We start from the raw sequence: 57671 nt of genomic DNA on the forward strand, positions 1-57671 counted from the left end.
GCTCGTGGAGGAGCGCACCGACAAGGCCGCCCGGCTGCAGCTGGTGCGGCTGGACCGGAAGTCGAACATCCTCGGTGGCGCGTACGACAGCGACACGACGTCCCCATCGCTGGAGCAGCTCGACGATCCCGCGGCCGCCGGGGTACCGGTCCTGCGCAAGCGGCTGGTCGTCGACCTGGGCAAGGTCGCGGGAGTGCCGGGGAAGGTCGAGGGCATCGCGCGCGTGGATCACGACACGCTCGCTCTCATGAACGACAACGACTTCGGCATGACGGACGGCGCAGGCGCCTTCGACGCACAGGGCCGGCTGGTCGACAGCGGCATCGAGACGACGCTGACCTACTTGCGGCTGCCACACGGCATCTGACGACCCCGCACCCAGCCGAAAGACACAACGGCACAACGGCACAACGGGTCGAGCGATCAGGGAAGTTGAACGTCCCCCAGGGACGGGATCAGCGATTCCAGATCGCTCGGGACCTCGCTGGGCAGCTTCGACGGGAGGTTGCTGGGCAGTTTGCTCGGCAGCTCGGTCGGAATGCTCAGCGAGGGCGAGGGTTTGGCGCTCGTACTGTTCCCCGCGGGCGACTTCTTGTCGGACGAGCCGTCGTTCCCGGAGTTCGACAACAGCATCACGAGGGCGACGGCCGCGAACCCCGCGAACAGGACCAGCAGGATATGAAGCCGGCTTCCTCGCCTCCTCGGAGGTTCCGGCGGCGGTTGCCAGCCTCCCAAGGTGGGCGGCTCACCTCCGCCCGGAGGCGGGCCGTAGCCCCCGCCCGCTCCATAGCCGGAGCCGGAACCGTAGTTGTCGGAGGGCGGTCCGAAGCCGCCGCCCGGAGGCGGCGAGTCACCCGGCGGCCCGGGCGGCGGAGGCGGTGGGGGCGGCATGGCCATACCGTCCAGAGTCGCCGCACATCGGGCAGCAGGCGACCCCCGTACGGAACTTGATACGGATCCATGCCATGGACCGCATGATTCCGGAGCATTCCGTACGGAGATCGCTCACGCACGCGCGCGTACCGCCACCAGGCCCGCGCACGCACTCACGCGTACACACACGCGTACGCGCGTGCCCTCAGCCGCGAGCGCCCAGCAGGTGGTCCATGGCCAGCTGGTCGAGGTGCTCGAAGGCCATCCCGCGCGCGGCGGCCGCCTCGACGTCGAACTCCTCGAAGGCGCCGCGGTCGGCGAGCAGGGCCTGCAGGCCGTCGGCGGCGGTCGGCTGGACGAGCTCGTCCAGACGCGAGGCGCGCAGGGCCTCCTGCACCTCCGGGTCCGCGCGGAAGGCGGCCGCGCGCTCCTTGAGGATCAGGTAGTTGCGCATGCAGCCCGCGGCCGACGCCCACACGCCGTCGAGGTCCTCGGTCCGCGGCGGCTTGAAGTCGAAGTGGCGCGGACCGGCGTAGCCGGCGCTCTCCAGGAGGTCGACCAGCCAGAACGCGGCCCGCAGGTCGCCGGCGCCGAAGCGCAGGTCCTGGTCGTACTTGATGCCGGACTGGCCGTTGAGGTCGATGTGGAAGAGCTTGCCCGCCCACAGTGCCTGCGCGATGCCGTGCGGGAAGTTCAGCCCGGCCATCTGCTCGTGGCCGACCTCGGGGTTGACGCCGTACATCTCCGGGCGCTCGAGGCGCTCGATGAAGGCGAGGGCGTGGCCGACGGTGGGCAGCAGGATGTCGCCGCGGGGCTCGTTCGGCTTGGGCTCGATGGCGAACTTCAGGTCGTAGCCCTGGGAGACGACGTACTCGCCGAGAAGGTCGAAGGCCTCCTTCATGCGGTCGAGGGCCGCGCGGACGTCCTTGGCGGCACCGGACTCGGCGCCCTCGCGCCCGCCCCAGGCGACGTAGGTCTCGGCACCCAGCTCGACCGCGAGGTCGATGTTGCGGATCGTCTTGCGCAGCGCGTACCGCCGCACGTCACGGTCGTTCGCGGTGAACGCGCCGTCCTTGAAGACGGGGTGCGTGAAGAGGTTGGTGGTGGCCATCGGCACGGTCATGCCGGTCGTGTCGAGAGCCTGACGGAAGCGCTTGATGTGCGACTCGCGCTCGGTGTCCGAGGACCCGAACGGGATCAGGTCGTCGTCGTGGAAGGTCACGCCGTGCGCGCCGAGCTCGCTCAGGCGCTGCACCGTCTCGACCGGGTCGAGGGCACGCCGCGTGGCGTCGCCGAACGGGTCCCTTCCCTGCCAGCCGACGGTCCACAGGCCGAAGGTGAACCTGTCTTCGGGGGTGGGCTGGTAGTTCATGCCGCGGCTCCTTGCTGCTTCGGTTTGCTTGCTCCGACTATTTCGTCATGGCGGTTTACAAATTAGTATGCGGACGCAGCTCTGGGAAGAGACAAGATGTCTTTGTCACCACAGAGCCCCTGTTTTCGTCCCGCAGAACCCCTGTCTTCATCCCGTAGAGCCGCGCAACAAGGGAGAGCACGATGTCAGCTGCCGAGGGTCCGCTCGTCGTCGGCGTGGACACGTCCACCCAGTCCACCAAGGCGCTCGTCGTCGACTCGGCCACCGGGCAGGTCGTCGCGAGCGGCCAGGCACCGCACACCGTCTCCGCCGGAGCCGGCCGCGAGAGCGACCCACGCCAGTGGTGGGACGCCCTGTGCGAGGCCCTGCACCAGTGCGGCGACGCGGCCCACGAGGCGGCCGCGGTGTCCATCGGCGGCCAGCAGCACGGCCTGGTCACGCTGGACGAGCGGGGCGAGCCGGTGCGCCCGGCGCTGCTGTGGAACGACGTGCGCTCGGCGCCGCAGGCCCGCCGCCTGGTCGAGGAGCTGGGCGGCCCCAAGGCGTGGGCGGAGCGCACCGGAAGCGTGCCCGGCCCGTCCTTCACGGTCACGAAGTGGGCCTGGCTCGCCGAGAACGAGCCGGAGGCCGCCCGCGCCGCCAAGGCCGTGCGCCTGCCCCACGACTACCTCACCGAGCGGCTGACCGGCCAGGGCACGACCGACCGCGGTGACGCCTCGGGCACCGGCTGGTGGGCCTCGGGGACGGAGTCCTACGACCACGAGACCCTCGCCCACGTGGGGCTCGACCCGGCGCTGCTCCCCCGTGTCGTGCGCCCCGGCGAGGTGGCCGGCACCGTCCGCGACAGCCACGACCTGCCCTTCTCCAAGGGCACCCTGGTCGCCCCAGGGACCGGCGACAACGCGGCCGCCGCGATGGGCCTCGGGCTGCGGCCCGGCACCCCCGTGCTCAGCCTCGGCACGTCCGGCACGGTCTACGCCGTCACCAAGCGCCGCCCCGCCGACCCGAGCGGCACGGTGGCGGGCTTCGCCGACGCCCGCGGCGACTGGCTGCCACTGGCCTGCACCCTGAACTGCACGCTCGCCGTCGACCGGGTGGCGGCGCTGCTGAACCTGGACCGCGAGGCCGTCGAGCGCACCACCGGCGTGACCTTGCTCCCCTACCTGGACGGGGAACGCACGCCCAACCTGCCGAACGCCTCCGGCCTGCTGCACGGCCTGCGCCACGACACCACCGGCGGCCAGCTCCTGCAGGCCGCCTACGACGGCGCCGTCCACTCCCTGCTCGGCGCGCTCGACCTGGTCCTCGACGAGGACGCGGACCTCTCGGTCCCGCTGCTGCTGATCGGCGGCGGCGCCCGCGGCACGGCCTGGCAGGAGACCGTGCGACGGCTGTCGGGCCGCCCGGTCCAGGTCCCGGAGGCCAAGGAACTGGTCGCGCTGGGCGCCGCAGCGCAGGCGGCGGGCCTGCTGACGGGCGAGGACCCGGCCTCGGTCGCCCGGCGCTGGAACACCGCCGCCGGGCCGGTGCTGGAGGCGGTGGAGCGGGACGAGGAGACGCTGGCGAGGATCGCCGGGGTACTCTCCGACGCGGCCCCGCTGCTGGAGCGGAGCACGGAGAGCCGTTGAGGACGGGGGCATGACCGCACCGCTGCACGAGGCCCACCCGGCCGGCCCGGGACGCGCCCTGCCCGACACCCAGCAGGGCATGCGCCGCCGCAATCTCGCCCGGGTGATGCACACCGTCAGCGCCGAGGGACCGCTCTCCCGGGCCGCCGTCGCCTCGCGCATCGGGCTGACCAGGGCGGCGGTGTCCACGCTCGTCGACGAACTCATCCGGTCCGGGCTGCTCGACGAGCTGGGCCCGGAACGGCCCGGCCGCGTGGGCCGTCCCGGCTCGGCGCTCGCCGTCAGCGGGCACGGCCCGGCCGGGATCGGCGCCGAGGTCGGCGTCGACCACCTCGCGGTGTGCGCGGTCGACCTGCGCGGACAGGTACGCGCGCGTGCCGTGCGGCACGGCGGGAACCGCGGCCGCGCACCCGAGCCGGTCCTCGAAGAGCTCACCGGCCTGGTGCACCAGGTCGTCGCCCAGGCACAGGGCGAGGGGCTGTGGTCCGCGGGGCTCGCGGTGGCGGTGCCGGGCCTGGTGGCGCGCGACGCCCGCACCGTCGTACGCGCCCCGAACCTCGAATGGCACGACACCGACATCGGCGCCCTGCTGCCCGGGGACATACCGCTCACCGTCGACAACGAGGCCAACTTCGGCGCCCTCGCCGAACTGTGGCTCGGCGAGAGCACCCCGCAGGACTTCCTGCACGTGTCGGCGGAGATCGGCATCGGCGCGGCGGTCGTCGTGGCCGGCGGGCTGCTGCGCGGAACGCGCGGCTTCGCGGGCGAGCTCGGGCATGTGCCTGTGCAGCCGGAGGGGCCCGCGTGCCCGTGCGGGGGACGCGGCTGCCTGGAGCAGTACGCCGGCGAGGAGGCAGTGCTGCGCGCCGCCGGGCTGGAACCGGGCGAGGACCGCGTCGGACTGCTCGCGGGCCGGGCCGCCGACGGCGACGAGGACGTACGCGGCGCGCTGCGCGACGCGGGCACGGCCCTCGGCATCGCGCTGACCGGAGCGGTCAACCTGCTGGACCCCGAGAGCGTCGTGCTCGGCGGCGCACTGGCCGGGCTCGCGCCCTGGCTACTGCCCTCGCTGGAGGCCGAGTTGGACCGGCGCACGGCGGGTCCGGCCTGTCCGGTGTCCGTGTCGCGGCTGGGCTCCGAAGGACCGCTGCTGGGTGCGGCGCACTCGGTGGTGCGGGCGGTGCTGGACGATCCCGCGGCGGTGGGCGCGCGCGCCTGACCTTGGGCGCGCCTAGGCTGTCGGCCGGCACCGTCCACCTTCGACCATCCGCCTCCGCCTCGACCTCCTGCTTCGCCTTCGCCCTTGCCTTTGCCTTTGCCTTTGCCTTTGCCCAGCCTCCCGCCGCTCAAGGAGCACCATCGTGTTCGACTCCGCCGCCGCACACCCCTACCCCGACAGCCACCGACCGGACACGGCGCCCGCACCCCATGACCTGCTCACGCCCGTGCTCGGTCTGCTGGGCACCTGGCAGGGCCGGGGCCAGGGCGAGTACCCGACCCTCGACGCGGACTTCACATACGGGCAGGAGGTCACCTTCAGCCATGACGGGCGCCCCTTCCTCCACTACGAGGCCCGGGCCTGGCTGCTCGGCGCCGACGGGGCGCCGTTGCGTCCGGCGGCCCGGGAGAGCGGCTGGTGGCGGCTGCAGCCCGAGGGCCGGGTGGAGGCGCTGATCACCCAGCCCACCGGCATCGCGGAGATCATGGTCGGGCAGGCGGCCGAGGACTCCATCGACCTGTCCACCCACGAGGTGGCCCTCGCCCCCACCGCCAAGCAGGTCGATGCCACGCGCCGCCGCTACACCCTGACCGACGGCGACACGCTCACGTTCGTGTTCGATCTCGCCGCGGTCGGCCAGGAGTTGCAGCACCATCTCGCGGCGAGTCTGCGGCGCGTGCGGTAGGCCGCACCGGCACGTGCTCGGCGCCGCCGTCACCCGGACAGGTGACGGGGTTATCCACATCGGCGCCTCCGTCCACCGAAGCACGCCGGGCTCTTCTGCCCAACTCGCAAGCGCCGTACCGTGAATCACGCGAGGCGCACCCGTCGAGACGGGCGACGCAGGGCAGGTCGACGTGAATTGAGGGGGATTCACATGGCGGGGGAAGCGGCGGTAGGTCTCAGGCGCGACGCGATCGGGTTGCGCGAGGTTCTGTTCCAGAGCATCACGGCCATGGCGCCGGCCGCCGCGGTCGCCGCGTCCATCCCGTCCGGTGCGGCCTTCGCCGGCGGAAGCCTGCCCCTGGCCGTGCTGATCGCGCTGGTGGCGTGCCTGTTCACCGCGTCCTGCGTGGCCGAGCTGGCGCGTGAGCTCCCGGCCGCCGGCTCGGTGTCCACCTATGCGGCACGCGGGCTGCACCCGACCGTCGGCTTCCTCGTCGGCTGGGGCTATGTGTTCGTGGAGGCGCTCGTGCCGCCGCTGCTGCTCCTGCAGCTCGGCTTCACCACGGCGGGCACACTGCACCAGGAGTGGTCCTCGTATCCGGCGGACCTGTGGTGGCCCTGGGCGCTCGCCGGTGCCGTGATCATCGCGACCGCCGGGTACTTCGGAGTGCGCGCCTCGGCGCGCTTCGGCACCGTCCTCGGCATCTTCGAGGTACTCGTCTTCCTCGTGTTCGCCGTCTGGCTCATCGCCAAGGCGGGCGGCGGCAACACCCTTACCGTGTTCGGCACTTCACACACGCCCCAGGGCTACGAGGGCATCAGCGGCGTCTTCGCCGGATCCGTCTACACGGTGCTGGCCTTCGCCGGCTTCGAGGCGGCCGCACCCCTCGCCGAGGAAACCCGCGAGCCGCGCCGCACGATGCATCGCGCGGTGCTCGGCGCGGCCCTCGGCATCGGCCTCTTCTACGTGATCACGACCTACGCGATGACGGTGTACTTCGGGCCGGACCGGTTCGCGAAGTTCGGGGCCTCCGGTGCCGCGTCCTGGGACGGCGTGGCCCGAGCGTCGTTCGGCCTGTTCTGGGTGCTGGTCTTCCTGGCCGTGGTGAACTCGACCATCGCCAACGCCAACGCCTGCTCCAACGTCTCCACCCGTACGGCCTTCGCCCTGGCCCGCATCCGCGTCCTTCCCCGCCCTTTCGCCACGCTCCACGCGAAGTACCGCTCCCCCGTCACCGGGATCGCCGCCCAGACGGCGGTGGCCCTCGGAGCCGTCCTGGGCCTGGGACTGGGCTACGACCCGGTGACCGCCTTCCTGCTCCTGGCCACGGTGATCGTCACGGTGGTGATCGGCGTCTACATCGTCGTGAACCTCGCCTGCGCCGGCTACTTCCTGCGCCACAGACGGGAGTTGTTCAACCCGGTACGGCATCTGCTGCTGCCCGTGCTCGGCATCGTCGCCTTCGTGCCCGCGCTGCTGACCGCCGCGGGACTCCCTGTCTTCGACTTCGTCACCGAGCTGACCGCTCCGGTGTCGTACGCCGGACCGATCGTCGGAGTGTGGATGATGGCCGGAGTCGTGGTGCTGCTCGTGCTGATGCGGCGCCATCCCGAGCGCATAGCCGACACCGCCCGCGTCCACCTCGAAGAGCCCGCACCCACCGATCCTGCGCAGAACGGAGCAGCGCAAGCATGAGCGACCCCCGCATCCTGACGGTCCGGCCCCAACCGGACGAGTACGCCTGGACGTTCGGCGGCGCACCACCCGTGGCGCGGATCGCGCCCGGCACGGTTCTCGACCTGTACACGGAGGACTGCTTCGCGGGGCGGGTGCGCTCCGAGAAGGACCTGGTGTCCGAGGTGTGCGAGTTCCCCTTCCTCAACCCGCAGACCGGGCCCTTCCACATCGAGGGCGCAGAGCCGGGCGACACCGTGGCCGTGCACTTCGTGTCGATCGAGCCGGCCCGCGACTGGGCCGCATCGACGACGGTCCCGCTGTTCGGCGCGCTCACCTCCACCCACACCACCGCCACCCTGCAGCCGCCGCTGCCGGAGACCGTGTGGATCTGGCAGCTCGACCGGGCCCGGCGCACGGCGCTGTTCAAGGCGCACGACAGCGACATCGAGGCCGAGCTGCCCATGGACCCGATGCACGGCACCGTAGGCGTCGCCCCCGCCAATCTCGAAGTCCGCTCCGCCCTGGTGCCCGACGCCCACGGCGGCAACATGGACACGCCCGAGATGCGGGCCGGCGTCACCTGCTACCTCGGGGTGAACGTGGAAGGCGCACTGCTCAGCCTCGGCGACGGGCACGCCCGCCAGGGCGAGGGCGAGACCTGCGGGGTCGCCGTCGAGTGCGCGATGAACACCGTGGTGATCGTGGAGCTGCTGAAGGGCGTCGCCACGCCGTGGCCGCGCATCGAGTCGGACACGCACCTCATCTCGACCGGTTCGGCACGCCCGCTGGAGGACGCGTTCCGGATCTCCCAGCTGGACCTCGTGCAGTGGCTGGCGCGTGACTACGGGTTCAGCGAGCTGGACGCGTACCAGTTCGCGACCCAGGCGGTCGAGTCACCGTTGGCCAACGTCTGCGACACCAACTACACGTGCGTGGCGAAGATCCGCAAGGAGTGGCTGCCCGCGCGCGAGACTCACCGCGGGATGCACACGCAACTGCGGGAGATCGCGGCCGCTCTGCGGGGCTGAGGCGCACCTCCGGCGGCTGGGCCGCACCCCACTGGGTCAGCCGCACCGACCTACCGGGTGAGTCGCCCCACCGGTTCACCGCCCCTACCGGGTGAGGCGTCCGGCCGGGGCAGTCACACCCACCGTGTGAGTCGCCCCGCGAGGCGATTCACATCCCCCACCGAAAGGCACGGCCTCATGGAACGGGCAAGACCGACCACCAGCAGACGGCGGTTCCTGAAGGGCGCAGCCCTCGCCGCCGTCCCGTACGCCTTACTCCCCGACACACAGGCCGGCGCGCAGGCGCAGGCCGTCGACTACCCGGGCGCCGAGTGGCAGCCGGCGAGCACGTCCAACTACACGGTCTCGAACCGCCCCACGTCCTATCCCATCGACTACGTGGTCATCCACGTCACCCAGGAGACCTATCCGGACGCCCTGTCCATCTTCCAGAACCCGGCCAAGCAGGTGTCCATCCACTACCTGGTGCGCTCCGTCGACGGGCACATCGCGCAGTGCGTGCGGGAGCACGACATCGCCTGGCACGCGGGCAACTGGGACTACAACACCCGCAGTATCGGCATCGAGCACGAGGGGTGGGTGGACCAGCCCGCCTACTTCACCGACGCCCTCTACGAGCAGTCGGCCAGGCTCACCGCGGCGCTGTGCACCAAGTACGGCCTGCCCAAGGACCGGGCGCACATCATCGGGCATTACGAGGTGCCCGGCACGGACCACACCGATCCCGGACCGAACTGGGACTGGACGCGATACATAAGACTCGTCAACTTCGCCTGACGTCGGCGGCACGGCCTTCCTTCGGGTTGATCGCGGTCGAAACGGTTGTCGGCGCGCGTACGCGGAGTGACGATGTCCCCAGCCGTTTCGCACCGGCCGTATCGCATCCGGGGAGGGTGAGTTGACCGATCAGTGGGTGGCCCTGGAGCCGGGGACCGACCCCGTCGAGCGCACGCGGATACTGCGTCGCGCGCACGAGACGTTCACCGAGGCCGGTACGGTGCCCCGGCCGGTGCGGTCGGTGGTGGCGGAGTCGTGGCGGCGTTCCGCGCGGGCCGGCGTGGGGCCCGACGGCACGGCGACCGTGGAGCTCCTCGACGGTGACCTGGGCAGTTACCGGGCGGAGCATCCGCTGGCGCGGGTGATGCCGTTGTTCCGGGAGCTGATGGGCACGTTCGCGGCGGACGGGGAGCATCTGCTCGCGGTGTGCGACGCGCACGGCAGGCTGCTGTGGGTCGAGGGCCACCCGACGACCCGGCGGCAGGCGGGGCGGATGAACTTCGTGCCGGGTGCCCGGTGGGCGGAGACGGCGATGGGGACCAACGCGCCGGGGACGGCGGTCGCCGTCGACCGGCCCGTGCAGGTGTTCGCCGCCGAGCACTTCATCCGGCGCGTCCAGCCGTGGACGTGTGCGGCGGCGCCGGTGCACGATCCGCGCACCGGGCGGGTGCTCGGCGCCGTGGACATCACCGGCGGGGACGGTCTCGCGCATCCGCACAGCCTGGGCTTCGTGCAGGCGGTCGCCCGGGCCGCCGAGTCCCATCTGGCGCTGCTCACCCCGGAGCGGCCCGCCCCCGACACGCCCGAACTGACCGTGCTCGGCCGGGACGAGGCGCAGTTGCTCAGCGGCGGGCGCAAGGTCAGACTCAGCCGGCGGCACAGCGAGATCCTGGTGCTGCTGGCCCGGCACCCGGAGGGGCTGACCGGCGACGAGCTGCTGTGCGCGCTGTACGAGGACGAGTCGGTGACGCCGGTGACGCTGCGCGCCGAACTGGCGCGGCTGCGCCGGGTGCTGGGCCCGGGGGTGCTTGAGTCGCGGCCCTACCGGCTGACGGTTCCCGTCGAGAGCGATGTCGCGGTGGTGGAGCGGCGGCTGGAGGCCGGGGCGGTCACGGCGGCGGCGACAGCGTACGCGGGACCGTTGCTGCCCGGTTCGCAGGCACCGGCGGTGGTGCGGCTCAGGCGCCGCCTCGCCGACGGCCTGCGTACGGCGCTGATCGCCCGTCGCGATCCCGATCTGCTGGCCGACTGGGCGCACGCGCCGTGGGGCGAGGACGACCTCGACGTCTGGCGGGCGCTCGCCGCCGTCCGGCCTACGGCTACGGTGCAGGCCCGACTGGCCTCGCTGGAAGGTGAGTTGGCGGCGCCGGTCGACTGGCCGGGAGCGGCAGGCCGCCGGGGTGCCGCATCGGCGTAGCACCGCACGAACGCGTCCCTGAGGGCACGGCAACGTGGTTGCAACGTCGCCGTCCCTAGCCTCCCGAGGGACGCTGCCCAACGGCGGGCAGCGCTGCGAAGGAGGCAAGGCAGCATGACCCGTTACGCGGCGCCCGGCACCGACGGCGCGATCGTCTCCTACCAGGCGCGCTACGACCACTTCATCGGCGGCGAGTACGTGCCTCCGCTGCGCGGGCAGTACTTCGAGAACCCGTCGCCGGTGAACGGGCAGCCGTTCACGGAGATAGCGCGCGGCACGGCGGAGGACGTGGAGCGGGCGCTCGACGCGGCGCACGCGGCCGCCCCCGGCTGGGGCCGCACGTCGGTGACCGAGCGTTCCGACATCCTGCTGAAGATCGCCGACCGGATGGAGGCGAACCTCGAACAGCTGGCGGTCGCCGAGAGCTGGGAGAACGGGAAGCCGGTGCGCGAGACGCTGGCCGCCGACATCCCGCTGGCCATCGACCACTTCCGCTACTTCGCGGGCGCGATCCGCGCGCAGGAGGGCTCGCTCGGCGAGGTCGACGACGACACGGTGGCGTACCACTTCCACGAGCCGCTCGGCGTGGTCGCGCAGATCATCCCGTGGAACTTCCCCATCCTGATGGCAACATGGAAGCTGGCTCCCGCGCTCGCCGCGGGCAACGCGGTCGTCATCAAGCCCGCCGAGCAGACCCCGGCCTCCATCCACTACTGGATGAGCCTGATCGCGGACCTGCTGCCGCCGGGCGTGGTGAACATCGTCAACGGCTTCGGTGCGGAGGCGGGCAAGCCGCTCGCGTCCAGCCCGCGGGTGGCGAAGGTGGCGTTCACGGGCGAGACCACGACGGGGCGGCTGATCATGCAGTACGCCTCCGAGAACATCAAGCCGGTCACCTTGGAGCTCGGCGGCAAGTCGCCCAACATCTTCTTCGACGACGTCTGGGCGCAGAACGACGACTTCCGCGACAAGGCCCTCGAGGGCTTCACCATGTTCGCGCTCAACCAGGGCGAGGTGTGCACGTGCCCGTCCCGGGCGCTCGTCCAGCGCGGCAACTACGCCGAGTTCATCGAGGCCGCCGTGGCCCGCACCGAACTGATCAAGCCGGGCCACCCGCTCGACACCGACACGATGATCGGCGCCCAGGCCTCCAACGACCAGCTGGAGAAGATCCTCTCCTACCTGGACATCGGCCGACAGGAGGGCGCCAAGGTCCTCACCGGTGGTGAACGCATCGAGCACGACGGCGAGTTGAAGGGCGGCTACTACGTCCAGCCGACCATATTCGAGGGCGACAACCGGATGCGCATCTTCCAGGAGGAGATCTTCGGCCCGGTCGTCTCCGTGACGTCCTTCGACGACTTCGACGACGCCATCAAGATCGCGAACGACACGCTGTACGGCCTCGGCGCCGGCGTGTGGACCCGCGACATCAACACCGCCTACCGCGCGGGCCGGGCCATCCAGGCGGGCCGCGTCTGGACGAACTGCTACCACGCCTATCCGGCCCACGCGGCCTTCGGCGGCTACAAGCAGTCCGGGATCGGGCGCGAGAACCACAAGATGATGCTGGAGCACTACCAGCAGACGAAGAACCTCCTGGTGTCGTACTCGCCGAAGAAGCTGGGCTTCTTCTAGAGCCTCAAGCGGGGTGCCCGGACGCTTCGTTGCGCTCCGGGCACCCCACAAGGCATGCCCCCGTGCGCGGCCCGCGCAGACCCCTTCCCCAAGGGGGCGCCCAGGAACGCCGGTCCGGCCGGTCCGAAGGCGACCGGATACAGTGCGCGAGACGGCAGCCTGGTCAGGGAGGCGAAGCGTGACCGACACCAGCGACACCCGGACCGCCGAGGGTGAGGCGCGAGCGCCGCGGCGGAGCCGACTGCACCGCCTGATGCGCTACATCCCCCGCATCGCCCCCTTCCTGCTCTGGGCCGTGCCCTGCGGCGTGCTCCTCTACGGCGGCCAGCACTGGCCGCTGCCCGTCACGCTGGCCGGCACCGCCGTGTTCCTCCTCGGCCTCATCGGTATGCCGTTCGCGATGGTGCGCGGCCACGGCCGGCGCCAGCAGGACGGGGCGGCGATCATTGGTGCCACCCTGCTCGGCAGCAGCTGGGTCCTGTTCACCTGGTCCGTTCTGCTCGGCGTCTTCCTGCGGCTCGCCCTGACCGTGGCGGGCGTGGGCCAGAGCCAGGACCGGGCCCGCATCGTGACCTGGGCCGTTCTCGGCGTGAGCGCCGTACTGCTCGCCTGGGGGTACGCCGAGGCCCGCCGCGTGCCACGCGTGCGCCGGCTCGACGTGCGGCTCCCGCGGCTCGGTGCAGGGCTCGACGGCACCCGCGTCGCCCTCATCACCGACACCCACTACGGCCCGCTCGATCGCGCCCGCTGGTCGGCACGGGTGTGCGAGAAGGTGAACACCCTCGAAGCCGACCTGGTCTGCCACACCGGCGACATCGCGGACGGCACCGCCGAACGCCGCCGCGCCCAGGCCCTCCCCCTCGCCACCGTGCGGGCCACCCGGGCCCGTGTCTACGTCACCGGCAACCACGAGTACTACAGCGAGGCCCAGGGCTGGGTCGACCTGATGGACGAGCTGGGCTGGGAGCCGTTGCGCAACAGCCATCTGCTGCTCGAACGCGGCGGCGACACTCTCGTGGTCGCCGGCGTGGACGACGTCACCGCCGAGTCCTCGGGCCTGGAAGGCCACCGCGCCCACCTCGCCGGAGCCCTGGACGGCGCCGACCCCGAGCTGCCCGTCCTGCTCCTGGCCCACCAGCCCAAGTTCGTCGACCGGGCCGCGGCCGGCGGCATCGACCTCCAGCTCTCCGGCCACACTCACGGCGGCCAGATCTGGCCCTTCCACCACCTGGTCCGCCTGGACCAGCCCGCCCTCGCGGGCCTCAGCCACCACGGCACCCGCACGCTTCTCTACACCAGCCGCGGCACCGGCTTCTGGGGCCCGCCGTTCCGCGTCTTCGCCCCCAGCGAGATCACCCTGCTCGTACTCCGCTCCCCGCACGTGCCCACCTCTGCGTAGCACTGCGCGGCCAGTCAGAGGACGCCGGCCTCAGCCGCCGCGCCGCACCCGGGCCGCCTTGCGGGCCTCCGCGAGTTTGCGGGCCTCGTTGCTCTTGCGGGACGACCTGCCGCCGGAGGCGCTCTTCGCGTCCTTCGTGCTGCCCAGGCCACGGAACGGGGCGTTGTGGTTCTTGGGGCGCGATGCCGCTGGCCCGCCGTCGAGAGGCACTCCGGAGGGGGCCTTGGCGCCGGTGATCCGGCTCAGCTCCGCCTCGCCGGACCGCACGCTGCTGACCTTGGGGACGACGCCGGCGTCCGCCATGACCTGGCTCGTCTCGCGGCGCTGTCCGGACAGGACGAGGGTCACGACGGTGCCGGAGCGGCCGGCCCGGGCCGTGCGGCCCGCGCGGTGCAGATAGTCCTTCGGGTCGGTGGCCGGGTCGACGTTGACCACGAGGTCGAGGTCGTCGACGTGCAGGCCGCGAGCGGCAACGTTCGTCGCGACCAGCGCGGTGACCTGCCCGTTCTTGAACTGGGCCAGCGTCCGGGTGCGCTGCGGCTGGGACTTCCCGCTGTGCAGGGCCGCGGCGGCCACGCCACTCGCCCGCAGATGCCGTGTGAGCTGGTCGACGCCGTGCTTGGTGTCCAGGAACAGCAGGACGCGGCCGTCCCGGGCGCCGATCTCCGTGGTCACCGCGTATCGGTCCGGACCGTGCACGACGAAGACGTGGTGCTCGATCGCCAAGACCGCGCTGGACGAGGGGTCCACGGAGTGAACGGCGGGCTCACGCAGATAGCGCCGTACCAGTTGGCCGACGTCGCGATCGAGGGTGGCGGAGAACAGCATCCGCTGCCCGTCGGGACGCACCTGGTCGAGGATCTCGGTGACCTGCGGCAGGAACCCCATGTCACACATCTGGTCGGCCTCGTCCAGGACCGTGATGCGCACCCGTCCCAGCCGGCAGGCCTTGCGCCCGATGAGGTCGTGCAGCCGACCGGGCGTGGCGACGACGATCTCGGCACCGTCCCGCAGCACGGCGGCCTGCCGTCCGATGGACACACCGCCCACCACGGTCGCGAGCCTCAGCCCCAACGCCTCGGCATGCGGGGTGAGCGCCGCACCGACCTGCTGCGCCAGTTCCCGGGTGGGCACCAGAACGAGCGCCAGCGGCTCCTTGGGCTGCGCACGCCGCCCGGCCGTCCGGGCGAGCATGCCCAGGCCGAAGGCGAGCGTCTTGCCGGATCCGGTGCGGCCCCGTCCCAGGACGTCCCGTCCCGCGAGCGCGTCCGGCAGTGTCGCCGCCTGGATGGGGAAGGGCACGGTCACGCCCTGCTCGTCGAGCACCCGCAGAATCTCCGCCCGCAGCCCCAGCTGGGCGAAGGACACCGCCGTGGACGGCGTCGAGGTGCTGCCCGGCGCCTCGGGCACATCGTCCTGCTGCCGGGCATCGACGCGTACTGATTCGCTCACCAAGAGCCTTCCTGCGAGGGGACCGTACCGAGGAGGGCGCGGCGGGGAAGCGGCCACCGGCCAGAGGCACCGAACGGGGCACCGACACAGCGACGCTGCAAACGCGCAACGCTAGCACGCCATCGGCGTAGCCCTCCTCGTCTCCGTGCCGGTGCGCGAGGAGACCAGGTCTCGGATCACCCTCGGTCGAGTACGTCCTGCAGGCTGGTGACGGCGTGCGCGCGGTGCTGGTCCAGCCGGCGGATCGCACTCTCGGCGTCGCCCTCGCGCAGGGCGGCGATGACGGCACGGTGCTCGTGGACGACGCGTTCCCGGTTGGGGGTCTCCGCGTAGTAGAGGGACCGGTAGGCGTCGGTGGAGTCCCACAGGGTGCCGATAAGCCGGATGAGCCGGGGCATGCCCGAGGCCTCGAAGAGGGCGAAGTGGAAGCGGCGGTTGGCGGCCGTCATGGCCGTGACGTCACCGGCCGCGTCGGCCCGCTCGACCTCGGCCTGGGCCTCCTCCAGCGCGTCGAGGAGGCCCGCCTGGGTCCGGGCGGCCGCCTGGCGGACGGCCTCCTCCTCCAGCAGCTCCCGGATGCGGTAGATCTCACGCAGGTCGGTGAGGGACAGCTCGGTGACGAAGTAGCCCCGGTGCACCTTGTGCTCGACCAGCCCCTCGCCCTCCAGCGTCTTCAGCGCCTCGCGGAGCGGGACCCGGCTGACGTCCAGCCGCGCGGCCAGCGCGTCCTGCCGGATCGGGGCGCCCGGCTTCAGCTCCCCGCTGGTGATGGCGCTCCGCAGTTCCACCAGCACGAACTGCTGAGCGGTCGGCGGCCTCCGCCGCTGCACAGCGCCATTCATCGCCCGACACCTCTCCGTCGTTCACCGGCCGTATCCCGGCCGGCGTCCCATCTTCTTACACGGCCGCCTCGTCGGGCCCTGACCGCCCCTCCCGTGCGGTCAGCCCGAGCTCGGCCAGCAGCGCGCCGGTGTCCTCGCCGAGCCGCGGCGGAGCGGAGCGGTACGTCGCGGGTGTGGCGCCGAGCCGGACGGGGTTCGCCACCTGCTCGACCGGGCCGCCGCGACGCGGGTCGTCGACCCGGACCCGGGCGTCCAGGCCGAGCCGCTCCGCCAGCTCGAACGCCGCCGCGAGGTCGTTGATGGGCCCGCAGGGCACACCGGCCCCGGTCAACTCGTCGAACCACTCGTCCGCGGTGCGCCCGGCGAGCGGTCCGGCCAGTTCGTCGAGCAGTTCCTGCCGGTGGGCGACCCGCGCCGCGTTGGTCGCGAACCGCGGGTCGTCCGCCAGGGGAGCCCGGCCGAGCCGTTCGCACAGCGTCCGAAACTGGCGGTCGTTGCCCACGGCCAGGACGAGCGGCCGGTCCTTCGCCTCGAGCACCTCGTACGGGGCGATGCTCGGATGCCGGTTGCCCATCGCCCGCGGCACCACTCCGGCCCCCACGTACGCCGCCGCCTGGTTGGTCAGGGCCGACAGCAGCGAGGTGAGCAGGGAGACCTCCACGAGCTGGCCCCTGCCGCTGCGCTCGCGCTCCCGCAGGGCGGCCAGGACGCCCATGCCCGCGTGCAGGCCGGTGATGACGTCGACCAGCGCCACGCCGGCCTTCGTCCCCCGACCGCCCGGCTCCCCGGTCACGCTCATCAGCCCGCCCATGGCCTGCACCAGCAGGTCGTAGCCGGGCAGCTGGGCGCCCTCGGCGCTGCCGAAGCCGGTCACCGAGCAGTAGACCAGCCCGGGGTTGAGCGCACGCATCTCCTCGTAGCCGAGGCCCAGGCGCTCCATCGTGCCCGGCCGGAAGTTCTCCACCAGCACGTCGGCGCGGGCCACGATTGCCCGGGCCGCCTCCTTGTCCCGCTCGTCGGTCAGGTCGAGGGCGACGGAGCGCTTGTTGCGGTTGACCCCCAGGAAGTAGGTGGTCTCGCCGTCCGCGAAGGGAGGGCCCCAGGCGCGGGTCTCGTCACCGGTCCCGGGCCGTTCGATCTTGATGATGTCGGCGCCGAGGTCGGCGAGCAGCATCGTCATGTACGGCGCGGCGAGCACCCGTCCGAAGTCGGCGACCACGATCCCGGACAGCGCCTCCTCCCGCGGCTGCTCGGCGGCTTCCCGCGGGACCGGCCGGCTTGAGCGCATGCGGCTCTCTCCCTTCCTCGGCATCCGCTGCGAACGTACGCACTCGCCTGCGGATAATCAATACTGGATCCAAAATCCGATCTGAGGTTGACTGGCGGCCGTGGGAGCCGCCCGCACCTGTCCCCCGGAGGCCGGAACATGAACACCTCTCCCGTCCATCCCTTCGACCTCGTCGCCGTCGACGGACTGCTGAGCGACGAGGAGCGTGAGATCCAGCGGACCGTACGGGCCCTGGGCGAACGGGAGTTGCGCCCTCACATCGCCCAGTGGTTCCAGGAGGGCATCCCCGCCCGCGAGCTGGCCCGGCTGCTCGGCGGCATCGGCGTCCTCGGCATGCACCTCGACGGCTACGGCTGCGCCGGCACCAACGCCGTCTCCTACGGCCTGGCCTGCCTGGAACTGGAGGCTGTCGACTCCGGGCTGCGCAGCCTGGTCTCGGTGCAGGGATCACTGGCCATGTACGCGATCCGGCAGTACGGCTCCGAGGAGCACAAGCAGGAGTGGCTGCCCGGCATGGCGGCGGGCGAGAAGATCGGCTGCTTCGGCCTCACCGAGCCGGACGCGGGCTCCGACCCGGGCGCCATGCGCACCCGCGCCAAGCGCGACGGCTCCGACTGGGTGCTGAGCGGCACCAAGATGTGGATCACCAACGGCTCGGTCGCGGACGTCGCGGTGGTCTGGGCCCGTACCGACGACGGCGTCCGCGGCTTCGTCGTGCCGACCGACACACCCGGCTTCTCCGCCCCCGAGATCAAGCAGAAGCTCTCTCTGTGCGCCAGCGTCACCAGCGAACTCGTCCTCGAGGACGTCCGGCTGCCCGCCGACGCCATGCTCCCGAAGGCCCGGGGCCTGTCCGGCCCGCTCGGCTGCCTCAACGAGGCCCGCTTCGGCATCGTCTTCGGCGCCCTCGGCGCCGCCCGCGACTGCCTGGAGACCGCCCTCTCCTACGTCGCCGACCGCACCGTCTTCGGCCGCTCCCTCGCCTCCTACCAGCTCACCCAGCAGAAGCTGACCGACATGGCCCTCGAACTCGACAAGGGCATGCTGCTCGCCCTGCGCCTCGGCCGCCTCAAGGACGAGGGTCGCATCACCCCCGAGCAGGTCAGCGTCGGCAAACTCAACAACGTCCGCGAGGCCATCGAGATCGCCCGCCAGTGCCGCACGCTCCTCGGCGCCAACGGCATCACCCTCGAATACCCGGTGCTCCGCCACGCCAACAACCTCGAATCGGTCCTCACCTACGAGGGCACCAGCGAGGTCCACTCCCTCGTCATCGGCAAGGCCCTCACCGGCGAGGCGGCGTTTCGCTGAACCACGCCCGCACCGGCCGTGACGCCGTGCTGGAGGCGGTGGCAGAGGACGAACGAGCGGACGCACGAGGGCGCCTGACAGAGCAAGTGCCTGTCAGGCGCCCTTCGTGAGACCGCCCGGCGCCGCGGTGCCGGTGTCTCCGATGCCGACGGGTGCGGCAAGGCGGTCACCTCGCTGCGGCCTCCTGCGAAAGGAGCCGCGGTGCTACCACGAGGACTTCGACGGAGCCGAGGGGTAGTTCGGCTTTGACGGCATGTCAGGCTTCGACGGGATGTCGGGCTTCGACGGGTAGTCGGGCCTCATGGGCTGCGACGGGTGGTCGGGCTTGGCCGGGTAGTCCGGCTTGGCCGGGTGCTCCGGGTAGGCGGGGTGCTCCGGCTTCGCCGGGTATGCGGGCCGCTCGGGCTGCGCGGGATACGCGGGCTTCTCCGGCTTTGCGGGATACGCGGGCTTCTCCGGCTTTGCGGGGTAAGCGGGCTTCTCCGGCTGCGACGGATAGGCCGGCCGCTCGGGCTGCGCCGGGTAAGCGGGCTTCTCCGGCTTCGCCGGATACGCCGGCATCGCGGGCTTCTCCGGATAGGCCGGCTTCTCCGGCTTGGCCGGATACGCGGGCATCTCCGGCTTCGCCGGGTAGGCGGGCCGCTCCGGCTTGGCCGGGTACGCCGGTTTCGCGGGGTAGGCGGGCTTCTCCGGGTACGCGGGCATGGCCGGCTTCGTCGGATACGCAGGCTTCTCCGGATAGGAAGGCATCGCCGGCTTTTCCGGGTACACCGGCTTGGCCGGGTAGGCGGGCATCTCAGGCTTCGTCGGATACGCGGGCTTGACCGGGTAAGCAGGCATCGCCGGCTTGACCGGGTAGGCCGGCATTTCCGGCTTGACCGGATACGCGGGCATCACAGGCTTCGAGGGGTACACCGGCTTCACCGGATACGCGGGCATCTGCGGCAGCACCGGGTAAACGGGCTTCGAAGGGAAGGCCGGCTTCACGGGGTGAGCGGGATACTCGGGCTTCACCGGATACGCGGGCATCACAGGCTTCGAGGGGTACATCGGCTTCACCGGATACGCGGGCATCTCCGGCTTCACCGGATAGACCGGGTACACCGGCTTCGACGGATACTCCGGCTTGACCGGATGGGCCGGATACTCGGGCTTCACCGGGTACACGGGCATCTCCGGCTTGACCGGATGGGCCGGGTATTCAGGCTTCACCGGGTGCGACGGGTATTCGGGCTTCACGGGGTGAGCCGGGTACTCCGGCTTCGAGGGGTGCTCCGGCTTGGCCGGGTAGGACGGGTGCTCCGGCTTGGCCGGATGCCCCGGCTTCTCCGGCTTGGTCCAGTGCCCCGGCTTTCCCTCATGTTCGGGCTTGCCCTCGTGCTCAGGCTTGCCTCCGTGTTCGGGCTTGCTCTCATGCGACGGCTTACCCTCATGCCCCGGCTTTTCGGGCTTCGAGTCGTGCCCCGGATTCTCCGGCTTCGCCTCGTGCGCCGGTGTCGCCTGCTGATCCTGGGGTACCGCCTCCGCGGGCTGCGATTGCGGACCCGTTCCGGACGACTGCCCCGGGTGCGGGGGCATCGGGGCGCTGTCGTCCTGGGCGAAGGCGAACAGCGGGCTCGTCAGTGGGGTGGTGGCGAGCGCGGCGACCATGGTGGCTGACGCCAGAACAGATCGCCATCTCGGCGATGTCGTCATTGATTCCACTCTCCTCGTCTTGGTTCGGAGCTTGGTGACAGCTGGTCAGTACCAAGAGCCGGACAGTGGAATAATCAGGAAATCGGAAGGGGGAATAACGCTACGGCGGCCATAAGCCACCGGATGGGGTAGCGCGGGAGGCCAGTTGGCCCGGCGCATGGCAAAATCTTGGGCCGGGATCAGGCAATTGAGCGCAGTCAACCACCACGCGCTCGTGTCGCCGAGAATGGCACCGGCGGCGTAATGAGAAGAAATAGCGAGACGGTTGGCGCGACGGTTCAGGTCACGGGCGCCAGTACAGTGCGGGGTCCGGGAGATCCGTGAAGCCCAGGTCGCGGTAGAGGGGCTCGCCCTCGACGGAGGCGTAGAGGTCGACGCGGGCCACCTCGCGCTCGCGGAACCAGTCGAGCAGACCCCGCATGATCGCCCGGCTGTGGCCGCGCCGCCGGTGCGCCGGGTCGGTGATCACGCCGATCACATGGCCGATGCGGCCGTTGCGCAGGTGCGGCCCGGGCAGCCGCTGCTCGATCGTGCCGATGCCACAGGCTGCGAGGCCGCGGTCACCGTCGCCGCGCTCACCGCCGTCGCGGTCCCCCGCCGCGTCCGCGACCAGGATGCGTACGTCCCCCGCCCGCAGTTGCTGCTTCAGCACCACGGCCAGGGTGTCCAGCCAACTGCCGTCGTCCGTCGCGGGATTGAAGAAGTCACCGCCGAGGTCGTCGAAGAGCAGGGTCCGCAGGCGCAGGAGCTCGACGAGGTCGTACTCGCCGGCCCGCCGTACGGCACTGGCGATTCCGGTGCGTGGTGACATGTCCACCAGCCTGCTGTAATGGTCTTATGCACCTCAACCCTTACGGCGAGGATGCCGTGAACCTCGCCGCCGACCTGGCCAACCGGCGCCCCGCCGACGCCGAGAACCTCGCGGACCGCTGCCGGGCCGCCGGGCTGGTGCTGGACCGCCCGGCCACCCCGGAGGACCTCGCCGACGCCCTGGAGGCGCTGGACGCGTGGGAGGAGGTCGTCGACGCGACCGACGAGCACGAGCGGGCCGGGCTGCTCAACGCGATGCTGGCGTCGGCCGCCGCCTACCCGCGGATGACCAACCACGCCGGAACCGGCTGGCACGTGCACTACCGCGACGAACGTCAGCCGCTCGGCAGGCTGCTGCTGTCGCTGATCTCCGTGGGCACCGCCCTGCACCTGACGGGGCGCGGCATGCACCGGCTGCGGCGCTGCGACGTAGCGGAGTGCACCGCGATCTTCGCCGACACCTCCCGTACCGGCCGTCGGCGCTACTGCTCCCAGCGCTGCGCCAACCGCGACGCGGTCCGCCGCCATCGCGCCGCCCGTACCGCCGCTTCCTGACCGCGAACCTCCCGGCGCACCCCAACCCTTGTCACGTCAGGAGCAACCGCCGTTCCACGAGACTCAACTCCCGCAAACAGAGCGGCGATCAACCAAATCCTCTCCCGTCCCGCTGCCATATTCGAAAGCAACTTCGGAGGTGGCTGTGACGCGTGAGGCGACTACATCTCGAACCACGAGGACGGCACCCGCGCCGGACGGCACCGCCGGCCGCATGGCCGACCTGAAGCGCCGCCATGCCCAGGCGGTGGCTTCGGGGGTGTCCCGACGGCGCGGCGCCCTCGGCGCGCGCGAGCGGATCGCGCGGCTGCTGGACGACGACTCCTTCTGCGAGACCGGCCTGTTCGTACGCGCCCGGACCACCCCGGACGACGCTCAACGCCCGTACGGAGACGGGGTGGTGACCGGATACGGCACCGTCGACGGAAGGCCGATCTGCGTGTTCGCGCAGGACTCAACGGTCTTCGGCGGCAGTATGGGCGAGGCCTTCGGCGAGAAGACCGTGGCGCTGATGGACCTGGCGCTGAAGACGGGCTGCCCGGTCGTCGGGCTCAACGACTCCGGCGGCGCCCGCATCCAGGAGGGCGTCGTCTCGCTCGCCCTCTACGCGGAGCTGGTGCGGCGCAACGTGCGGGCGTCCGGGGTGATCCCGCAGATCTCCGTCGTCCTCGGGCCGTGCGCGGGCGGCGCCGCCTACTCGCCCGCCATCACCGACTTCACGGTGATGGTGGACGGCGTCTCCCACATGTTCGTCACGGGCCCCGACGTCATCGAGACGGTCACCGGGGAGCGCACCACCGCCGAGGACCTGGGCGGCGCGCGCACCAGCAACACCGTCAACGGCAACGCCCACTTCCTCGCCGCCGACGAGGAGGACGCCCTGGACGCCGTACGCGACCTGCTGTCGTACCTGCCCGCCAACAACCTCGAGCGGCCGCCCGCCTACGCGCCCGGGTCCGCCGACGACGGTGATCTGCTCGACCGGATCGTGCCCGATCGGACCGGGCAGGCCTACGACATGCGGGGCGTCCTGCAGTCGGTCGTCGACGACGGTGAACTCCTGTACGTGCAGGAGCTGTTCGCGCCCAACATCATCTGCGCGCTCGCCCGGATCGAGGGCGCCAGCGTCGGCGTCGTCGCCAACCAGCCGCTGCACTCGGCCGGTGTCCTGGACATCGACGCCTCGGAGAAGGCGGCGCGGTTCGTGCGGTTCTGCGACGCGTTCGGCATACCGCTGCTGACCTTCGCCGACGTCCCCGGCTATCTCTCCGGCGTGCGCCAGGAGCGGGCCGGCATCATCCGGCGCGGCGCCAAACTGCTGTACGCGTACGCCGAGGCCACCGTCCCGAAGATCACCGTCGTGGTGCGCAAGGCCTACGGCGGCGGGTACGCGGTGATGGGCTCCAAGCATCTCGGCGCGGACGTCAACCTCGCCTGGCCCACCGCCCGTATCGCCGTGATGGGGGCGGAAGGGGCCGTCGGCGTGCTGCACCGGCGCGAACTCGCCGCCGCCGCCGACCCCGACGCGTTGCGCGCGCGTCTCGTCGCCGCGTACGAGATCACACACGGCACGCCGTACCCCGCCGCGGAACGCGGGTACGTCGACGCCGTCATCGCCCCGCGCGACACCCGCGCCCACATCTGCCGCGCCCTGCGGGCCCTGCGCGGCAAGCGCGCCCCGATGCCCGAGCGCCGGCACGGCAACATCCCGCTCTGACCCGCACCTCCCCCGGCGCTCCAGCCCGCCCCATGCCCCACCGCTCCGATCCGCACCATCCCCCACCGCGCACGACCCGCCAGCCGAACCGCGATGTGAGGAGCCACGCCCGTATGGAAAGCCGCCGCATCCCGCACGCGCCCGTGTACCGGACTCTGCCCGAGTACGTGCGGCACTGGGCCGAAACCGCCCCCGACCGCCGGGCGTTCACGTTCGTCGACCATCCCTCCCCCGGCTCGCGCGGGGTGCATCGCACCCTGACCTGGCAGCGCCTTGACGTGCGGGTGCGGGCGCTGGCCGCCCGGCTCGCCGAGCGGGCCGAGCCCGGGTCGCGCGTCGCCCTGCTGTGCCCGCAGGGGACGGAGTACGTCACCGGCTTCCTCGCCGCGCTGGCGGCCGGGCTGGTCGCCGTACCGCTGTATCCGCCGGGTCTGCCCGGGCACGGCGACCGGCTCGTCGGGGTCCTGGCCGACGCGCGTCCCACCGTCGTCCTGACCACGAGCCGCGCCTTGGAGGAGGTGCGCGACTTCTGCGAGCGCACGCGGGTACCGGTCCTCGCGGTGGACGAGGTGCCCGATGCCGCCGCCGAAAACTGGCGGGCTCCCGCGCCGGACGCCGGGGCGACCGCCTATCTGCAGTACACGTCCGGCTCCACCCGCGCCCCGGCGGGCGTGGAGATCACCCATGCCAACGTCGTCGCCAACGCCCGCCAGGCACTGACCGCCTACGGCGCGGACGCGCACCCGGTGACCTGCGTGGGCTGGCTGCCGCTCTACCACGACATGGGGCTCGTGCTGAGCGTCGCGGCACCGGTCGTACGGGGTCTGCTGTCGGTCGTCATGGACCCGGCCGCCTTCCTGCACGAACCGGCGCGCTGGCTCCGGCTGCTCGCCGCGCACCCGCGGGCGATCAGCGCCGCACCCAACTTCGCCTACGACTACTGCGCCTCCGCCGTCACCGAGGCGCAGAAGGCGGACCTACGGCTGGACGGCGTCGCCGCGCTGATCAACGGCAGCGAGCCGGTCCGGCCCGGCACCGCGGACCGCTTCCACACCGCGTTCGCCGCGCAGCGGCTGCCCGCCGGGGCGCATTGCCCCTCGTACGGTCTCGCCGAGGCCACCGTCTTCGTCAGTGCCGCCCGGCCCGGCGAGCCGATCGCCCGGTTCGCCCTCGACCGCGACGCGCTCGCCTCCGGCAAGGCCCTGCCGGCGCGGCCGGACGACCCCAGAGCCGTGCTGGTGGCGGGCTGCGGGACACCGGCGGGGCAGCAGGTGCGCATCGTCGATCCCCTGTCCTGCGCGGTGCTCGGCGAGGGGGAGGTCGGGGAGATCTGGGTGCAGGGGCCCAATGTCGGCCGGGGCTACTGGAACAACGAACCGCAGACGCGGCGGGTCTTCGGCGCGACGGTCGCGGAGGCGGTGGACGGGCACGCGCACGACGGCCGCTGGCTGCGCACCGGCGACCTCGGCACCGTGCTGGACGGCCAGTTGATCGTCACCGGCCGGCTGAAGGACCTGATCGTCGTCGACGGCCGTAACCACTATCCGCAGGACGTGGAGGCCACCGCGCAGGAGGCCGATCCGGCCGTGCGGCGCGACCGGCTGGCCGCCTTCGCGGTGCCGGGCGGCACGGCCGAGCGGGTGGTGGTCGTGGCGGAGCACGCGCGCGCGTTGAGCCTCGCCGACATCGACGTGCCGGCCCTGGTGCGGGCCGTGCGCGCGGCCGTCTCCGTCCGGCACGGGCTGCGGCTCGCCGACGTCGCGCTCGTCGCTCCGGGCACCGTGCCCCGGACGTCCAGCGGCAAGGTGTCGCGGGCACTGACCCGAGCCCGATACCTGGAGGGCGCCTACACGGCGGAGAGCGCGGAATGAGGGCCGTCGACGAGGGCGCGGTGCGCCGTCTGCTCTCCGAGCGGGTCGCCGCCTGGCAGGGCGGCCCCGCCGGCCCCGTCCCGATGGACCGCCCACTGGCGGATCTGGGCATGTCCTCGCGGGACGCGGTCGTGCTGGCCGGGGAGCTGTCCCTGCTGACGGGCCGCGAGCTGCCGGCGACGCTGCTGTGGGAGGCGCCCACCGGCGACGCCCTGGTGGCACACCTGTGCCGTACGGCGGCCCAACTCGCCCCCGAGCCGGTCACGTTCCCGCCCCCAGCCGTGGCAGCCGAACCCGTCGCGGTCATCGGGGTGGGCTGCCGGCTGCCCGGCGGCGTGCACGGCCCGGCGGACTACTGGCGGCTGCTGGAGGAGGGAACCGACGCCATCCGGCGCGTACCGGAGGCCAGATGGGGCGACTTCACGCCCTTCCCGCCCGACGAGGCGCCCGCGTACGGCGGTTATCTCGACGACATCGCGGGCTTCGACGCCGAGTTCTTCCGCATCACCCCGCGCGAGGCCGCGGTGATGGACCCCCAGCAGCGGATTCTCCTGGAGGTCGTCCGCGAGACCCTCGACCACGCCGCCGTGCCGGCACACGCGCTCGCCGGTACGGCCACCGGCGTCTTCGTCGGTGTCTCGGCGCCGGAGTACGGGCAGCTCACCGGCGCCGACCCGGCCGCCGTCGACCCGTGGGCCCCGGCGGGCGGAGCCCTCAGCGTGACCGCGGGACGGCTGGCGTACGCCCTCGACACCCGCGGGCCCAGCATGGCCGTCGACACGGCCTGCTCGTCCTCGCTGGTCGCGGTGCACCACGCCTGCGTCAGCCTGCGGACCGGCGAGAGCGACACGGCCATCGCCGCCGGGGTCAACGTGCTGCTGTCGCCCGTCGTCGGCGTCGCCTTCGGGCGGGCGGGCGCGCTGGCGCCGGACGGACGCTGCAAGCCGTTCTCCCCGGCGGCCGACGGCATCGGGCGCGGGGAGGGCTGCGCGGCCGTCCTGCTGAAACGGCTGTCCGACGCCGAACGGGACGGCGACCGCGTCCTGGCTGTCATCCGCGCGACCGCCGTCAACTCCGACGGCCGCTCGAACGGCCTCCTCGCCCCCAACCCCGCAGCGCAGCAAGCCCTGTTGACCACCGCCTACGCACGCGCCGGGCTGGCTCCGGCGCACGTGGATCACGTGGAGGCGCACGGCACCGGCACCCCGCTCGGCGATCCCATCGAGGCGGGCGCGCTCGCCGCCGTGCTCGGGGCGGGCCGCGATCCCGAACAGCCGCTGCTGCTCGGCTCGGTGAAGGGCAACCTGGGTCATCTGGAGTCCGCCGCGGGCATCGCCGGCCTGGTGAAGACGGTCCTCGCACTCCACCACGACCGCATCCCGCCGTCGCTGCACTGCGCGCACGGCAGCGCCCTGACCGACCCGCGTCTGCGCGTGGTGACCGAGCCCGAGCCGTGGCCCCGCTACGGCGGCAGCGCCGTCGCCGGGGTGTCGGGCTTCGGGTTCGGCGGCACCAACGCCCATGCCGTCCTGGAGGAATGGCGGCCCGGCGCCCTCCCCGCGCCGCCGGCCGAGGAGCCCGCGGCCCGCCTCCACCTGCTCTCCGACGTCGACACGGCACGCGTGCGCGACACCGCCAAACGGCTCGCGGCGTGGCCGGCCTCGCCCGAGGGGTCCCACGCGTGCCCGGCCGACGTGGCCCGCACCCTCGCGGGACGTGCGGGCCGTGGTGCCGTACGCGCGGCGGTCGTGGCGCGCGGCGGAGTCGAACTTGCCGAGGCACTGCGCGCGTTGGCCGAAGGGCGCCCGCATACACGGGTCCTGACCGGCGACCGTGATCGCGTCGGACGCGGGCCGGTCTGGGTGTTCTCCGGGTACGGCAGCCAGTGGCCCGGGATGGGGCGCCGGCTGCTCTCCGAGGAGCCGGCCTTCGCCGCCGCCGTGGAGAAGCTGGACGCGCAGATCTCCGACGAGTTCGGCTTCTCCTTCCACGAACACCTGGCCTCCGGCGGTCCGCTCGATCACCTGGAAGTCGCCCAACCCATGCTGTTCGGAGTCCAGTTGGCGCTGGCCGAGCTGTGGCGCTCCTACGGCGCCGAACCGGTCGCCGTCATCGGCCACTCCATGGGCGAGGTGGCCGCCGCCGTCTGCGCGGGCGCCCTGGACGTGCCCGACGCGGCGCGGGTCGCCGCCATGCGGGCCCGGCTGCTCGGCAGGCTGCACGGCGGCGCGATGGCCGTCGTCGACCTGGATGACGACGAACTGCCCTCCCTGGCACAGGACTTCCCCGACGTGCACATCGCCGTCCACTCCTCGCCCCGGCAGAAGGTCGTCACCGGCGCGGAGGCCGCGGTCGCGCGGCTGGTGCGACGGCTGGAGAAGCAGGGCCGTACCGCCCGCGCCATGCGGGTCGTCGGCGCCGGGCACAGCCCCCAGGTGGACCCGCTCCTGCCGGAGCTGACCGAGACCCTGGCGGACGTCCGGGGCGGACGGCCGCGTATCCCCGTCTACTCCACGGTGCTCGACGACCCGCGCGGCGAGTGCGAGTTCGACGCCGCGCACTGGGCCGCCAACCTGCGCCGGCCGGTCCGTCTGGACCGGGCGCTGGCGGCGGCCGCCGAGGACGGCCACACCGCCTTCGTCGAGGTCTCGCCGCACCCGGTGCTGGGCCGTTCCGTCGCCGACACGGTGCCCGACGCGCTGACCGTGGCCACGATGCGCCGCGACGCCGACGAATCGGCGGTGTTCCAGACGGAGTTGGGCACCCTGTACGCGGCCGGCCTGCGCCTGCCCCTGCCCCCCGGGCGGGTCGTCGACCTGCCGGCGCCGCGCTGGCGGCATGCCCGGTTCTGGTGGACGGACGGCGCCGCCTCCTCCACCGCACCGGCCGCGGAACGCTGGGCGGAACCCGCCGCACCCGCCGTCGCGGACACATCGGTGGCCGCCCGCGTCAGCCGGCACATCGCCGCCGTCACCGGCCATCCGACGAGCCGCATCACCGCCGCGACGGCGCTGACCGAGCTCGGCCTCGACTCCCTGATGGCCGTCCGCATCCGGACCGCCCTGGAACGGGAGTTCACCGTCGACCTGCCCCTGCGCGACCTGTTCGGCGCGGCCACGGTCGGCGAGGTCGCCGACCGGATCGGCAAGGCGACGTCCACTCCCCTCCGGGCCCTGCGCACCGACGGCACGCGGCCCCCGCTGTTCCTCTTCCACGCGGCGGGCGGGCCCATCGACGTCTACCGCGGGCTCGCCGAACGGCTGGGCGGCGACCGGTCGGTGTACGGCCTGGAACGGATCGAGGACGCCCGTACCGTGCCGGAGAAGGCCCGCCGCTATGCCGAGGCGATCGACGCCGCCCACCCGGACGGGCCGTGCGCGCTGGGCGGTTGGTCCTTCGGCGGCTTCCTGGCGCAGGAGACGGCCCGGCAACTCACCTCCGCCGGACGGGTGGTGGAGCTGGTCGCGCTCATCGACTCCGTACGGCCGCTCCCCCAGCCGGGCCGCACCCGCGCCGACCGCATCCGTGCACACCTCACGGGCTTCGCCGGGTACGTCGCAGACACCTACGGAGTCGACCTGAGGCTGCCGTACGACGAACTCGTGGCGACGGACGACGACCACGAGCGCATCGAACGGGTGCTGCGGGCCCTGCGCGGCACCGTAGAGGTGCCGGCCGCCGCGCTGGAGCACCAGCGGGCCTCCTACCTGGACCTGAGGACCGGCGAGGCGCACCGGCCGGGTGCCTACGACGGGACGGTGGTCCTGTACCGGGCCACCGCACCGGCCCCGCACACCGTGCGCGATCCGGCGTACGAGCGGGACGACGACGCGCTCGGCTGGGACGAGGTGTGCCCACGGCTGACCGTCGTGCCGGTCCCGGGGCACCACCTGTCACTGCTCGACCCGCCGCACGTCGACCAGATCGCCGCCCATCTGCGGCGGGTGCTCGCCTCGCCGGACGCCACCGCCCGGCCGGACGCCCAACCCGACTGAGGAGCCGCCATGCCGTACAGCACCGCCGGAATCTCCCGACGCTCCGTCACCAGGGCCGCGGCCGTCACGGGACTGGCCGCCCTGTTCGGCTTCTCTGCCGCCGGACGCGCCCGGGCCGCGACCCAGGCCGGCGCGCGCACCTTCGACGTGCCGGTCGCCTCCGCCGCGCTGGACCGCACCGCGACGGTACGGCTGATCCTGCCGTCCGGCTTCGACGCGCGGCCCGGCCGCACCTATCCCGTGCTGTACCTGCTGCACGGCGCCCACGACGACTACACGTCGTGGACCCGGGAGACGGACATCGAGTCCTTCACCGAGGGCCGCGACCTGATCGTGGCCATGCCGGAGGCGGGCCCCACCGGCATCCCCACCACCTGGCGCAGCGGTGCGGACTACGAGACCTTCCAGGTCCAGGAGGTGCCGGCGCTGCTGGCCCGCGACTACCGGGCCTCCGGCGTGCGGGCCGTGGCGGGCGTGTCCACCGGCGGCTACGGCGCGATGGCGCACGCGGCCCGCCATCCGGGGGCGTTCGCCGCCGCGGCCTCCTACAGCGGCATCCTCGACACGACGGCCGTCGGCGTACCCGCTCTCGTGGACGCGATCGTGGCCCGCGAGAACCTGGCGCCCCACTCGCTGTGGGGCAGCCCGGTGCTCGATCTGCTCGTCTGGCACGACTTCAACCCGCGGGCCCGCGCCACCGGGCTGCGCGGCACACCGCTGTACGTCTCCAGCGGCAGCGGGGTCGCGGGCGGCCTCGGAGACTGGCTGCCCGAAGCCCTGGAGAGCCTGCTGTGGCCCTCCGCGCACCGCTTCACCGACACCCTCGCCCTGCTCGGCATCCCGGTCACCACGCACTACTACGCGGGAGGAGGGCACAGCTGGGCCTACTGGAAAGGGGAGTTCGCCGCCTCGTGGCCGATGCTCGCCGGTGCGCTCGGGCTACCGGAGTGATGTCGGTGCAGCCGGGGCACGGAACGGAGCGCAGGGGGCATCCGTCGAACACAGGACGTTCCCCTCGTCCCATGGGCACCGGTCCATGGATGAGCCGCCTCCGGGGGAAAGGAGTGCCCGTCGTGGCCGTCCCCACTCCGCGCGGCACGTCTGATGATCCCGGAGTGGCTGGCGATCGCGGTGTGACTGGCGATCGGGGTGCGCCAGGCGAACGCGGTAGGCCCGGAGATACCGGTACGCCCGGCGCACGCGGCACGTCTGTTGAAGGCGGCACGTCTGGCGAACGCGACACGCCCGGCGATCCCCGCACGCCTGCCGGTCTCGGTGACCCCGCGGTCCCGCCCGAGCTGGCCGAGCTGCTGTTCGCCCGACTCGAGCGCGTGGCGGACGAGGTGGAGGAGGAGGTGTGCCGCCAGGTTCCCGAGTACGCGCGGCCCGCCGACGGCACCTACCGCCGCAATCTGCGGGCCGGCGTGGTGCAGGCGCTCACGCTGTTCATCGACCACATCGCCGATCCAGGCGGCCAGGGGGCGTCGATCGCGGCGACGTACTACGAGCTCGGGCGCGGCGAGGCCCTGGAGGGCCGCAGCCTGGACGCGCTGCAGTCGGCGCTGCGGGTGGGAGGTCTGCACGCCTGGCGGCTGATGGGCCGTACGGCGGAGGAACTCGGCCTGGACACGGCGGCCGTGGCGGCGCTGGGCGAACTGGCGTTCCGGACCGTGCACGAGGTCGCCGAGGCGGCCGCCGCCGGATACGCCGAGGCACAGGCGCGCAGCGCGCACGAACTGGAACGGCGCCGCAGACGGCTCCTCGACCTGCTGCTGGACGACGGTCCTGTGTCGCCGGAGACGGTGCAGGACCTGGCGCACGGGGCACGGTGGCGGGTGCCCGCCGAGGTGGCCGTCGTAACGCTGGCGTCCTCCACGGACGCCCGCTTCGACGACCAACTGCCCTCCATACCCGGGGCGTTGACGGACCTGGAGGCCCGGCCGCCACGGGTGCTGGTGCCGGATCCCGGGGGCACGGGACGGTTCGGCGGACGGGCGTTCGTCATCGGCCTGGGCGGCCGCCCGGCGGCGATCGGCCCGACGGTCCCGCTCGCCGAGGCCGCACGGTCGCTGCAGTGGGCGACGCGAGCGCTGGGTCTGATGGGCCGCGGAATCCTGCCCCGCCAAGGCGTCGTGCGCTGCGCCGACCACCTCGCCACCCTGCTGCTCCACAGCGACGAACCGCTGCTCGCCCACCTCGCCGCGCGCGTCCTCGCCCCCTTGGACGCCGCGTCCGAGGGGCAGCGGGCGCGGCTGGCCGACACGCTGCTGGCCTGGCTGCTCAGCGGCAGCAACGTGCCCGACGTCGCGGCCCGCCTCCACGTCCACCCGCAGACGGTCCGCTACCGCCTGCGCCAACTGGAGAAGCTTTTCGGGGACGGCCTGCACGACCCCGAAACCCGCCTGGACCTGATCCTGGCCCTGCGCTCCACGCCGTCACGGACGTCGGGCATCGCCGAGGGAGACCGACCCGCCCAGTGATCAAGTAAACGGGTTGGCGCCCTCCGCCCCTCAGGCGGTCGGCAGCTGATCGTACGTCCGGAAGGTGTAGGTGGCGTCGTAGCTCATCAGGTTCCCGCTCGACGCCGGCAGCCCGAGCCGCCGGTTGAGCGGTGCGGTGAGCGGCCCGCAGTTCTCGGCGGCGGGGGCGGCGAAGGTGTCGTCGTACGCCGAGAACTTGATCAGCGGCGGGTCCTGCGAGAGCCACTCGGAGGGACCCGACCGCTTCAGCTGGAAGTCGACCGGCGCGCCGGCCCCGATGGTGCACCCGCGCGACAGCAACGGGCTCAGCACCCGGAAGCGCAGGCTCAACGTCCCGGTATAGAAGTCGGACCGCCCCCCGTACTCCGGCTTGATCGCGAGCCGGAGCTGCCGCACATGCTCACCTGCCGCGGTGCCGCTCAGCCCGCCCGGGATCGCGGTCGGCGCGCTGTGCATCGCACCCCACACCTGCCCCTTGGTGCCGTCGGGCATGGGACCCTCGGCATGCGTCATGGTGATCGGAGCGAGGGTCACGCTGACCTTGCCCATCGTCAACTGCGGTGCCGCCGTGTGCACTTCGCACCTCCAACGGGCCGGATCGACTCCGTCGGGAAGCGCCGGGCAGTCACTGAAATCGAACTGGGGCGGGGCGGTCGCGGCACTCGTCCCGGCGTACGCGAAACCTGGCGCGTACGCGGCCGCGAGTCCTGCCAGGGCGGCAGCACCGGCGAGGGCGACAGCCGCACGCCGGGCGAGGGATGGACGGGAAGCATCGGCAGTGATGTTCAACATGCCCGCCAGCCTCCCGACCACGACGGGCCGACCGCTATCAGTGACCTCCCTGCCTCACCCCCGAGCCGACCCTGATGCCGTGTCAGGGATCAGCTGACGACAGAACAACAACCTGCGGGATTTCTGAATTCCCGTCCATAACGCCTCGCCGGAAAACGCGCATACCTTCGGGATATCCACTCCCCGGCACCCAGCGGTTCATTCTCGTCGGTCATTCGCAGGGCGCGAACGTCGTCGGCAACTCGATGGGCATCAGCAGCGACGGCGCTGTCGTCGGCAGCCCGATCGTGGCGACGATCTCGGCGGCTCTCGAGCCCAGGGTCGCCGCGGTCCTGATGTTCGACAACCCGATCCGAGCCCTCGGCAGGAGCGTCACCGGCACGTACCAGAGCCGTACGATCGACTTCTGCGCCCAGGGCGATCCCGTCTGCGAGAACGGCGGGGACGGTCTGAGCCTTCGGGTGTGAGGTTGGGCCCCAGACGGATCGGGGTCCCGAAAGCAGCGAGGGCGCGGGACACCACCCCGGTCGGCAGTCGTTCTGCGCTGCTCAATGTTTTTCCTCTGCTGCGACTCGTGTCCATGGCCGAACCTCGGCAGCCTCGCCGCCGCACGTCGTGCTGCGCCGGGTCGAGGTCAGCCATCGAGGCGGCGCTTCGCGAGCCAGTCGACCATGGCCGGGTCGTGGTGGTCGAAGAAGAGGGTGGTGCGGGTGTCCAGGGTGGCGATGGTGGCCATCTGGTCGTCAGTCAGGGTGAAGTCGAAGACGTCGATGTTCTGTGCCATCCGGTCGGGGTTGACCGACTTGGGAATGGTGACGATGTCGCGCTGGATGAGCCAGCGCAGAACGACCTGAGCAACGGACTTGCCGTGGGCATTGCCGATGTCGCTGAGGACGGGGTTGGTGAACAGGTTGTTCTTGCCTTCGGCGAAGCCGCCCCAGGACTGGGGCTGAACGCCGTGGCGGCGCATGAGCTCCTGATCGGCGGTGCGCTGGAAGAACGGGTGGGTCTCGATCTGGTTCACCGCCGGAGTGATCTCGTTGTTGAGGATCAGGTCCAGGAGACGGTCGGGGTAGAAATTGGCGACGCCGATCGCCTTGGCCAGCCCCTCCCGGCTCACGGCCTCCATGGCGCGCCACTGGCCGTAGACGTCGCCGTAGGGCTGGTGCATCAGGTAGAGGTCGACGTAGTCCAGTCCGAGCTTGGTCAGGGACGTCTCGAAGGCGCGGCGGGTGTTGGTTTCGGCGGGGGCGTCCTGGATCCACAGCTTGGTGGTGACGAACAGGTCCCGCCGGGGGATGCCGCTGTTCTTGATCGCGTGGCCGACGGCTTCCTCGTTGCCGTAGGCGGCGGCGGTGTCCAGGAGGCGGTAGCCGGCGGCGAGGGCGTCGGTGACGGCCTGCTCGGTCTGCTCCGCGGGGATCTGGAAGACGCCGAAGCCGAGGACCGGCATGTCGACGCCGTTGTTCAAGGTGAGGTGCTGCACGGGGACTCCGAAAGGGGTTGATGGTCGGGTGTCCAGTGGGGGGCTCGGTGAGCTGGGCCAGGACGACGGCCGCGCTCATGGCGGCGGGTCAGTCCTCGAGGAACGCGAGATGGGTGATCGTCTCGGTGAGTTCGCCGGGTCTGAGGCCGTTGTCGAGGGGCGCGGTGCCGCTGGTCGTTCAGCCGGGTGTCGCGGCCCAGCGCCACCAGGGCGGCGACGGTGATCAAACTGCGGTCCCTTGGGGGCAGTTCGGGCCGCTGCCAGACGTCCGCGCAGAGTACGGCGTCGGTGAGGGCGACGAGTTTCGCTGCGTGGCGGCGGATCAGGAGCGGTGCGACGCGCGGGTTGTCCCGGTCATGAGCGCTCCATCATCCGCATCTGGGCCTCGGTGTGGGTGTGACCGGCGGCCGGGGGCAGGCTGCTGAGCTGGGCGAGTTGCTCGTCGGTGAGATGGACGGCGTCGGCGCCGACGTTCTCCTCGACCCGGGCGACGCGTCGGGTGCCGGGGATGGGTGCGATGTCGTCGCCCTGGGCCAGTAGCCAGGCCAGGGCGACCTGCGCCGGGGTGGCGTCGATCCGGGCGGCGATGGCGGCGACCTGGTCGGCAAGGCGCAGGTTGTGCTGGAAGTTGTCTCCGGTGAACCGAGGGTTGTCGGCGCGGAAGTCGGTGGGGTCGAACTGTTCGGTGGAGCGGATGGTGCCGGTCAGGAAGCCGCGGCCGAGCGGGGAGAAGGGTACGAACCCGATGTTCAGCTCCCGCAGCACCGGCAGGACGTGGGACTCGGGGTCGCGGGTGAACAGCGAGTACTCGGACTGCACAGCGGTGATCGGGTGCACCGCGTGGGCCCGCCGGATGGTGTCGGGGCCGGCCTCCGAGAGGCCGATGTGCCGGATCTTGCCCTCGGTGACCAGCTCGGCGAGCGCCCCGATGGTGTCCTCGATGGGGGTACCCGGGTCGACGCGGTGCTGGTAGTACAGGTCGATCCGGTCGGTGCCCAGGCGCGTGAGGGAGCCTTCGACGGCGGCGCGGATGTTGGCCGGGCTGCTGTCGGTCGCCCCGGGGCGGCCGGTGTGGGAGATCAGGCCGAACTTGGTGGCCAGCACCACCTGGTCGCGACGACCCCGCAGGGCGCGGCCGACGAGTTCCTCGTTGGTGTAGGGGCCGTAGACCTCGGCGGTGTCGATGAAGGTGACGCCCAGGTCCAGGGCACGGTGGATGGTGCGGACGGACTGGTCGTCGTCGGTGCCGGCGCCGGTGTAGCCGTGAGACATGCCCATGGCTCCCAGGCCGATGCGGGAGACGTCCAGGTCGCGCAGGTGGATGTGCTTCACGAGATGTCCCGTTCGTTTCGGGGGGTGGTGGTTTCCGGTGCGCCCGACCGTGTCAGGGGCGGACGATGACCTTGAGGGCCTCACGGTCGTTCATGAGCCGGTAGCCCTCGGCGACGTCTTCCAGGGCGACGGTGCGGTCGAAGACGCGTCCGGGGTGGATGGAGCCGTCCAGGATGTGCGGCATGAGTTCCTTGATGTAGGCGCGGGCCGGGGCGACGCCGCCGGTGAGGGTGATGTTGCGCAGGAACTCGGGGAAGCCGAGGGGCACGTCCGCGTACTGCGGGGCGCCGACGCGGCTGATGGTGCCGCCGTCGCGGACCACGCCGGTGGCCTGGACCAGAGCGTCCTTCAGACCGACGCACTCCAGGACCCGCTCGATGCCGCGGCCCCCGGTGAGCTCGCGGACCGCGATCACGCCGTCCTCGCCGCGTGCGGCCACGACATCGGTTGCGCCGAACCGGCGGCCGAGGTCGGTTCGCGAGGTGTGGCGGCCCATCAGGATGATCCGTTCGGCACCCAGCAGCTTCGCGGCGATGACGCCGCACAGGCCGACAGCGCCGTCGCCGATGACGGTGACGTGGTCCCCGGCCTGGACGCCGGCCGTACGGGCGGCGTGGTAGCCGGTGCACAGGACGTCCGACAGGGTGAGCAGGTCCGGGAGCAGATCGGAGTCCTCGCCGACGGGAAGCGGGACGAGGGTGCCGTCCGCGTACGGGACGCGGGCCGCCTGACCCTGGCCGCCGTCGACGCCGTTCACGCCCCAGGGGCCGCCGTGCACGCAGGAGGTGTGCAGGCCGCGGCGGCAGTTCTCACAGGTTCCGTCGCTGTAGGTGAACGGTGCCACGACCAGGTCCCCGGGCTTGACGGTGGTCACCTGGCCGCCGGTCTCCTCGACCACGCCGAGGAACTCGTGGCCCATCTGGCGGGGATGGGCGGTCAGCGGTGCCGACTTGTAGGGCCACAGGTCGCTGCCGCAGATGCAGCCGAGCACGATCCGCACCAGGGCATCGGTCGGCTGCGTGATCTTCGGGTCCGCGACGTCCTCGACCCGGACGTCGCCGGCCTGGTGAAGCAGGGTTGCGCGCATGGGTTCAATCTCCTCGATGTAGTCGGTACGGGCACCTGCTCCGGTCCCGGCGGGGGACAAAGGGGCTCAGCAGCGCCGCACCGTGCGCGAACCGCGCACCGGACGACCGCTCGGCCACATCAGGCGCGCATGCCTGTTCGACTCCTTGAGCGGTGGCGGGCATCAGGGGGACCTCCTGGGGCGGGCTGGCGGAACCTGTACTCCAGCCAACACCGCCAGCACCGCCGCCAGAGCCGCCAAACAGACCCTGACAAGGACCCCCACGCCGGTGTCCATCGAGGTGTCCGGTCGTAGTGTCGAGGCATGGACCGACGCAGCGAGATCCGCGACTTCCTCACCACCCGCCGCGCCCGGGTCACCCCGGAGCAGGCCGGGCTCAAGGTGTCCCCGCTCGCCGGACCCCGTCGTGTCCCCGGACTGCGCCGCGAGGAGGTCGCACAACTGGCCGGGGTCAGCGTCCCCTACTACACCCGGCTGGAACGCGGTGACGCCCGCGGTGCCACCAATGCAGTCCTCGACGCCATCGCCGGTGCCCTGCTGCTGGACGACGCCGAACGCGCACATCTGTTCGACCTGGTCCGGGCGGCCCATGCCACTGCCGCCCAGGCTCGCGCCCCACGGCACCCGGCCCGCCGCACCCTGCGCCCGGAGCTGTGGAACATGCTGGAGGCGATGACCGGCGTCCCCGCCTACATCCGCAACGGCCGCCTGGACCTCCTGGCAGGCAACACGCTGGCGCGTGCCCTGTTCACGCCGGTCTTCAACAGTCCGGCCCGGCCGGTCAACTCCGCCCGGTTCACCTTCCTTGACCCGGCCGCCGTCGAGTTCTACCCCGACTGGGACGCCGTCGCCGACCAGAACGTCGCCACCCTGCGCGCCGAGGTTGGCCGCAACCCCCACGACAAGGCCCTGTCGGACCTGATCGGCGAGCTGTCCACCCGCGGCGACACCTTCCGCCAACGCTGGGCCAGGCACGAGGTCCGACGCCACCGCGCCGGAGCCAAGCGCATCAACCACCCGCTGGTCGGAGAGTTGACGTTCACCTACGAGGCCATGGAACTCGCCGCCGACGACGGGCTGTTCCTCATCGTCTGCGGCGTCGCCCCCGGCAGCCGGGACGCCGAAGCACTCGAACTCCTCGCCAGTTGGAACGCCAACACGCCAACCGCGTCACCGTCCAATAGCTGACACGAACTCCAGCTGAAGGCGAACCGTCCGCGACCGCGTGCGCTCACGCCTCCGCTGATCGGTGGGCTTCCCGAAGGACCGGCGCAGGGAGGGAGAGGGCAGCGACGACCAGCGCCACCGCGCAGCCGGCCCAGACGGCCGCGGGGGTTCCCGCCGCGACCGGCACGGCGGCCCTCAGCCGAGCGAACGGCCAACCACCCGACAGGGCACGGTGGAAGCAGGCGAAGCCGGCCAGGATCAGCGCACCACGACCGCGGGCCGCTGGACGACCGGGAGAGCTCTCAAACCAGGCTTCGCTGTCGTGCTCTACGGCCTGCGCAGCGCACGACACCGCCGTTGCCGCGAGGACGCAGGCGCGGGGGCTCGTCAGGCCAGATCGCCGCGCAGGATGCTGTAGCGCACGCCGTCGCGCCACTCGCCGTCTCGGAAGGCGACGCTGCGCAGGACGCCTTCGCGGGTGAAACCGGCCTTTTCCAGGGCGCGTTGTTCGGCGATGTTCTCGAGTTCCGTGTCCGCCTCGATCCGTACGACCGTCGTGTGGGCGAAGAGGTAGCGGACCAGCTGGCGTTGGGCCTCGGTCCCGACACCTTGGCCGCGGGCGTCCGTCAGCAGGCCGATGCCCATGTTCCAGTAGAAGGTGGTGTAGGTGGGTCTGACCTTCCGCCAGGCGACGAACCCCAGCCGCCGGGCGCCGCGTACCACCATCAGATGGCCTCCGTCGTCGCCGAGCAGGCCGTTCTCCGCCCACTGGCGCCGCCAGCGCCCGGTGTCCCACCAGCCGAACCACTGGAACGGCTCGGCCGTCTCCGGGTCGGTGAGGAACCGTTCCATGACCGGCAGGTCGTCCTCGGCCACCGGGCGCAACGCGATGTCGTCGGAGCTCATGGGCGCCAGCCTACGACGCGGCCCCTGGTGAGAAGGGGTGTCCGGATGCCATCAACTCCCCGCATTCGTGGGCTGCTTGCGCTGGCGCAGCGAGATGCGGTTGCCGTCCGGGTCCGCGGCCTCGATGCGGATGCCGAAGGCGTAGTCCTCGGGTTCGGCCTGGTCGAAGGGGACGCCGCGGTCGCGCAGGATGGTGAAGTCCTTGCGCAGGTCGTCGAATTCGAGGAAGACGATGCCAGGGGTGGCGCCGGGCCGGATGTCAGCCGGCTGTCCCGCGGCCGCGGGGTGCGGCCAGAGCACGAACTCCAGCGGGCTTCCGGGTACGGCCACCGTGAGGAAGCGTCCGTCGGGGCCGGTGACGTCGACGCGCTTCTCCAGGCCGAGTTGATCGGTGTAGAAGTGCAGCGCGCGGTCCTGGTCGGTGACGTAGATGGTCACAAACATGACGTTGGTCAGCATCGTGATGTCCGATCCGATCCGATTCGGTGACAGGTCACTTCGCTGACGGAACGCGGCGGTGATGTGTGACAGGGCAGGGTGACTGGACTACGTCGGGTCCATTCCCATCATGAGTTCGGCGAAGGCGCGGGTCGCGTGCGGGGAGGTGAAGAGCCGGTCGAGGCGGGCGCGGGCCAGGCCGCGGTGGAAGGGGCCGGTGCCGGAGTCGTCGCCCGCGTCGTGGAGCGTGCGGGTCAGCCAGTGGGAGAACTCCTGGTCGTTCCAGACCCGGCGCAGGCACCGTTGGGAGTAGCCGCGCAGGCCGGTGTCGTCCTGGTTGCGGACGTGGTCCTGGACGGCGTGGGCGAAGACGTCGGCGTCGTAGAGGGCGAGGTTCATGCCCTTGCCGCCCATCGGGGAGACGATGTGGGCGGCGTCGCCGACCAGGAAGAGGCGGCCGTACTGCATCGGGTCGTGGACCAGGCTGCGCAGCCGGAAGATCTCGCGGTCCGTGATCGGGCCGGAGGGGAGGGCGGGGTCGCCGAGCCGCGTGCGCAGCGCGTCCCAGATCCGGGTGTCCGGCCAGGCGGCGGGCTGGTCGTCGGGCGCGCACTGGACGTAGTAGCGGCTGGTCTGCGGGCCGCGCGGGAAGTGCGCGGCGAAGCCGTCCGGGCTGACGGCCAGGAGGGGATGGGCCGGGGGCGGAGTGTCCGCCAGGACCGTGAGCCAGCCGATCCCGTGGTCGAAGGCGTGGGCGGTGAGCACGCCGTCCGGCACCGCCGTGCGGCTGATACCGCGGTCACCGTCGCAGCCCGCGACGAAGGAGCAGGTGAGGGCGCGGACGGCGCCGTCGGCGGTGCGGTGGCGGACCGTCGGGCGGTCGCCGGTCAGGTCGTGCAGCGAGATGCCGGCGGCCTCGTAGCGCAGGTCGCCGCCGTCGGCGAGGAAGGCCGCGGTGAGCTTCTGGACCAGCACCTGCTGCGGGCACAGGCGCGCCGCGAGCCCCTCGGAGCCGTCACTGTCGGACAGCAGGTGGCTCTCGCCGTCGACCCGGATCTCCAGGATGCCGTCGTACGGCACTCCGCCGAGGACGCGGTCGGCCAGTCCCCAGGAGTCGAACATCCGGACCGCGCGGGTCTCGACGATTCCGGCGCGCTGCCGCTGCGCCACATGCTCGCGGCTGCGGCGCTCCAGGACGACGCAGTCGATCCCGCCGCGCCGCAGCAGATTGGCCACGGTCATGCCGGCCGGGCCCGCGCCGATCACCACGACGGTCGTGGATTTCGGATCGGCTTCGTCGGCTTCCAACATGCCCGCGTCTTCGGTGACTTGAGCGTCGCGATCGGCTGCCGCGTCCTGACCAGTCATGGGTGAGTCCTGTGCAACTGGTCGCGCTGCCAAACACGTTGGGAACGGGTTGGGCCCGACCGTCGCCGGCGGGCAGTGGTCACCCCGCGCGCAACGCCGCGAGCGCGGTCTCCAGGTCGGCCGCGCGGGGCCGGTTGTGCGGGAGCTTGGCGAGGACGTACGCCATGCCGCAGGTGTCGGTGAGCGCCGAGAAGACCAGGCCGCCCGCGACCCCGGCCGAGAGGAGCTGGAAGGCGGGGTGCACGACGAGACCGAGGAGCAGGCCCAGGAGGACCAGCGAACCCGCGACGAGACGCACCTGGCGCTCCATGCCCCAGGTGGCGCGCGTCTCGCAGGCCGCCGGCCGGTCCAGGTCGTGTCCCGCGGCGGCCCAGGCGCCGGTGCCGCCGATGAGCGTGGCGACCGCGACGCCCCGCTCGGCGAGGAGCTTGCGGGCGTTCTCCGAGCGCGCCCCGGAGGCGCACACGACCAGGAGGTCACCGCGCTCGGCGGCCTGCCGTATCTCCGGCAGTGCGCGGCGCACCTGGTCCAGCGGAACGTTGACGGCGCCGGGAAGGTGGCCGCTCGCGTACTCGCCCGGGGTGCGCACGTCGATGATCGTCAGCTCGTGGAGCCGGTCGCGGGCCTGGTCGGTGCCGAGGGAGGAGGGGGTGAGAGAGGGGGTGGAAGACGTGGTCATGGCGGTGGTGTTCCTTTGCGAATCGTCGGGCGGGTCGAGGTGAGGTTCGTCGGATGTTCGACGCCGGCCCGAAGCGGGACGTACAGTACCCCTAGGGGTATACGTAGATTGAGGAGTAGTCGTGGACATGGAGCTCGCGGGCGCGGAACTCAAGGCCGTGCTGAACCGGCTGCGTCGCGCTCAGGGCCAGATCGCCGGAGTGATCCGGATGATCGAGGAGGGGCGCGACTGCGAGGACGTCATCACCCAGCTCGCCGCGGCCTCACGGGCCTTGGACCGGGCCGGGTTCGCCATCATCGCCACCGGCCTTCAGCAGTGCCTGACCGATGTCGAGGCCGGCCGGAAGAACGGCGAGGACGTGGAGCAGATGCGCACCCGGCTGGAGAAGCTGTTCCTCTCGCTGGCGTGAGGTGACGCGCCCGGGGGTGGCGCCCGGAGCGTGTGGCGCGCGGGCCCCTGTGGCGGTCGACGCGGCGCGAGCCGTAAGCCTCTGGCGACCGCGCTCACACCGCCGACCCGATCAGCATGAGCCCCGCCACACCCAGCAGGGCGACGGCGAAGATCCGTTGGAGCGACTGGCCCGAGATCTTCTTGGCGAGGCGGCGGCCGTCCCAGGCGCCGAGGATCGCGGCCCCGACGAACGGTCCCACGACGCCCCAGTCGATCCCCTCGGCCGTACCCGCACGCAGCGCGAGCGCGGCGACGGAGTTGACGGTGATGACCAGCAGGCTCGTGCCCACCGCCGTCCGCATCCGCAGGCCGAGGACGTTCACCAGGGCCGGTACGGCGAGGAATCCACCACCCACCCCGAGGACACCGGTGACCGCGCCGAGCCCGGCTCCCGCTGCGGCGGCACGGCCGGGCCGTATCGCACGAGCGGGATCGGCGGGCGAGAGCCGCGGGCGCAGCATCCGTACCGCCGCCACCAGTGCGACCACGGCAAAGGCCGCCGTCAGCACCGCGGCCGGCAGCCGTGCCGCCAGCAGCCCGCCGAGCATGGCCGGCACGACGCCCGCGGCCGCGAACAGCAGCCCGGTGCGCCAGCGGACGTTCCCCTCACGCGCGTGCGCGGGCAGCGCGGTGGCGGTGGTGAGGGCCACGATGATCAGGGCGGCGGTGGTGGCCGCGACCGGGGTGAAACCGAGGAGATAGATCAGCGCGGGGACGGCGAGGACGCTGCCACCGCCCCCGAGCGCGCCGAGCGCCAGTCCGATGACGGCCCCGGACAGCAGGGCGAGGACGACGACGCTCACGCAATCGTCCCGCTCTCGCCGCGCTCGTCCACCACGGGCAGTCCGAGACGGTCCCAGGCGCGCATGCCGCCGATCACGTCGACCGCGTCGGCGCCGCGCGCGACCAGCAGCTCGGCCGCGTGCCGGGAACGGTTGCCCGACCGGCACACGACCACCAGAGACCGGCCCGCCACCCGCTCGGGCAGCGACCCGCCCGCCTCCAGCGCGGAGAGCGGCACATGGACCGCACCCGGTGCGTGGCCCGCCTGCCATTCGTACGTCTCACGGACGTCCAGCAGTACGACGTCGTCGGCCGCCGTGGCGCCGGCCGCGTGCCCGGTGCGCTCCGCGGCCTCCTGTGCCTCTGCCCGGCCGGCCGCGCGGCGGGCGACGGTGAGGCCCGCCTGCTCTGCCGCGCCGAAGGAGTCGTCGACGGCGACGACGTCCCGGCCCGCGGCGTCCAGAAGGGAAGCGGCGATGCCGGCGCGCATACCGCCGGCGCAGTGCACCCAGACCTGGCCGTCCGGCACCTCGGCGAGCCGCCCGCGCAGCTCGTGGATGGGGATGTGGACGGAGTCGGTCACGAAGCCACCGGCCCGCTCGGAGTCACGCCGGACGTCGAGGACGACCACGTGCCCTCCCCGGCGGCGCTCCGCCAGATCGGCGAACGTGCCGCGCGGGAAGGAGCCGGGGGTCTCGCCGGCACGCAGCCAGTCGGACGGACCGCCGGTGGCCGCGGCGGCCGGGCGATCGATACCGACCCGGGTCAACTCGCGCTGTGCGTAGCGGAGTTGATCGGCCGATTCGGCGAGCAACGTGACCGCCTTGCCCCACGGGATCAGCCAGGCCAGGTAGGTGGCGAGCTGGCCCGCGGCCTCGAAGTTGAAGGAGCCCGCGACATGGCCCTCGGCGAAGGCGACCCGGCTGCGCAGGTCCACGACCCACTCCCCCGCCGCCAGGCGCTCGGCGATCTCGTCGGCGTCGGCGAGGGCGGGCGGGGTGAGGTCGACGGGCGCGGGGCCGGCGGCGTTGGCCGGGGCCATGTGCGTGTAGTAGGCGGGGATGTCGTCCAGGCCGGCCAGCAGTTCGGCCACGAAGGTGTCCACGTCGCGGGTCAGGGCGGCGTTGGACGCCTTCTCCTTGCCGATGGTGGTCTCGCTGCCCTCGGCCTGGGACGAGGAGCAGAAGCTGCCGAAGCCGTGGGTGGGCAGCACGGCCGTCTCGTCGGGCAGCTCGGCGGCGAGGCGGTGCGCGGAGGCGTGCTGGGCGCGGGCGAGGCGCTCGGTCAGCCGCGGCTCGACCAGGTCGGGGCGGCCGACGGTGCCGATGAGCAGCGCGCCGCCGGTGAAGACCGCGACCGCGGTGCCGTTCTCCTCCAGGACGTAGGAGGTGTGGTGCGGGGTGTGGCCGGGCGTCGCCACGGCGCGCAGGGCCAGGCCGTCGGCGGCGTCGACCTCGGCGCGGTCGCCGTCGGTGACGGGTACGCGCTCGAAGGACACCCGGGCCCCGGCGGGCACGAGGTAGTCGGCGCCCGTGAGCCGGGCGAGCTCCAGGCCGCCGGAGACGTAGTCGTTGTGCAGGTGGGTCTCGACCACCTGGGATATCCGCACTCCACGCCGTGCCGCCGCCGCGATCACCTGCTCGACGTCCCGCGGCGGATCCACCGCCACGGCCGTGCGCGCACCGCCCGCCAGATAGCTGCGGTTGCCGAGGCCGGCCACCTCGATCGTGTCGACGAAGAACACGACGTACTCCCTTCCGCTGGAGATTACCCCTGGGGGTATACCTTCGACGCCTTCGACGGTAGCACGAGTACCCCCGGGGGTATATTTGAAGACCGAACGAAGGCAGGACAGTGCCAAGGAGGAAGGCAGAAAAATGGCAGGTGGGAATAGGTGACCCGACGCCCGTGGGTCGTCGCTCAGCCGCGCTTTGCGGTGAACCCGTCCCTGACGGCGTCGAAGACCGGGCGGTACCTGTCCCAGCGGGCGGCCGGGGCCGAGAGGTAGATGTCGTACTCGCGCCCGCCGGCGGTGCCGTAGCCGAGGTCGACGGCGCGGAACAGGCGGGCCCGGCCGTGGAAGGTGAAGTCCCACACGACCGCCGGCTGGCCCCTGAAGTCGGTCTCCTGCATGCGCAGCCTGCGGTACGTCGGGTAGTTGGCCTTGGTGTTGGCCTCGATGTCCTTGAAGTGCCCGACGGGGTGCGCGCCCGCGGGGTCCACCATGCCGACGGTGACGCCGGCCAGGCCGGTCGGGTCGGCGTAGGTGACCTCGTCGTCGCTCGACCCCTTCTTCTTCTTCCAGCCGTCCGGCACCGGGAAGGCGGCATCGAGCTGCGCGTCGCGGACGAGGTGGTGACCGGCGGGCAGCGGCGAGGGCGAGACGGACGGGGAGGACGGGCCGGTCTCGGCACCGTCGCGGCCCGCCTGGTGCGAGGCCGTGGCGAGGGTGGCGGCCGCGGCGGCCGCCGCCAGGACGGTCGCGGTGGTCACGAGGACGCGGCGCTTGGGCCTGCGCGCCCGCTTCGGCGCCGCTGCCGGCACCACCTGGCGCGTACCCTCCGGGGCCACCTGGCGCGCCCCCTCCGCGGCCGCAGCCACGACCGTCGGCCGGACCTCCGACCCGATCGCACGCAGTGCCTGTTCCGTCTGCTCCGCCGTCGGCCGGTCCGCCGGGTCCTTCGACAGCAGCGCCTCGACGAGCGGGCCCAGGGAACCGGCCTGCCGCATCGGCCGAGGCGGGTCGACGGCGACGGCGTACGCGGTCTCCATGGCGGTGTCACGGCGGTACGGCAGGTGGCCCTCCACCGCCTGGTACAGCGTCGCGCCCAGCGACCACAGGTCGGAGGCCGGGCCGGGCCTCAGGCCGCGGACCCGTTCCGGGGCCATGAAGTCGATGGAGCCGATCATCTCCCCGGTCTGGGTGAGCGTGGAGGTCCCGGCGGTCTGCGCGATGCCGAAGTCGGTCAGGACGACCCGGCCGTCGGCGCCGAGCAGGACGTTGCCGGGCTTGATGTCGCGGTGCAGGACGCCGACGGCGTGCGCGGCGCGTACGGCCGAGATCACGCCGAGGCCGACGCGTGCCGCCTCCGCGGGCGCCAGGGTGCGGCCGTCGGCGAGGGCGTCGCCGAGGGTGCCGGCGGAGACGTACTCCATGACGATGCACGGCTGGCCGTCGTCGTCGACGACGTCATGGACGACGACCACGTTGGGGTGCGTGATCCGGGCCGCACTGCGCGCCTCGCGGCGGATGCGCTCGTAGAGCGTGGTGACCTCGGCGGCGGACAGGTGCGGCGGCGTGTGCAGCCGCTTGAGCGCGACCTGGCGGGCGAGCTGCACGTCCTCGGCGCGCCACACGGCGCCCATACCGCCGCGGCCGACGAGTTCGACGAGCCGGTAGCGCCCGGCGACGAGCCGCCCTTCGTCCGACACTGCTTCGCCCTCCGAACCCTGCTCAGTCCCCCTGCACATCACCAAGCCATGCACACTAACCGAATTTGTCGACAAGACGATTCATGGGCTTGTGCTTGGCCGATTAATCGCGGGGTCCAGGCGGTCGGCCGTGACAAAGGTCATGCGGGAGGCCGCACGCCACAGTCACGCGCCTGGGAGACACGTAGGCGGCGTTCACGCATGGCCGCCGCGTACACCCCCGCCGTCGCCAGCGCCGCCGTGTCCCAGCCGAAGGAGCGGGCGTGGTGGGCGGCGGTGTGGCCCATGCGGGCGGAGAGGTGTGGGGCGTCGGCGAAGGTGAGGAGGGCGCGGGCGTAGTCCGCCGGGTCGTGGCCGGGGACGAGGATGCCGCTCGCGCCGTCGCGTACGGCCACCGGCAGGCCGCCGACCTCGGCCGCGATCACCGGGGTGCCGCAGGCCTGCGCCTCGACGGCGACCAGGCCGAAGGACTCGCTGTAGGAGGGCATGACCAGGACGGACGCCGACCGGAACCAGTCGGCCAGCCGGTCCTGGCCGACCGGCGGCCGGAAGCGCACGACGTCGGAGATGCCGAGCGCCGCCGCCAGCTTCTGCAGGCCCTCGGGACGGGCCAGGCCGCTGCCGCTCGGGCCGCCCACGACCGGGACCGCGATCCGCTCCCGCATCGACGGCCGCTCCTGGAGCAGCCGGGCCACCGCGCGCAGCAGGACGTCCGGAGCCTTGAGTGGCTGGATGCGGCCTGCGAAGAGCGGGATCAGGGCGTCCTGCGGGAGCCCGAGGCGGGCGCGGGCCGCCGCGCGGCCGGCCTCGATGCCGGCCGGGTCGGGGCGGAACCGCTCCAGGTTGACGCCGGGGTGGACGACCGCGACCCGTGCACGGTCGGCGTCGTAGTGGTGCAGGAGTTCCTCGGCCTCGCTCTCCGTGTTCGCTATCAAACGGTCGGCTGCGCAGGCGACTTGGTTCTCGCCGAGCACGCGGGCGGCGGGCTCCGGGGTGTCGCCGTCGGCGAGGCTGGCGTTCTTGACCTTGGCCATGGTGTGCATGGCATGGACGAGGGGCGCGCCCCAGCGCTCGGATGTCAGACGGCCTACGTGGCCCGAGAGCCAGTAGTGGGAGTGGATCAGGTCGTAGTGACCGGGGCGGTGCGCGGCCCACGCCTGCGTCACGCCATGGGTGAAGGCGCAGAGCTGGGTGGGCAGGTTCTCCTTGGCCAGGCCCTCGTACGGGCCGGCGTCGATGTGGCGGACGACGACACCCGGGGCCAGTTCCACGGTCGGCGGGAGTGCGGCGGACGTGGTCCGGGTGAAGATCTCCACCTCGATACCGAGGTCTGCGAGGCGCTGCGCGAGTTCGACGATGTAGACGTTCATGCCGCCCGCGTCGCCCGTGCCGGGCTGGTGCAGGGGGGAAGTGTGTACGGAGACCATGGCCACGCGGCGGGGGCGGCCCTCTGCGCCCGACGGGTGGGAAAGGGGCGAGCCGACGGATGTGACGGGGGCGAGCGTCGCGAGGCGGGTCACGCTGTGGCCTCGGCCGTCGTGTCGATGCGTTCTTCGCCCGCGTACACGTTCATGGAGTCGCCGCGCAGGAAGCCGACGAGCGTGAGGCCGGTCTCCGCCGCCAGGTCGACCGCGAGCGAGGACGGGGCCGAGACCGCCGCCAGTATCGGGATGCCTGCCATGACCGCCTTCTGCGCGAGTTCGAAGGAGGCCCGCCCCGAGACGAGCAACCCGCAGCGTGACAGCGGTAGTTGGCCGGAACGGAGTGCGCGGCCGACCAGTTTGTCGACGGCGTTGTGGCGGCCGACGTCCTCCCGTACGTCCAGCAGCTCGCCCTCGGGCGAGAACAGCGCGGCGGCGTGCAGGCCCCCGGTTCGGTCGAACACCCGCTGTGCGGCCCTGAGTTGGTCGGGGAGGGTGGCCAGCAGGGCGGGAGTGATCCGGACCCGTGGAGTGTCGGCGACGGGCCAACGCGCCGTCGTACGGACGGCGTCCAGGCTCGCCTTGCCGCACAGTCCGCAGGAGGACGTGGTGTAGACGTTGCGCTCGAGCGTGATGTCGGGCAGCGGCACGCCGGGCGTGCGCATGGTGATGGCCAGCGGGCGTCCGCTCAGGCGGATCTCCAGCGGCTCCTCCGCGACCAGGGTGTCGGCGCGGGCGTCGACCCGGCCGTCCCTGATCCGCAGCACACGGCGTCTCTCGGTGACTCGTCCCATGGTCAGCACTCGATGACGTTGACGGCGAGTCCGCCGCGCGCCGTCTCCTTGTACTTGACCTTCATGTCGGCGCCGGTCTCCTTCATCGTCTTGATGACCTTGTCCAGGGAGACGTGGTGGCGTCCGTCGCCGCGCAGGGCCATCTTGGCGGCCGTGACCGCCTTGACCGCGGCCATGCCGTTGCGCTCGATGCACGGGATCTGCACCAGGCCGCCGACCGGGTCGCAGGTCAGGCCGAGGTTGTGCTCCATGCCGATCTCGGCGGCGTTCTCCACCTGTTCGGGAGAGCCGCCGAGCACCTCCGCCAGCGCTCCGGCCGCCATCGAGCAGGCAGAGCCGACCTCGCCCTGGCAGCCGACCTCCGCGCCGGAGATCGACGCGTTCTCCTTGAAGAGCATGCCGATCGCGCCCGCGGCGAGCAGGAAGCGGACCACTCCGTCCTCGTCCGCGCCGGGCACGAAGTTGATGTAGTAGTGCAGGACCGCGGGGATGATGCCGGCCGCGCCGTTCGTGGGGGCGGTGACCACCCGGCCGCCCGCCGCGTTCTCCTCGTTCACCGCCATCGCGTAGAGCGTGATCCATTCCATCGCGTGCGCCAACGGGTCGCCCTCGGCGCGGAGTTGGCGCGCGGACACGGCGGCCCGGCGCCGTACCTTCAGACCGCCGGGGAGGATGCCCTCGCGGGACAGGCCGCGCGTCACGCACGCCTGCATGACCCGCCAGATCTCCAGCAGCCCCGCGCGGATCTCGTCCTCGGTGCGCCAGGCGCGCTCGTTCTCCAGCATCAGCGCGGAGATCGACAGACCCGTCTCCTTCGTCAGGCGCAGCAGCTCGTCGCCCGTACGGAAGGGGTACTTGAGCACCGTGTCGTCGAGCTTGATGCGGTCCGCGCCGACCGCGTCCTCGTCGACGACGAAGCCGCCGCCGACCGAGTAGTACGTCTTCTCCAGCAGCGGCACGCCGTCGGCGTCGTAGGCGAAGAGGGTCATGCCGTTGGCGTGGTAGGGCAGTGATCGCCTTCTGTGCAGCACCAGTTGGGACGGGACGTCGAAGTCGATCTCATGTGCCGGGCCGATCTCGGCGCCCAGGAGACGGATGCGCCCGGTGCTGCGGATCCGCTCGACGTCGAGGTCGGCCTGGGCGACGTCGACCGTGTGCGGCTCGTTGCCCTCCAGGCCGAGGAGGACCGCCTTCGGGGTGCCGTGGCCGTGCCCGGTCGCACCGAGTGAGCCGAACAACTCCGCTCGTACGGCGGTGGTTTGGGCGAGGACGCCGTCCTGCTTCAGCCGGGCGACGAACATCCCGGCGGCGCGCATCGGGCCGACGGTGTGCGAGCTGGACGGTCCGATACCGATGGAGAACAGGTCGAAGACGCTGATTGCCACGCCATGCTCCGTGGGATTGGCGAGACGTGCCGGGTGTCGACGGCACGCCTGTGCGGGCGAGTTGTCGGGGAGGGGCTAGAGCCTCGGGAAGGGCCAGAGCGTCGGGAGGGCCGGGGCCCCGGAAAGGGCGAGGGTCGCCCCGGGTGGGGCCGATGCGCGTGGGTCAGGGGCGATCTCCCCGGGTGCGATCTCCCCCGGCGTGGGCTCCCCGGGTGTGGGCGCAGTGCGCGGCGTACGCGTCGGCGGACAGGGCGCCGGCGATGTTCTCGACCCGCAGCCTGAACAGCCAGCCGACCGTGTAGGGGCCGTCGTTGACGACGCCGGGAGCGTCGGCGAGCTCGCGGTTGACCTCCAGGACCCGCCCGGTGGCGGGGGCGTACAGGCCGCCGGCGACGGTCCGTGAGGCGATCTCTCCGCAGCGCTCGCCCGCCTCGACCCAGGAGCCGACCTCCGGCAGCCGGAGGTGGACGACGTCTCCGAGGGCCTCGGCCGCGAACGCGGTAATGCCGACGGTGGCATCGCCCTCGTCCACCACCAGCCACTCGTGGTCCCAGGTGTAGCGCAGGTGCCGCGGAATGCCCGGGCCGCTCGCCCGCCGCGGAAGGCCCGGTCCGCCGTCCTGCCGCGGGTACGCGGAAGGCGCGGAGGCCGGGGACGCCGGCGTCATGAGACGACCGCCGCGGCGGCGGGGGTGAGGGTGCGCCGCAGGCGGTTGAAGACCTTGGGCTGGTTCAGGGAGAGCACGGCGGCGGGGTTGCCGTCGCGCAGGTAGACGGCGGTGAAGGTGCGGCTGTCGAGGTTGCCCTCGACGAGCTCGGGCCGGTCGCCGGGCGCGACGTGTCCGGCGACCTGGATGCGCACCTGGTACTGGTCGGACCAGAAGTACGGCGCGGTGACCCGACCGGGCGCGGACTCCCCGGTGAGCAGCGTGCGCGCGGCGGTCTTCGCCTGCTCGGTGGCGCTGGTCCAGTGCTCGATGCGGGCGTGCCGTCCGGTGAAGGGGTTGGGGCAGCGGGCGACGTCGCCGACGGCGACCACACCGGGGACGGTGCTCGCGCCGCCGACGTCGCAGACCACGCCGTCGTCCACCTGTACGCCGGAGCCGGCGAGCCAGTCGGTGGCGGGCCGTACCCCCACCCCGACCACGACGATGTCGGCGGGCAGCACGCGCCCGTCCGCGAGGCGCACACCGGTGACGCGGTCCTCGCCGACGAGTCCGGCCACGCCGGTCCCGCGCAGCAGGCGCACCCCGTGATCGCTGTGCAGCGAGGAGCACACCAGGCCCATCTCGCGCCCCAGTTGGCGCTCCAGAGGCACGTCGACGGCCTCGACGACGGTGACGTGGAGTCCGAGGCGGTGGGCGGTGGAGGCCACCTCGGCGCCGATGAATCCGGCGCCGATCACGACAACCCGGGGCAGGCCGTCGAGCAGTTCGGCGCGCAGGGCGCGGGCGTCGTCGAGGGTGCGCAGGGTGTGCACGCCGGCCAGCCCGTCCATGCCCGGGAGCAGCCGAGGGCTCGCGCCGGTCGCGACGACGACCGCGTCCGTGCGCAGCCGCCGCCCGCCCGACAGGGTGACGGAGCGGTCGGCGGGGTCCAGCCGCACGGCGCGCTCGCCGAGCATCCACTCCACCTGGAGGGCCTCGTACTCGTCCGCGTCGCCGAGCGCGAGCGCGTCGGCGTCGATGTCCCCCTTGAGGAAGCCCTTCGACAGGGGCGGGCGGTCGTAGGGGGTGTGGCGCTCCTCCCCCACGACGACGATCTCGCCGTCGTGACCCTGGGCGCGCAGCGCGCGGACCGTGCTCAGGCCGGCCAGCGACGCTCCGACGACGGTGATGGTCCTCATGCCGGGCTCCAGACGGGGTGATGTCTCGCACTGTCTCACATAGCACAACTACGCTCGCTATACGCAACATGGTTGAGGCGCGGTCCGGGGCTTGTCAAGGGAAGTACGGCAGGAGTTTCCGACCGCGCGGGGCGTTCCGTATCGCGCAACTCCCGCCGGATGGCAGCTCCCCGGGCGGCAGCCTTGCGACCTGGGGCTACACCGTCGGCTCGTCCCGCTGGTCCAGGAGCATGTCACCGAGTGCTTCGCCGAACTCGCCCGGTTCGGCGACCACGGACTGCTCGCTCCAGATGACCTTGCCGCGGGCGGTGTACCGCGTTCCCCAGCGGCGGGCGAACTGGGCCACCAGGAACAGGCCCCGGCCGCCCTCGTCGGTGGTGGCCGCCCGGCGCAGATGCGGGGCGGTGCTGCTGCCGTCGGCGACCTCGCAGATCAGGCTGTCGCGGTCGTGCAGCAGCCGCAGACGGATCGGATCGCCGCCGTAGCGGACGGCGTTGGTGACCAGTTCACTGAGGATGAGTTCCGTGTTGAAGGCGATCTCGTCCAGTCCCCAGGACTCCAGGGTGCGGGCGCAGGCGGCGCGGACGGGGCCGATGGCTGCGGGGTCCTTGGGTACGTCCCACTCGGCGACCCGGTCCCGGGCCAGCAGACGGGTCTCGGCCACCAGGAGGGCGATGTCGTCGCCGGGACGGTCGGTCAGCAAGGCGTCGAGCACGGCCTGGCAGGTCTGTTCCGGGCTCAGGCCGGGCCGCGCCAGGGCGTCGCGCAGCAGGCCGAGGCCCACGTCGATGTCGCGGTCGCGGCCCTCGACGAGCCCGTCGGTGTACAGGGCGAGCCGCGAGCCCTCGGACAGGTCCAGTTCGGCCGTTTCGATCGGCAGCCCCGAGCCCAGTCCGAGCGGCGGTGAGACGGGGACGTCGGGGAAGGTGACGGTGCCGTCGGGGCGGACCAGGGCGGGGCCCGGATGACCGGCCCGGGCGATGCTGCACCGGCCGGTGACGGGGTCGTAGATCGCGAGCAGGCAGGTGGCGCCGGTGACGCCCGCGCCCGCCCCGTCGGAGCCGCGGCCCCATTCGACGCTTCGGCCCCCGTCTGCGCCACGGCCCTCGACGACACCGCGCGCGCCGGCGCCCCCACCCTCGTCCGCGTCACCTCCGCTCGGGCCCCCTTCCGCGCCACCCCCGCTCCCGCCCGTCCCGCTCCGGTCGGCCTCGGTCCCGCTCCGGTCGGCCTCAGCCTCGGTCTCGCTCCCGGTCTCGGTCTCGGTCTCCGTCTCGTCCATGTGGGCGACCAACTCGTCCAGATGGCCGAGGAGTTCGTCGGGGGCCAGGTCCAGGGCGCAGAAGTTGTGCACCACGGTGCGCAGGCGGCCCATGGTCGCGGCGGCGTGCAGGCCGTGGCCGACGACGTCCCCGACGACCAGCGCGACGCGGGCCCCGGGCAGCGGTATCACGTCGAACCAGTCCCCGCCCACGCCCGCCTGCGCGGGCAGATAGCGGAAGGCCACCTCCAGCGCCGACTGCTCGGGCAGGGCGCGCGGCAGCAGGCTGCGCTGGAGCGTGACCGCCATGGTGTGCTCGCGGGTGTAACGGCGGGCGTTGTCGATGGCGACGGCCGCGCGGGCGGCCAGTTCCTCGGCGAAGGCCAGGTCCTCCTCCGTGAAGGCGCCCTGGTCCGAGCGCCAGAAGTCGACCATGCCGAGCACCGTGCCGCGGGCCTGCAACGGCACGCTGATCAGCGAGTGGATGCCGAACTCCAGGGCGCGCCGCGCCCGTTCGGCAACGTGCCCCTGCCAGCCCGGTGCGGTGCGCAGATCGGGCTCCAGCACGCCGCGGCCGGTCTCCAGCACCTGCGCCTGCGGGGTCGGCGGCAGGAAGGTGATCACCTCCTGCGCCGGGTACAGCGGGTGGTCGTCCCGGACGCCGCGCACGGCGACCCGGTGCATCCCCGGCGGCGCCCCGCCGGGTTCCTCGCCCCGGCGGACCGCGTCCAGCAGTTCGACCGTGGCGTAGTCGGCGAAGCGGGGCACGGCCGTCTCCGCCAACTCCTCGGCGGTGCGCACCACATCGAGGGTGGTGCCGATCCGTACGCCTGCGTCGTAGAGGAGATGCAGCCGGGCCCGCGCCATCTGGGCCCTGCCCGCGAGCGCGCGCAGCTCGGTGGTGTCGCGGAACGTCGCCACGCATCCGGCCGGCTCTCCCTGCGGGGCGGTCGGCCGTACGTTGGCCGCCAGCAGCCGCTCCCCGGCCAGCAGCACCACGTCGGTGGCCGGCCGGCCCGAGGTCAGCAGGGTGGTGGTGCGGGGGGCGAGGCCGAGCTCGGAGACCGGGCGGCCGACCACGTTCTCGGGCAGGTCCAGCAGCCGGCTCGCCTCGTCGTTTGCCAGCAACAGCCGGCCCTCGCCGCTCACGACGAGCACGCCCTCGCGCACCGCGTGCAGCACCGCGTCGTGGTGCTCGTACATGCGGGTCATCTCGGCCGGTTCCAGGCCGTGCGTCTGCCGGCGCAGCCGCCGGCTGACCAGCGCCGAGCCGCCCGCGACGAGCACCAGCCCGGCGGCGGCGGAGCTGAACAGCAGCGGCAGCTGCTGCATCACCTTGTGGTTGACGCTGTTGACCGTGATGCCCACGGACACCAGCCCGACGACCCTGCCGTCCGTGTCGAGGACGGGGACCATCGTGTCCACGGCCCGGCCCACCCCGGGGGTGTCGTAGGTGGCCTGGTGCACATGGCCGGCGAGGGCGTCGGAGTAGGAGCCGACGACGTGCTTGCCGATCAGGTTCGGGTCGGGGTGCGTCCAGCGGATGCCCGCCGGGCTGAACGCGATGATGTAGTTGACCCGCGACAGTCTCCGGGCCTCCTCGGCCCGGGGCTGCAGCACCGCGCTGGGATCCGCGGACTTCATCGCCGCCAGCGTCCCCGGCGCGTGGGCGAAGGTCTCGGCGCCGACGAGCGAGCGCTCGCGGGCCTCCTGCAGCGTGGAGCCGCGGGCCTGGAACACGAGTGCCGCCGCCGCGGCGACGAACAGCAGCGCGACGACGCCCAACTGGAGGAAGAAGACCTGTCCGGCGACGCTGTGCACGTTCGGCACGGACGGCAGGCGCGCCGGAGACCGGGACCGCCGGGATCTGGACATGGCCATATCTACAGTATTGACGCCCGCCCACCCGCCGGAGGGGCCGAACGGCGGGTGGACGGGCGGCCGGGGGCAGGGCTCAGCCGGCGGACGATGCGTCCAGCCTGCCCTGCAGCCAGGTGTGGAACTCGCCGATGTGGTGCTCGCTGGGCACCAGGACACCGCCCTTGGCGTACGCCCGGGAGCTCATCGCCGGCTGGGTGCGCTCGCACGCGTCGAAGTCCTGCTGGTTGACGCGGTGGAACAGCTCCACGGACCGGTCCACGTCCTTGCCGCTCTCGACGACGTGCGGCAGGTACAGCCAGTCGCACTCGACGATCGTGCGGTCATGCGCCACCGGGTACATCCGGTGGAAGATCACGTGGTCGGGCACGAGGTTGATGAACACCTGCGGCCGTACGGTGATCGCGTAGTAGCGGCGGTCCTGCTCGTCGCCGACCCCCGGGATGCGGTCCAGACCCTCGGAGCCGTCGACGGTGAAGCCCTGGACGTCCTCGCCGAACTCCGCGCCGTGGCCGACGTAGTACTGCGCGGCGTAGCCGTCCGCGAACTCCGGGAGCACCTCGGTGAGTTCGGGGTGGATCGTGGCGCAGTGGTAGCACTCCATGAAGTTCTCGATGATGAGCTTCCAGTTGGCCTTCACGTCGTAGGTGATACGGCGGCCGACGGAGAGGTTGCCGATGTCGTAGCGCTCGATCGACTCGACGTCTCCCAGGCGGGAGACCACGTCCCCGATGACCTCCTCCTCGAAGGAGGGCGGGTTCTCGGCCAGGCAGACCCAGACGTAGCCGAGCCATTCCCGTACATGAAGGCCGGCCAGGCCGTAGGCGGTCCGGTCGATGTCCGGCATCGAGGTCAGGTTGGGCGCGGCGACCAGCTTGCCATCCAGGCCGTACGTCCAGGCGTGGTACGGGCACTGGAAGGCCCGCTTGACCTCGCCGGACTCCTCCGTGCACAGCTTGGCGCCGCGGTGCCGGCAGATGTTGAGGAAGGCCCTGACCGAGCCGTCCCGGGAGCGGGAGACCAGCACGCTCTCCCGGCCCACCTGGACGGTGCGGAACTGGCCGGGCCTGGCCAGCTCCGAGGCGCGGACCACGCAGAACCACATGGTCTCGAAGACGTGCTCCTGCTCCCGTGCGAAAACCTCGGGATCGGTGTAGTACTCCCCGGGCAGCGTGGAGATGAGGCTGGGAGGCAGGTCCATCATGGTCATCAGGTCACCTTTGCGGGATGTGGGTCGGTGGCGGCGGCTCGGTGGCCGTTTCAGCGCCGGAGGCGGGACATCTCGGGGTCGAAGAGGGGCTCGGCGGCGGTGACGGCCGGGACCCTGGTGCCGAAGTACTCGATCTCCACCGGGGTTCCGGGGGTGGCGAGTTCGGCCGGCAGCCAGGCGTAGGCGATCGGCGCGTCGACGGTGTAGCCGTAGGCGGCGCTGGTCACGTAGCCGACCGGGCGGCCCTGGGCGTGGACCGGTTCGTGGCCCATGACCACCGAGTTCCGGTCCTGGACGACCAGGGCGGTCAGGCGCCGGGTGACCGTGTCGTCGCCGATCCCCTCCAGCGCCTGCTTGCCGGTGAAGTGCTCCTTGGAGCGGCGGACGGCGAAGCCGAGGCCGGCCTCGTAGGGGTTGTGCTCGGTGGTCATGTCGTGGCCCCAGGAGCGGTACCCCTTCTCCAGGCGCAGGCTGTTGAAGGCGCTGCGCCCGGCCGCGACGATCCCCAGCCGCTGCCCGGCCTGCCACAGGGTGTCCCACAGCTTGGCGCCGAGGTCGGCGGTGGTGTAGATCTCCCAGCCGAGTTCGCCGACGTAGCTCAGCCGCATCGCGGTGACCGGGACGTCGCCGATGCAGGCATGCTTGGCCTTGAAGTAGCCGAAGCCCCGGTGCGAGAAGTCGGTGTCGGTGAGCGGCTGGACGAGGTCGCGGGCGAGCGGGCCCCACACGCCCAGGCAGCAGGTGCCGGCGGTGATGTCGCGCACCTGCACCGATCCGTCGCCGTGCAGGCGCCGACGCAGCCAGTCCAGGTCGAGGTTGCCGTTGGCGCCGATCTGGAAGCGCTCGGTCTCCAGACGGGCGACGGTCAGGTCACTGCGGATGCCGCCCACGGCGTCGAGCAGCAGGGTGTAGGTGACCGAACCGACCGGCCTGTCCAGCCGGTTGGAGGTCAGCCGCTGCAGGAAGGCGAGGGCCTCGGGGCCGGTGACCTCCAGCCGCGTCAGCGGCGTCATGTCGTACAGGGCCACCCGCTCCCGGGTGACCAGGGCCTCGGCGCCCGCGATCGGAGACCAGTGGCGCGACGCCCAGGCGCCCCGGCCGGGGACGCGGGCCACCTCGGGCAGCGAGGCGTTGGCCTCGTACCACTGCGGGCGCTCCCAGCCGCCGCCCTCCAGGAAGACCGCGCCGAGGGCCTCCTGACGGGCGTGGAAGGGGCTGATCCGCAGCGGGCGCGGGGCCCCGGCCGGCTGGAGCGGGTGCAGGATGTCGTAGACCTCGACGAAGCTCTGGCAGCTGCGCTCGTGCACGTACGACGGTGCGAGCTGGACGTCCTCGAAGCGGTTGACGTCGCACGCGTGGACGTCGGTGCCGGGCCGGCCGTCGATCAGCCACTCGGCCATGGCCCTGGCCACGCCCGCGGAGTGGGTGACCCACACGGCCTCCGCCAGCCAGAAGCCCTGGACCGTCGGGGACTCGCCCATCAGCGGCATGCCGTCGGAGGTGAAGGAGAAGATGCCGTTGAAGCCCTCCTCGACCTTGGCGTCGGCCAGCGACGGCAGCAGGGCGAGGGAGTCGGCCCAGGCGCCCTCGAAGTCGGCCTCGGTGAAGGCGAGCGAGGACGGCATGGCGGCGTCGTGCGGGTGCGCCACGTCATCCAGCGAGACGGGCATCGGCCGGTGGGCGTAGGAGCCGATGCCGATGCGGTCGACGAGTTCGCGGTAGTAGAGGCCCGCGTCCTGGTTGCGCAGGATCGGCAGGGACGCCTGGGTGTGCTCGTCGTTGCGGCCCTCCAGCACGGGCAGGGCCGTGGTGCGGGCGTACTGGTGGGCCAGGGGCACCAGGGGCACCGGCTGCCCGACCATGCGGCCGATGCTCGGGCCCCAGAAGCCGGCGCAGGAGACGACGACGTCGGCCGGGAAGGTGCCCTGGTCGGTGACGACGGCGCTGACCCGGTCGCCGGTCGTCTCGATGCCCGTCACCGTGTGGTGGGCGAGGAACCGGGCGCCGCGGGCCATGGCCCGGCGGGCCTGCGCCTCGCCCGCGCGCAGCGCGTCGGCCAGGCCGTCGCTGGGGATGTGGAAGCCGCCCAGCACGCGGTCGGCGTCCAGCAGGGGGTGCAGAGCGGCGGACTCGCCGGGCGTCAGCAGCCGGCTGTCCACGCCCCAGGAGCTGAGCCAGCCGTGCCGGCGCTGGATCTCGGCCAGCCGCTCGGGGCTGGTGGCCACCTCCAGGCCGCCGACCTGGTT

44 protein-coding genes and 2 pseudogenes (1 of these 46 running past the window's edge) are annotated in these 57671 nt (G+C 72.4%); 20 read left to right on the top strand and 26 right to left on the bottom strand.

Annotation, left to right across the window (positions count from 1 at the left end; all coding sequences use genetic code 11):
* Positions 1 to 367 (top strand): annotated as a pseudogene (locus tag ACFU97_RS40955) (esterase-like activity of phytase family protein); the annotation flags it as partial.
* A gap of 711 nt (positions 368 to 1078) precedes the next feature.
* Here the strand turns inward: ACFU97_RS40955 and xylA are convergent.
* On the bottom strand, positions 1079 to 2245 hold the full coding sequence (gene xylA / locus ACFU97_RS40960) for a xylose isomerase (protein ID WP_384266973.1): 1167 nt from the start codon (positions 2243 to 2245) through the stop codon (positions 1079 to 1081).
* A gap of 182 nt (positions 2246 to 2427) precedes the next feature.
* Here xylA and xylB point away from each other — a divergent pair, with 182 nt between their 5' ends.
* The 9 genes from xylB to ACFU97_RS41005 all read left to right on the top strand — a co-directional run bounded on the left by xylB (position 2428) and on the right by ACFU97_RS41005 (position 13695).
* On the top strand, positions 2428 to 3873 hold the full coding sequence (gene xylB / locus ACFU97_RS40965) for a xylulokinase (protein WP_384266976.1): 1446 nt from the start codon (positions 2428 to 2430) through the stop codon (positions 3871 to 3873).
* A gap of 10 nt (positions 3874 to 3883) precedes the next feature.
* A complete protein-coding gene (locus ACFU97_RS40970; RefSeq protein ID WP_384266978.1) occupies positions 3884 to 5092 on the top strand; it encodes an ROK family protein in 1209 nt (402 codons plus the stop codon).
* Positions 5093 to 5234: 142 nt separating this feature from the next.
* On the top strand, positions 5235 to 5777 hold the full coding sequence (locus ACFU97_RS40975; RefSeq protein WP_384266980.1) for an FABP family protein: 543 nt from the start codon (positions 5235 to 5237) through the stop codon (positions 5775 to 5777).
* Positions 5778 to 5969: 192 nt separating this feature from the next.
* Complete coding sequence (locus tag ACFU97_RS40980; RefSeq protein ID WP_384266982.1) at positions 5970 to 7454, top strand: APC family permease; 1485 nt, start codon at positions 5970 to 5972, stop codon at positions 7452 to 7454.
* Positions 7451 to 8464, top strand: coding sequence for an acetamidase/formamidase family protein (locus tag ACFU97_RS40985; protein WP_384266985.1), 1014 nt, complete (start codon positions 7451 to 7453; stop codon positions 8462 to 8464). Before ACFU97_RS40980 ends, ACFU97_RS40985 begins: the two co-directional genes overlap by 4 nt.
* Before the next feature lie 177 nt (positions 8465 to 8641).
* Complete coding sequence (locus ACFU97_RS40990) at positions 8642 to 9241, top strand: N-acetylmuramoyl-L-alanine amidase (protein ID WP_384266987.1); 600 nt, start codon at positions 8642 to 8644, stop codon at positions 9239 to 9241.
* Positions 9242 to 9362: 121 nt separating this feature from the next.
* On the top strand, positions 9363 to 10658 hold the full coding sequence (locus ACFU97_RS40995) for a GAF domain-containing protein (protein WP_384266989.1): 1296 nt from the start codon (positions 9363 to 9365) through the stop codon (positions 10656 to 10658).
* A 114-nt stretch (positions 10659 to 10772) separates the two neighbouring features.
* A complete protein-coding gene (locus ACFU97_RS41000) occupies positions 10773 to 12296 on the top strand; it encodes an aldehyde dehydrogenase family protein (protein ID WP_384266991.1) in 1524 nt (507 codons plus the stop codon).
* Positions 12297 to 12474: 178 nt separating this feature from the next.
* Complete coding sequence (locus ACFU97_RS41005; protein WP_384266993.1) at positions 12475 to 13695, top strand: metallophosphoesterase; 1221 nt, start codon at positions 12475 to 12477, stop codon at positions 13693 to 13695.
* 30 nt (positions 13696 to 13725) lie between these two features.
* Here ACFU97_RS41005 and ACFU97_RS41010 read toward each other — a convergent pair whose 3' ends face one another.
* The 3 genes from ACFU97_RS41010 to ACFU97_RS41020 all read right to left on the bottom strand — a co-directional run bounded on the left by ACFU97_RS41010 (position 13726) and on the right by ACFU97_RS41020 (position 17277).
* Positions 13726 to 15147: a DEAD/DEAH box helicase gene (locus ACFU97_RS41010; RefSeq protein WP_384266996.1), complete on the bottom strand. Its 1422-nt coding sequence runs from the start codon at positions 15145 to 15147 to the stop codon at positions 13726 to 13728.
* A 176-nt stretch (positions 15148 to 15323) separates the two neighbouring features.
* Positions 15324 to 15989, bottom strand: a complete 666-nt coding sequence (locus ACFU97_RS41015; protein ID WP_384266998.1) for a GntR family transcriptional regulator — start codon at positions 15987 to 15989, stop codon at positions 15324 to 15326.
* A 55-nt stretch (positions 15990 to 16044) separates the two neighbouring features.
* Positions 16045 to 17277 (bottom strand): CaiB/BaiF CoA transferase family protein, encoded by a 1233-nt coding sequence (locus ACFU97_RS41020; protein ID WP_384267000.1) that lies wholly within the window; start codon positions 17275 to 17277, stop codon positions 16045 to 16047.
* 138 nt (positions 17278 to 17415) lie between these two features.
* On the opposite strand from ACFU97_RS41020, the gene ACFU97_RS41025 reads away from it, so the two are divergent.
* Positions 17416 to 18588, top strand: a complete 1173-nt coding sequence (locus tag ACFU97_RS41025; protein ID WP_384267003.1) for an acyl-CoA dehydrogenase family protein — start codon at positions 17416 to 17418, stop codon at positions 18586 to 18588.
* 204 nt (positions 18589 to 18792) lie between these two features.
* Here the strand turns inward: ACFU97_RS41025 and ACFU97_RS41030 are convergent, their stop codons facing one another.
* Positions 18793 to 20238, bottom strand: coding sequence for a hypothetical protein (locus tag ACFU97_RS41030; protein WP_384267005.1), 1446 nt, complete (start codon positions 20236 to 20238; stop codon positions 18793 to 18795).
* Positions 20239 to 20566: 328 nt separating this feature from the next.
* The gene (locus ACFU97_RS41035; RefSeq protein WP_384267007.1) at positions 20567 to 21094 is read right to left on the bottom strand and encodes a GNAT family N-acetyltransferase; all 528 of its coding nucleotides are present in this window, start codon (positions 21092 to 21094) and stop codon (positions 20567 to 20569) included.
* Positions 21095 to 21120: 26 nt separating this feature from the next.
* Here ACFU97_RS41035 and ACFU97_RS41040 point away from each other — a divergent pair, with 26 nt between their 5' ends.
* The 6 genes from ACFU97_RS41040 to ACFU97_RS41065 all read left to right on the top strand — a co-directional run bounded on the left by ACFU97_RS41040 (position 21121) and on the right by ACFU97_RS41065 (position 31711).
* Positions 21121 to 21648: a CGNR zinc finger domain-containing protein gene (locus tag ACFU97_RS41040; protein WP_384267010.1), complete on the top strand. Its 528-nt coding sequence runs from the start codon at positions 21121 to 21123 to the stop codon at positions 21646 to 21648.
* 214 nt (positions 21649 to 21862) lie between these two features.
* The gene (locus tag ACFU97_RS41045) at positions 21863 to 23365 is read left to right on the top strand and encodes an acyl-CoA carboxylase subunit beta (RefSeq protein ID WP_384267012.1); all 1503 of its coding nucleotides are present in this window, start codon (positions 21863 to 21865) and stop codon (positions 23363 to 23365) included.
* Between the two features lie 113 nt (positions 23366 to 23478).
* Positions 23479 to 25236 carry a fatty acyl-AMP ligase gene (locus tag ACFU97_RS41050; RefSeq protein ID WP_384267014.1) on the top strand — a complete coding sequence of 586 codons (1758 nt, stop codon included), beginning with the start codon at positions 23479 to 23481 and terminating at the stop codon, positions 25234 to 25236.
* On the top strand, positions 25233 to 29231 hold the full coding sequence (locus tag ACFU97_RS41055) for an acyltransferase domain-containing protein (protein WP_384267017.1): 3999 nt from the start codon (positions 25233 to 25235) through the stop codon (positions 29229 to 29231). The genes ACFU97_RS41050 and ACFU97_RS41055 overlap by 4 nt, the downstream gene beginning before the upstream one ends.
* Before the next feature lie 9 nt (positions 29232 to 29240).
* Positions 29241 to 30182, top strand: a complete 942-nt coding sequence (locus ACFU97_RS41060; RefSeq protein WP_384267019.1) for an alpha/beta hydrolase — start codon at positions 29241 to 29243, stop codon at positions 30180 to 30182.
* A gap of 347 nt (positions 30183 to 30529) precedes the next feature.
* Positions 30530 to 31711 carry a PucR family transcriptional regulator gene (locus tag ACFU97_RS41065; protein ID WP_384267087.1) on the top strand — a complete coding sequence of 394 codons (1182 nt, stop codon included), beginning with the start codon at positions 30530 to 30532 and terminating at the stop codon, positions 31709 to 31711.
* A gap of 30 nt (positions 31712 to 31741) precedes the next feature.
* Here the strand turns inward: ACFU97_RS41065 and ACFU97_RS41070 are convergent, their stop codons facing one another.
* Positions 31742 to 32287, bottom strand: coding sequence for a hypothetical protein (locus ACFU97_RS41070; protein WP_384267022.1), 546 nt, complete (start codon positions 32285 to 32287; stop codon positions 31742 to 31744).
* Positions 32288 to 32694: 407 nt separating this feature from the next.
* On the opposite strand from ACFU97_RS41070, the pseudogene ACFU97_RS41075 reads away from it, so the two are divergent.
* Positions 32695 to 32946: pseudogene (locus tag ACFU97_RS41075) on the top strand (cutinase family protein); the annotation flags it as partial.
* A gap of 191 nt (positions 32947 to 33137) precedes the next feature.
* Here the strand turns inward: ACFU97_RS41075 and ACFU97_RS41080 are convergent.
* From ACFU97_RS41080 to ACFU97_RS41095, 4 genes are read right to left on the bottom strand one after another with little or no spacing between them, the layout of a single operon-like run.
* Positions 33138 to 33989, bottom strand: coding sequence for an aldo/keto reductase (locus ACFU97_RS41080; protein ID WP_384267024.1), 852 nt, complete (start codon positions 33987 to 33989; stop codon positions 33138 to 33140).
* Positions 33971 to 34315, bottom strand: coding sequence for a carboxymuconolactone decarboxylase family protein (locus tag ACFU97_RS41085; protein WP_384267089.1), 345 nt, complete (start codon positions 34313 to 34315; stop codon positions 33971 to 33973). Before ACFU97_RS41085 ends, ACFU97_RS41080 begins: the two co-directional genes overlap by 19 nt.
* Before the next feature lie 28 nt (positions 34316 to 34343).
* Entirely contained in the window at positions 34344 to 35321 is a 978-nt protein-coding gene (locus ACFU97_RS41090) for an aldo/keto reductase (RefSeq protein WP_384267027.1), read from the bottom strand.
* A gap of 52 nt (positions 35322 to 35373) precedes the next feature.
* A complete protein-coding gene (locus ACFU97_RS41095; protein WP_384267030.1) occupies positions 35374 to 36408 on the bottom strand; it encodes a zinc-dependent alcohol dehydrogenase family protein in 1035 nt (344 codons plus the stop codon).
* A 303-nt stretch (positions 36409 to 36711) separates the two neighbouring features.
* On the opposite strand from ACFU97_RS41095, the gene ACFU97_RS41100 reads away from it, so the two are divergent.
* Entirely contained in the window at positions 36712 to 37596 is an 885-nt protein-coding gene (locus ACFU97_RS41100) for a helix-turn-helix transcriptional regulator (protein ID WP_384267033.1), read from the top strand.
* A gap of 366 nt (positions 37597 to 37962) precedes the next feature.
* Here the strand turns inward: ACFU97_RS41100 and ACFU97_RS41105 are convergent, their stop codons facing one another.
* The 4 genes from ACFU97_RS41105 to ACFU97_RS41120 all read right to left on the bottom strand — a co-directional run bounded on the left by ACFU97_RS41105 (position 37963) and on the right by ACFU97_RS41120 (position 40966).
* Positions 37963 to 38481 carry a GNAT family N-acetyltransferase gene (locus tag ACFU97_RS41105; RefSeq protein ID WP_384267036.1) on the bottom strand — a complete coding sequence of 173 codons (519 nt, stop codon included), beginning with the start codon at positions 38479 to 38481 and terminating at the stop codon, positions 37963 to 37965.
* Between the two features lie 51 nt (positions 38482 to 38532).
* Positions 38533 to 38940, bottom strand: coding sequence for a VOC family protein (locus ACFU97_RS41110; protein WP_384267038.1), 408 nt, complete (start codon positions 38938 to 38940; stop codon positions 38533 to 38535).
* Between the two features lie 87 nt (positions 38941 to 39027).
* Positions 39028 to 40230 carry a 4-hydroxybenzoate 3-monooxygenase gene (locus tag ACFU97_RS41115; protein WP_384267041.1) on the bottom strand — a complete coding sequence of 401 codons (1203 nt, stop codon included), beginning with the start codon at positions 40228 to 40230 and terminating at the stop codon, positions 39028 to 39030.
* A 136-nt stretch (positions 40231 to 40366) separates the two neighbouring features.
* Positions 40367 to 40966, bottom strand: coding sequence for a rhodanese-like domain-containing protein (locus ACFU97_RS41120; RefSeq protein WP_384267044.1), 600 nt, complete (start codon positions 40964 to 40966; stop codon positions 40367 to 40369).
* 121 nt (positions 40967 to 41087) lie between these two features.
* Here ACFU97_RS41120 and ACFU97_RS41125 point away from each other — a divergent pair, with 121 nt between their 5' ends.
* On the top strand, positions 41088 to 41375 hold the full coding sequence (locus ACFU97_RS41125) for a metal-sensitive transcriptional regulator (protein ID WP_384267047.1): 288 nt from the start codon (positions 41088 to 41090) through the stop codon (positions 41373 to 41375).
* 94 nt (positions 41376 to 41469) lie between these two features.
* On the opposite strand, the gene ACFU97_RS41130 is transcribed toward ACFU97_RS41125, so the two are convergent.
* The 11 genes from ACFU97_RS41130 to ACFU97_RS41180 all read right to left on the bottom strand — a co-directional run.
* Positions 41470 to 42219 carry a sulfite exporter TauE/SafE family protein gene (locus tag ACFU97_RS41130; protein WP_384267050.1) on the bottom strand — a complete coding sequence of 250 codons (750 nt, stop codon included), beginning with the start codon at positions 42217 to 42219 and terminating at the stop codon, positions 41470 to 41472.
* Positions 42216 to 43943 carry a rhodanese-like domain-containing protein gene (locus ACFU97_RS41135; protein ID WP_384267053.1) on the bottom strand — a complete coding sequence of 576 codons (1728 nt, stop codon included), beginning with the start codon at positions 43941 to 43943 and terminating at the stop codon, positions 42216 to 42218. The genes ACFU97_RS41130 and ACFU97_RS41135 overlap by 4 nt, the downstream gene beginning before the upstream one ends.
* A 176-nt stretch (positions 43944 to 44119) precedes the next feature.
* The gene (locus ACFU97_RS41140) at positions 44120 to 45631 is read right to left on the bottom strand and encodes a serine/threonine-protein kinase (protein ID WP_384267056.1); all 1512 of its coding nucleotides are present in this window, start codon (positions 45629 to 45631) and stop codon (positions 44120 to 44122) included.
* A 140-nt stretch (positions 45632 to 45771) separates the two neighbouring features.
* The gene (gene mshA / locus ACFU97_RS41145) at positions 45772 to 47151 is read right to left on the bottom strand and encodes a D-inositol-3-phosphate glycosyltransferase (protein WP_384267058.1); all 1380 of its coding nucleotides are present in this window, start codon (positions 47149 to 47151) and stop codon (positions 45772 to 45774) included.
* Positions 47148 to 47846 (bottom strand): formate dehydrogenase accessory sulfurtransferase FdhD, encoded by a 699-nt coding sequence (locus ACFU97_RS41150; RefSeq protein ID WP_384267061.1) that lies wholly within the window; start codon positions 47844 to 47846, stop codon positions 47148 to 47150. The genes mshA and ACFU97_RS41150 overlap by 4 nt, the downstream gene beginning before the upstream one ends.
* Positions 47847 to 47848: 2 nt before the next feature.
* Complete coding sequence (locus tag ACFU97_RS41155; protein WP_384267064.1) at positions 47849 to 49231, bottom strand: L-serine ammonia-lyase; 1383 nt, start codon at positions 49229 to 49231, stop codon at positions 47849 to 47851.
* A 163-nt stretch (positions 49232 to 49394) separates the two neighbouring features.
* Positions 49395 to 49898, bottom strand: coding sequence for a glycine cleavage system protein GcvH (gene gcvH / locus ACFU97_RS41160; RefSeq protein ID WP_384267067.1), 504 nt, complete (start codon positions 49896 to 49898; stop codon positions 49395 to 49397).
* Positions 49895 to 51076 carry an NAD(P)/FAD-dependent oxidoreductase gene (locus ACFU97_RS41165; protein ID WP_384267070.1) on the bottom strand — a complete coding sequence of 394 codons (1182 nt, stop codon included), beginning with the start codon at positions 51074 to 51076 and terminating at the stop codon, positions 49895 to 49897. The genes gcvH and ACFU97_RS41165 overlap by 4 nt, the downstream gene beginning before the upstream one ends.
* A gap of 196 nt (positions 51077 to 51272) precedes the next feature.
* Positions 51273 to 54218 (bottom strand): SpoIIE family protein phosphatase, encoded by a 2946-nt coding sequence (locus ACFU97_RS41170; protein WP_384267073.1) that lies wholly within the window; start codon positions 54216 to 54218, stop codon positions 51273 to 51275.
* Between the two features lie 73 nt (positions 54219 to 54291).
* Entirely contained in the window at positions 54292 to 55425 is a 1134-nt protein-coding gene (locus ACFU97_RS41175) for an aromatic ring-hydroxylating dioxygenase subunit alpha (protein WP_384267076.1), read from the bottom strand.
* 50 nt (positions 55426 to 55475) lie between these two features.
* Positions 55476 to 57671 carry the 3' portion of an FAD-dependent oxidoreductase gene (locus ACFU97_RS41180; RefSeq protein WP_384267079.1) on the bottom strand. It continues 252 nt past the right edge of the window, so only the last 2196 of its 2448 coding nucleotides appear in the window; the start codon falls outside the window, past its right edge — the gene reads right to left on this strand; it ends in the stop codon at positions 55476 to 55478.

The organism is Streptomyces sp. NPDC057616 (assembly GCF_042800575.1).
Classification (GTDB): domain Bacteria; phylum Actinomycetota; class Actinomycetes; order Streptomycetales; family Streptomycetaceae; genus Streptomyces.

Coding starts and splice junctions, on each gene's coding strand:
- ACFU97_RS41040 (WP_384267010.1), top strand. CDS start 21,121: ATGCACCTCAACCCTTACGGCGAGGATGCCGTGAACCTCGCCGCCGAC.
- ACFU97_RS41170 (WP_384267073.1), bottom strand. CDS start 54,218: ATGGCCATGTCCAGATCCCGGCGGTCCCGGTCTCCGGCGCGCCTGCCG.
- ACFU97_RS41045 (WP_384267012.1), top strand. CDS start 21,863: ATGGCCGACCTGAAGCGCCGCCATGCCCAGGCGGTGGCTTCGGGGGTG.
- ACFU97_RS41150 (WP_384267061.1), bottom strand. CDS start 47,846: ATGGGACGAGTCACCGAGAGACGCCGTGTGCTGCGGATCAGGGACGGC.
- ACFU97_RS41050 (WP_384267014.1), top strand. CDS start 23,479: ATGGAAAGCCGCCGCATCCCGCACGCGCCCGTGTACCGGACTCTGCCC.
- ACFU97_RS41000 (WP_384266991.1), top strand. CDS start 10,773: ATGACCCGTTACGCGGCGCCCGGCACCGACGGCGCGATCGTCTCCTAC.
- ACFU97_RS40970 (WP_384266978.1), top strand. CDS start 3,884: ATGACCGCACCGCTGCACGAGGCCCACCCGGCCGGCCCGGGACGCGCC.
- gcvH (WP_384267067.1), bottom strand. CDS start 49,898: ATGACGCCGGCGTCCCCGGCCTCCGCGCCTTCCGCGTACCCGCGGCAG.
- ACFU97_RS41175 (WP_384267076.1), bottom strand. CDS start 55,425: ATGACCATGATGGACCTGCCTCCCAGCCTCATCTCCACGCTGCCCGGG.
- ACFU97_RS41120 (WP_384267044.1), bottom strand. CDS start 40,966: ATGACCACGTCTTCCACCCCCTCTCTCACCCCCTCCTCCCTCGGCACC.
- ACFU97_RS41110 (WP_384267038.1), bottom strand. CDS start 38,940: ATGCTGACCAACGTCATGTTTGTGACCATCTACGTCACCGACCAGGAC.
- ACFU97_RS41100 (WP_384267033.1), top strand. CDS start 36,712: ATGGACCGACGCAGCGAGATCCGCGACTTCCTCACCACCCGCCGCGCC.
- ACFU97_RS41055 (WP_384267017.1), top strand. CDS start 25,233: ATGAGGGCCGTCGACGAGGGCGCGGTGCGCCGTCTGCTCTCCGAGCGG.
- ACFU97_RS41025 (WP_384267003.1), top strand. CDS start 17,416: ATGAACACCTCTCCCGTCCATCCCTTCGACCTCGTCGCCGTCGACGGA.
- xylB (WP_384266976.1), top strand. CDS start 2,428: ATGTCAGCTGCCGAGGGTCCGCTCGTCGTCGGCGTGGACACGTCCACC.
- ACFU97_RS41020 (WP_384267000.1), bottom strand. CDS start 17,277: ATGCGCTCAAGCCGGCCGGTCCCGCGGGAAGCCGCCGAGCAGCCGCGG.
- ACFU97_RS41095 (WP_384267030.1), bottom strand. CDS start 36,408: ATGCGCGCAACCCTGCTTCACCAGGCCGGCGACGTCCGGGTCGAGGAC.
- ACFU97_RS41035 (WP_384267007.1), bottom strand. CDS start 21,094: ATGTCACCACGCACCGGAATCGCCAGTGCCGTACGGCGGGCCGGCGAG.
- ACFU97_RS41115 (WP_384267041.1), bottom strand. CDS start 40,230: ATGTTGGAAGCCGACGAAGCCGATCCGAAATCCACGACCGTCGTGGTG.
- ACFU97_RS40990 (WP_384266987.1), top strand. CDS start 8,642: ATGGAACGGGCAAGACCGACCACCAGCAGACGGCGGTTCCTGAAGGGC.
- ACFU97_RS40980 (WP_384266982.1), top strand. CDS start 5,970: ATGGCGGGGGAAGCGGCGGTAGGTCTCAGGCGCGACGCGATCGGGTTG.
- ACFU97_RS41165 (WP_384267070.1), bottom strand. CDS start 51,076: ATGAGGACCATCACCGTCGTCGGAGCGTCGCTGGCCGGCCTGAGCACG.
- ACFU97_RS41060 (WP_384267019.1), top strand. CDS start 29,241: ATGCCGTACAGCACCGCCGGAATCTCCCGACGCTCCGTCACCAGGGCC.
- ACFU97_RS40985 (WP_384266985.1), top strand. CDS start 7,451: ATGAGCGACCCCCGCATCCTGACGGTCCGGCCCCAACCGGACGAGTAC.
- xylA (WP_384266973.1), bottom strand. CDS start 2,245: ATGAACTACCAGCCCACCCCCGAAGACAGGTTCACCTTCGGCCTGTGG.
- ACFU97_RS41105 (WP_384267036.1), bottom strand. CDS start 38,481: ATGAGCTCCGACGACATCGCGTTGCGCCCGGTGGCCGAGGACGACCTG.
- ACFU97_RS41030 (WP_384267005.1), bottom strand. CDS start 20,238: ATGGTCGCCGCGCTCGCCACCACCCCACTGACGAGCCCGCTGTTCGCC.
- ACFU97_RS41015 (WP_384266998.1), bottom strand. CDS start 15,989: ATGAATGGCGCTGTGCAGCGGCGGAGGCCGCCGACCGCTCAGCAGTTC.